Source organism: Streptomyces sp. NPDC059166 (genome assembly GCF_042755185.1).
In the GTDB taxonomy this organism is placed as follows: domain Bacteria; phylum Actinomycetota; class Actinomycetes; order Streptomycetales; family Streptomycetaceae; genus Streptomyces.
In genome coordinates this window covers 1-57,671 of sequence record NZ_JBHZCI010000011.1, presented here as the reverse complement: position 1 = coordinate 57,671, position 57,671 = coordinate 1, and the positions used below count along the sequence as shown (strand labels likewise).

Annotated in this window: 45 protein-coding genes (1 of these 45 running past the window's edge); 9 read left to right on the top strand and 36 right to left on the bottom strand. The window is 71.6% G+C overall.

Going from position 1 to position 57,671, the window contains the following annotated elements:
• The 7 genes from ACFXOA_RS10855 to ACFXOA_RS10825 form a co-directional block, all read right to left on the bottom strand.
• Positions 1 to 1,406, bottom strand: the 5' portion of a protein-coding gene (locus ACFXOA_RS10855) for a GH1 family beta-glucosidase (RefSeq protein WP_385024895.1). It extends 16 nt beyond the left edge of the window; the window shows 1,406 of its 1,422 coding nt (coding positions 1–1,406); it begins with the start codon at positions 1,404 to 1,406; its stop codon lies off the left edge, out of view.
• Between the two features lie 52 nt (positions 1,407 to 1,458).
• Positions 1,459 to 2,445, bottom strand: a complete 987-nt coding sequence (locus ACFXOA_RS10850; protein WP_385024892.1) for an ABC transporter ATP-binding protein — start codon at positions 2,443 to 2,445, stop codon at positions 1,459 to 1,461.
• A complete protein-coding gene (locus ACFXOA_RS10845; RefSeq protein WP_385024889.1) occupies positions 2,442 to 3,509 on the bottom strand; it encodes an ABC transporter permease in 1,068 nt (355 codons plus the stop codon). Before ACFXOA_RS10845 ends, ACFXOA_RS10850 begins: the two co-directional genes overlap by 4 nt.
• Positions 3,510 to 3,719: 210 nt before the next feature.
• On the bottom strand, positions 3,720 to 4,700 hold the full coding sequence (locus ACFXOA_RS10840; RefSeq protein WP_385024886.1) for an ABC transporter permease: 981 nt from the start codon (positions 4,698 to 4,700) through the stop codon (positions 3,720 to 3,722).
• Positions 4,697 to 5,779, bottom strand: a complete 1,083-nt coding sequence (locus ACFXOA_RS10835) for an ABC transporter ATP-binding protein (RefSeq protein WP_385024884.1) — start codon at positions 5,777 to 5,779, stop codon at positions 4,697 to 4,699. The genes ACFXOA_RS10840 and ACFXOA_RS10835 overlap by 4 nt, the downstream gene beginning before the upstream one ends.
• 19 nt (positions 5,780 to 5,798) lie before the next feature.
• Positions 5,799 to 7,478, bottom strand: a complete 1,680-nt coding sequence (locus tag ACFXOA_RS10830; protein WP_385024881.1) for an ABC transporter substrate-binding protein — start codon at positions 7,476 to 7,478, stop codon at positions 5,799 to 5,801.
• A gap of 130 nt (positions 7,479 to 7,608) precedes the next feature.
• The gene (locus ACFXOA_RS10825) at positions 7,609 to 8,583 is read right to left on the bottom strand and encodes a LacI family DNA-binding transcriptional regulator (protein WP_385024878.1); all 975 of its coding nucleotides are present in this window, start codon (positions 8,581 to 8,583) and stop codon (positions 7,609 to 7,611) included.
• A gap of 665 nt (positions 8,584 to 9,248) precedes the next feature.
• On the opposite strand from ACFXOA_RS10825, the gene ACFXOA_RS10820 reads away from it, so the two are divergent.
• Together ACFXOA_RS10820 and ACFXOA_RS10815 are read left to right on the top strand one after the other, a co-directional pair.
• The gene (locus ACFXOA_RS10820) at positions 9,249 to 10,838 is read left to right on the top strand and encodes an amidase (RefSeq protein ID WP_385024875.1); all 1,590 of its coding nucleotides are present in this window, start codon (positions 9,249 to 9,251) and stop codon (positions 10,836 to 10,838) included.
• Between the two features lie 198 nt (positions 10,839 to 11,036).
• Complete coding sequence (locus ACFXOA_RS10815) at positions 11,037 to 11,609, top strand: MarR family winged helix-turn-helix transcriptional regulator (RefSeq protein WP_385024872.1); 573 nt, start codon at positions 11,037 to 11,039, stop codon at positions 11,607 to 11,609.
• A 50-nt stretch (positions 11,610 to 11,659) separates the two neighbouring features.
• On the opposite strand, the gene ACFXOA_RS10810 is transcribed toward ACFXOA_RS10815, so the two are convergent.
• The 10 genes from ACFXOA_RS10810 to ACFXOA_RS10765 form a co-directional block, all read right to left on the bottom strand.
• A complete protein-coding gene (locus ACFXOA_RS10810) occupies positions 11,660 to 12,385 on the bottom strand; it encodes a gamma-glutamyl-gamma-aminobutyrate hydrolase family protein (protein WP_385024869.1) in 726 nt (241 codons plus the stop codon).
• The gene (locus tag ACFXOA_RS10805; RefSeq protein WP_385024866.1) at positions 12,382 to 13,872 is read right to left on the bottom strand and encodes an aldehyde dehydrogenase; all 1,491 of its coding nucleotides are present in this window, start codon (positions 13,870 to 13,872) and stop codon (positions 12,382 to 12,384) included. Before ACFXOA_RS10805 ends, ACFXOA_RS10810 begins: the two co-directional genes overlap by 4 nt.
• A gap of 70 nt (positions 13,873 to 13,942) precedes the next feature.
• Positions 13,943 to 15,415, bottom strand: a complete 1,473-nt coding sequence (locus tag ACFXOA_RS10800; protein ID WP_385024863.1) for an APC family permease — start codon at positions 15,413 to 15,415, stop codon at positions 13,943 to 13,945.
• A 263-nt stretch (positions 15,416 to 15,678) separates the two neighbouring features.
• Complete coding sequence (locus ACFXOA_RS10795) at positions 15,679 to 16,305, bottom strand: TetR/AcrR family transcriptional regulator (RefSeq protein WP_385024860.1); 627 nt, start codon at positions 16,303 to 16,305, stop codon at positions 15,679 to 15,681.
• A gap of 28 nt (positions 16,306 to 16,333) precedes the next feature.
• Positions 16,334 to 17,179: a fumarylacetoacetate hydrolase family protein gene (locus tag ACFXOA_RS10790; protein ID WP_385024857.1), complete on the bottom strand. Its 846-nt coding sequence runs from the start codon at positions 17,177 to 17,179 to the stop codon at positions 16,334 to 16,336.
• 57 nt (positions 17,180 to 17,236) lie between these two features.
• A complete protein-coding gene (locus ACFXOA_RS10785; RefSeq protein ID WP_385024854.1) occupies positions 17,237 to 18,145 on the bottom strand; it encodes a 3,4-dihydroxyphenylacetate 2,3-dioxygenase in 909 nt (302 codons plus the stop codon).
• Positions 18,138 to 19,601, bottom strand: a complete 1,464-nt coding sequence (locus ACFXOA_RS10780; RefSeq protein WP_385024851.1) for an aldehyde dehydrogenase — start codon at positions 19,599 to 19,601, stop codon at positions 18,138 to 18,140. Before ACFXOA_RS10780 ends, ACFXOA_RS10785 begins: the two co-directional genes overlap by 8 nt.
• A gap of 35 nt (positions 19,602 to 19,636) precedes the next feature.
• Positions 19,637 to 20,443, bottom strand: a complete 807-nt coding sequence (locus ACFXOA_RS10775) for an acetoacetate decarboxylase family protein (RefSeq protein ID WP_385024849.1) — start codon at positions 20,441 to 20,443, stop codon at positions 19,637 to 19,639.
• 82 nt (positions 20,444 to 20,525) lie between these two features.
• A complete protein-coding gene (locus ACFXOA_RS10770) occupies positions 20,526 to 21,731 on the bottom strand; it encodes an NAD(P)/FAD-dependent oxidoreductase (RefSeq protein WP_385024846.1) in 1,206 nt (401 codons plus the stop codon).
• A gap of 4 nt (positions 21,732 to 21,735) precedes the next feature.
• Entirely contained in the window at positions 21,736 to 21,924 is a 189-nt protein-coding gene (locus tag ACFXOA_RS10765) for a ferredoxin (protein WP_385024843.1), read from the bottom strand.
• Between the two features lie 355 nt (positions 21,925 to 22,279).
• Between ACFXOA_RS10765 and ACFXOA_RS10760 the strand changes: the two genes are divergently transcribed.
• Entirely contained in the window at positions 22,280 to 23,635 is a 1,356-nt protein-coding gene (locus ACFXOA_RS10760) for a glutamine synthetase family protein (RefSeq protein WP_385024841.1), read from the top strand.
• A gap of 20 nt (positions 23,636 to 23,655) precedes the next feature.
• The gene (locus ACFXOA_RS10755) at positions 23,656 to 24,945 is read left to right on the top strand and encodes a cytochrome P450 (protein ID WP_385024838.1); all 1,290 of its coding nucleotides are present in this window, start codon (positions 23,656 to 23,658) and stop codon (positions 24,943 to 24,945) included.
• 95 nt (positions 24,946 to 25,040) lie between these two features.
• Here the strand turns inward: ACFXOA_RS10755 and cimA are convergent, their stop codons facing one another.
• The 9 genes from cimA to ACFXOA_RS10710 form a co-directional block, all read right to left on the bottom strand.
• Positions 25,041 to 26,648, bottom strand: coding sequence for a citramalate synthase (gene cimA, locus ACFXOA_RS10750; RefSeq protein WP_385024835.1), 1,608 nt, complete (start codon positions 26,646 to 26,648; stop codon positions 25,041 to 25,043).
• A 278-nt stretch (positions 26,649 to 26,926) separates the two neighbouring features.
• Positions 26,927 to 27,571 (bottom strand): TetR/AcrR family transcriptional regulator, encoded by a 645-nt coding sequence (locus ACFXOA_RS10745; protein WP_385024832.1) that lies wholly within the window; start codon positions 27,569 to 27,571, stop codon positions 26,927 to 26,929.
• Positions 27,572 to 27,576: 5 nt separating this feature from the next.
• Positions 27,577 to 28,599: an agmatine/peptidylarginine deiminase gene (locus ACFXOA_RS10740; RefSeq protein WP_385024829.1), complete on the bottom strand. Its 1,023-nt coding sequence runs from the start codon at positions 28,597 to 28,599 to the stop codon at positions 27,577 to 27,579.
• Between the two features lie 46 nt (positions 28,600 to 28,645).
• Positions 28,646 to 30,328: an urease subunit alpha gene (locus ACFXOA_RS10735; protein WP_385024827.1), complete on the bottom strand. Its 1,683-nt coding sequence runs from the start codon at positions 30,326 to 30,328 to the stop codon at positions 28,646 to 28,648.
• The gene (gene ureA / locus ACFXOA_RS10730; RefSeq protein WP_385024824.1) at positions 30,328 to 31,017 is read right to left on the bottom strand and encodes an urease subunit gamma; all 690 of its coding nucleotides are present in this window, start codon (positions 31,015 to 31,017) and stop codon (positions 30,328 to 30,330) included. The genes ACFXOA_RS10735 and ureA overlap by 1 nt, the downstream gene beginning before the upstream one ends.
• Before the next feature lie 135 nt (positions 31,018 to 31,152).
• Complete coding sequence (locus tag ACFXOA_RS10725; RefSeq protein WP_385024822.1) at positions 31,153 to 32,259, bottom strand: branched-chain amino acid aminotransferase; 1,107 nt, start codon at positions 32,257 to 32,259, stop codon at positions 31,153 to 31,155.
• Positions 32,260 to 32,549: 290 nt separating this feature from the next.
• Entirely contained in the window at positions 32,550 to 33,593 is a 1,044-nt protein-coding gene (locus ACFXOA_RS10720; protein ID WP_385024819.1) for a 3-isopropylmalate dehydrogenase, read from the bottom strand.
• A gap of 141 nt (positions 33,594 to 33,734) precedes the next feature.
• Positions 33,735 to 33,863 carry a hypothetical protein gene (locus ACFXOA_RS10715; RefSeq protein ID WP_385024816.1) on the bottom strand — a complete coding sequence of 43 codons (129 nt, stop codon included), beginning with the start codon at positions 33,861 to 33,863 and terminating at the stop codon, positions 33,735 to 33,737.
• 282 nt (positions 33,864 to 34,145) lie between these two features.
• A complete protein-coding gene (locus ACFXOA_RS10710; protein WP_385024813.1) occupies positions 34,146 to 34,745 on the bottom strand; it encodes a TetR/AcrR family transcriptional regulator in 600 nt (199 codons plus the stop codon).
• Positions 34,746 to 34,882: 137 nt separating this feature from the next.
• On the opposite strand from ACFXOA_RS10710, the gene ACFXOA_RS10705 reads away from it, so the two are divergent.
• On the top strand, positions 34,883 to 37,204 hold the full coding sequence (locus ACFXOA_RS10705; protein ID WP_385024810.1) for a glycoside hydrolase family 3 N-terminal domain-containing protein: 2,322 nt from the start codon (positions 34,883 to 34,885) through the stop codon (positions 37,202 to 37,204).
• Positions 37,205 to 37,309: 105 nt separating this feature from the next.
• Here ACFXOA_RS10705 and pruA read toward each other — a convergent pair whose 3' ends face one another.
• Together pruA and ACFXOA_RS10695 are read right to left on the bottom strand one after the other, a co-directional pair.
• Entirely contained in the window at positions 37,310 to 38,941 is a 1,632-nt protein-coding gene (gene pruA / locus ACFXOA_RS10700) for an L-glutamate gamma-semialdehyde dehydrogenase (protein ID WP_385024807.1), read from the bottom strand.
• 104 nt (positions 38,942 to 39,045) lie between these two features.
• Positions 39,046 to 40,020 carry a proline dehydrogenase family protein gene (locus tag ACFXOA_RS10695; RefSeq protein ID WP_385024804.1) on the bottom strand — a complete coding sequence of 325 codons (975 nt, stop codon included), beginning with the start codon at positions 40,018 to 40,020 and terminating at the stop codon, positions 39,046 to 39,048.
• A 177-nt stretch (positions 40,021 to 40,197) separates the two neighbouring features.
• Between ACFXOA_RS10695 and ACFXOA_RS10690 the strand changes: the two genes are divergently transcribed.
• Complete coding sequence (locus tag ACFXOA_RS10690) at positions 40,198 to 41,337, top strand: PucR family transcriptional regulator (protein WP_385024801.1); 1,140 nt, start codon at positions 40,198 to 40,200, stop codon at positions 41,335 to 41,337.
• 196 nt (positions 41,338 to 41,533) lie between these two features.
• A complete protein-coding gene (locus tag ACFXOA_RS10685; protein WP_385024799.1) occupies positions 41,534 to 41,881 on the top strand; it encodes a hypothetical protein in 348 nt (115 codons plus the stop codon).
• Positions 41,882 to 41,965: 84 nt separating this feature from the next.
• Here the strand turns inward: ACFXOA_RS10685 and serA are convergent, their stop codons facing one another.
• The 6 genes from serA to ACFXOA_RS10655 form a co-directional block, all read right to left on the bottom strand.
• On the bottom strand, positions 41,966 to 43,558 hold the full coding sequence (gene serA / locus ACFXOA_RS10680) for a phosphoglycerate dehydrogenase (RefSeq protein WP_362541865.1): 1,593 nt from the start codon (positions 43,556 to 43,558) through the stop codon (positions 41,966 to 41,968).
• A 297-nt stretch (positions 43,559 to 43,855) separates the two neighbouring features.
• Complete coding sequence (gene ilvC / locus ACFXOA_RS10675; RefSeq protein WP_362663666.1) at positions 43,856 to 44,857, bottom strand: ketol-acid reductoisomerase; 1,002 nt, start codon at positions 44,855 to 44,857, stop codon at positions 43,856 to 43,858.
• A gap of 106 nt (positions 44,858 to 44,963) precedes the next feature.
• Positions 44,964 to 45,491 (bottom strand): acetolactate synthase small subunit, encoded by a 528-nt coding sequence (ilvN, locus tag ACFXOA_RS10670; RefSeq protein WP_104789338.1) that lies wholly within the window; start codon positions 45,489 to 45,491, stop codon positions 44,964 to 44,966.
• A 22-nt stretch (positions 45,492 to 45,513) separates the two neighbouring features.
• A complete protein-coding gene (locus ACFXOA_RS10665; RefSeq protein WP_385024794.1) occupies positions 45,514 to 47,370 on the bottom strand; it encodes an acetolactate synthase large subunit in 1,857 nt (618 codons plus the stop codon).
• 217 nt (positions 47,371 to 47,587) lie between these two features.
• Positions 47,588 to 50,419, bottom strand: a complete 2,832-nt coding sequence (locus ACFXOA_RS10660; RefSeq protein WP_385024791.1) for a putative bifunctional diguanylate cyclase/phosphodiesterase — start codon at positions 50,417 to 50,419, stop codon at positions 47,588 to 47,590.
• 267 nt (positions 50,420 to 50,686) lie between these two features.
• Positions 50,687 to 51,637, bottom strand: a complete 951-nt coding sequence (locus tag ACFXOA_RS10655) for a 2-hydroxyacid dehydrogenase (RefSeq protein WP_385024788.1) — start codon at positions 51,635 to 51,637, stop codon at positions 50,687 to 50,689.
• 130 nt (positions 51,638 to 51,767) lie between these two features.
• Here ACFXOA_RS10655 and ACFXOA_RS10650 point away from each other — a divergent pair, with 130 nt between their 5' ends.
• Together ACFXOA_RS10650 and ACFXOA_RS10645 are read left to right on the top strand one after the other, a co-directional pair.
• Positions 51,768 to 52,724 carry an aldo/keto reductase gene (locus ACFXOA_RS10650; protein ID WP_385025118.1) on the top strand — a complete coding sequence of 319 codons (957 nt, stop codon included), beginning with the start codon at positions 51,768 to 51,770 and terminating at the stop codon, positions 52,722 to 52,724.
• 93 nt (positions 52,725 to 52,817) lie between these two features.
• Positions 52,818 to 53,993: a PQQ-dependent sugar dehydrogenase gene (locus ACFXOA_RS10645; protein WP_385024785.1), complete on the top strand. Its 1,176-nt coding sequence runs from the start codon at positions 52,818 to 52,820 to the stop codon at positions 53,991 to 53,993.
• Positions 53,994 to 54,008: 15 nt separating this feature from the next.
• Here the strand turns inward: ACFXOA_RS10645 and ACFXOA_RS10640 are convergent, their stop codons facing one another.
• Positions 54,009 to 57,116: an AAA family ATPase gene (locus ACFXOA_RS10640; protein ID WP_385024782.1), complete on the bottom strand. Its 3,108-nt coding sequence runs from the start codon at positions 57,114 to 57,116 to the stop codon at positions 54,009 to 54,011.
• Positions 57,117 to 57,280: 164 nt separating this feature from the next.
• Positions 57,281 to 57,454, bottom strand: coding sequence for a hypothetical protein (locus tag ACFXOA_RS10635; protein ID WP_385024779.1), 174 nt, complete (start codon positions 57,452 to 57,454; stop codon positions 57,281 to 57,283).
• Positions 57,455 to 57,671: the final 217 nt, after the last annotated feature.

Genomic DNA, 57,671 nt, shown 5'->3' with positions numbered 1-57,671 from the left:
GTACGGGTGTTCCGGGTCAGCCGGATGGTGTCGCGGTACCACTTGGCGCTGTCCTTGAGCGTCCGCTCCTGGGTGTCGTAGTCGACGCGGACGATGCCGAATCGCTTGTCGTAGCCGTAGGCCCATTCGAAGTTGTCCATGAGCGACCAGGCGAAGTAGCCGCGGACGTCGGCTCCACGGCGGCGCGCCTCGGCCACGGCGGCGATGTGGTCGGCGAGGTAGGCGGTACGGCCGGTGTCGGGCACCGAGCCGTCCGCGGCGACGGTGTCCTCGAACGCGGCGCCGTTCTCGGTGATGACGGTCGGCAGCGCGTAGTCGTGCTGGAGCCGCAGCAGGAGATCGGTCAGCTCGGTCGGGGTGATCTCCCAGTCCATGGCCGTACGGGGCAGGTCGCGCTCGATCCCGCGCACGACGGGCAGGCCGTCGGCGTCGGTCGTCGCTCCCTCCTCGGTGACGCCGGAGAACACCGCGCCCCGGTAGAAGTTGACGCCGAGCACGTCCATCGGGGTGGCGATGGCGTCGAGGTCGCCGTCCTGGACGGGCAGCGTGATGCCCTGGGCGGCGAGGTCCTCGACCACGTCCTGCGGGTAGCGGCCGTGGACGAGCGGGTCGAGGTAGAGGCGGGTGCCCATGCCGTCGGCCCGGCGGCAGGCGTCCCGGTCGGCGTCGCTGTCGGTCTCCGGGGTGGCGGTGCCGAGGTTGAGGGTGATGCCGAGTTCGAGGGGGTTGCTCCCGGCGGCCTCACGCATCTGCCGGGCGGCGAGGCCGTGGCCCAGGAGCAGGTGGTGGACGGCGCTCAGCGCGTCGCCCATGTCGGTGCGGCCGGGGGCGTGCGCCCCGTAGGCGTAACCGAGCATGGCCGAGCACCAGGGTTCGTTGAGGGTCGTCCAGTGCTCGACCCGGTCGCCGAGCGCCTCGTACGCGAGCATGGCGTACTCCGCGAAGCGCAGGGCCGTGTCGCGGGCCGGCCAGCCGCCGGCGTCCTCCAGCTCCTGCGGCAGGTCCCAGTGGTAGAGCGTGATCCAAGGGGTGATGTCCTGCCCCTGGAGCTCGTCGATCAGCCGCTTGTAGAAGTCGAGCCCCTTGGCGTTGGCGGGGCCCCGGCCGCCCGGCTGGATGCGCGGCCAGGCGAGCGAGAAGCGGTAGGTGTCGACGCCGAGGCCGGCGATCAGCTCCACGTCCTCGGGCATCCGGTGGTAGTGGTCGCAGGCCACGTCGCCGTGGTCGGCGCGGTGCACGGCTCCGGGGACCCGGCAGAAGGTGTCCCAGATGGACGGGGTGCGGCCGTCCTCAGAGGCGGCCCCTTCGATCTGGTACGAGGAGGTGGCCACGCCCCAGCGGAAGTCGGCGGGGAGACCCTGGACGGCGGCGGGCTGCAGGCTGCTGCGGGGGGTGACGAGATTCATGGGTCTCCGTAGATCCGTTTGTCTGTGGGGTGGTGAACGGCCGGGCGTACGGTCAGGTGTGCAGCCAGCAGGCGACCTCGCGGTCCTGGCCGGCGTCCGGCGCGGCGAGGACGGGCACCCGCTGGGAGCAGGGCTCGAAGGCCTTCGCGCAGCGGGGGTGGAAGGCGCAGCCGGTGGGCATGGCGGAGAGGTGGGGCGGTGACCCGGGGATTCCGGTGAGCTCGCGCCGGGGGCCGTGGAGCGCGGGGAAGGAGTGCAGCAGGCCGTCGCTGTAGGGGTGACGGGGGTCGCGGTAGATCTCGGCGGCCGCCGCCTGTTCGACGATGCGGCCGCCGTACATGATGGCGATCCGGTCGGAGAACTCGATCAGCAGGGAGATGTCGTGGGTGATGAACACGACGGAGAAGGAGAGCCGTTCCCTGAGCTCCACCAGCTTGCGCAGGATCTGACGCTGCATCACCACGTCGAGGGCGGTGGTGGGTTCGTCCATGATGACGATCTCGGGTTCCAGGGCCAGCGCCATCGCGATCATCACACGCTGGCGCATGCCGCCGGAGAGCTGGTGCGGGTAGGCGGCGAGCCGGTCGGCGGAGATCCCGACGAGACCGAGCAGTTCCTCGGCACGAGCGGTGCGCTCCTCCTGCCGCATGCCGGGCCGGTGCGCCGCCAGTACGTCGGTGAGCTGACTGTGGACGGTGTGCACCGGGTTGAGCGAGTTCATCGCCCCCTGGAACACGATGGACAGCTCCTGCCAGCGGAAGGCGCGCAGCTCGTCCGGGGTGAGGGCGAGGATGTCGGCCGGCTCGGCGCCCTCGCGGTGGTAGCGGACGTCACCCCCGGTGATCACTCCGGGCGGGGAGAGCAGCCGGGTGACGGCATAGGCCAGCGTGGACTTGCCCGAACCCGATTCCCCGGCGAGTCCGAGGACTTCGCCCCGGTGAAGGGTGAGGTCGATGTCGCGCAGGGCGTGCACAGCGCTCGTCCCGGTGCCGTAGTCGACGTTCAGGCCGCTGATGGTGAGGATCGGCTCGGCGGTCATTCGCTGTGCTCCTTGCTGGGCGTGCCGGGCGATTCGGGGGAGCCGGCGGGCTCCGGCTCCGCGGGTGCGCCGTCGCGGACCACCGGGGTGAAGGCGGGCGCGGCGGGCGCGGCGGCGCGTGCCACGGGGGTGAAGCCGACGCGCATCCTGACCTTCCGGGAGGCACCGGTGGCGGTACGCAGGCGCGGGTTGACGAACTCGTCGATGCCGAAGTTGATGAGGGAGAGCGCGGTGCCCAGCAGGGCGATGCAGAGCCCGGCGGGGACGAACCACCACCAGGCTCCCTGTGCGAGGGCCTGGTTGGACTGGGCCCAGAAGAGCACGGTGCCCCAGTTCCAGTGGGAGATGTCTGCGACGCCGATGAAGGCGAGGGTGATCTCCGAGAGGATCGCGAAGATGACGGTCCCGACGAATCCGGACGCGATGACCGCCGTCAGGTTCGGCAGGACCTCGAAGAGGATGATCCGCCAGGTCGACTCCCCGGTGGCACGGGCCGCCTCGACGTAGTCGCGCCTTCGCAGGGAGAGGGTCTGGGCGCGCAGGACGCGCGATCCCCAGGCCCATGAGGTCAGCGCGATGACGGCCGCGATGAGCAGGTCCGTCGTGTCCTCGACGAAGCTCGCGATGATGATGATCAGGGGCAGTCCGGGGATCACGAGGAAGATGTTGGAGAGCATCGAGAGCACCTCGTCGGCGGCGCCCCCGAGGAAGCCGGCGGTGACCCCGATGATCACGGACAGCACGGTCGCGAGGATCCCGGCGAGGAATCCGACGACGAGCACGCCCCGGGTGCCGACCAGGATCTGCGAGAGCACGTCCTGACCGGTGTGCGTCGTGCCGAACCAGTGCTCGGCGGAAGGCGGTTGCAGCAGCTGGTCGCTCATCGCGTCCGGGTCGTAGGGCGCGATCCAGGGGCCGATGACGGCGAGGAGCACGAAGAACGCGAGGATCAGCAGCCCGGTGCGGGTCTTCCCGCCGCGCAGGAACCGCAGCCTGGCGCGGGTGGGCGCGGCGGGAGCGGGGACATCGTCCAGTACGGCTACGTCGGTGGCGGTGACGGCCATGTCAGGGCCTCTCTTCCGGAGCAGGCCGGATCGGGGAGCGTGGTCTGGTGCGTGCAGCCGCACGGCGGAGGAGGGAGGCGGCGCGGGGGCCCGTCGAGTGACGGCGACGCCGCTGGGGGCCCCTCCCTGCTCGAGCGAAGCCGGGAGTTCGGGGGAGCGCGTGCCGGGCCGCGCGAGCCGGGCACGGCCCGGAGGAGAGGCGGAGGCCCACTAGGCCTCCTTGCGGGTGCGCGGGTCGAGGAGGGCGTAGGCCATGTCGGCCAGCAGGTTCGCGGCCAGCACGGAGAGGGTGATGACCAGGAAGACGCCCTGCATCAGCGGGTAGTCCTTCGCCCCGACCGCCTGGAGGAGCCGGAAGCCGATGCCCGGGTAGTTGAAGACCATCTCCACCAGCAGAGTGCCGCTGACGATGAAGCCGAGGGAGAGGGCGAAGCCGGAGATGTTGGGGAGCACCGCGTTGCGGGCGGCGTAGGAGAACATCACCCGCCGCTCGGAGAGCCCCTTGGCCTGCGCCACCATGACGTAGTCCTCGGAGGAGACCGTCACCATCATGTTGCGCATGCCGAGGATCCAGCCGGCGACGGCGCTGAGCACGATCGTGATCCCGGGCAGCACCCCGTGGTAGAGGGCGCTGGAGATGAACGGCCAGTCGAAGGCCGGGACCAGCGAGCTGTCGTAGCCGCCCTCGAAGGGGAAGAGCGGCCACTTCACCGCGAAGAGGGCGATGGCGATGAGCCCCAGCCAGAAGTACGGGACGGAGGAGATGAACGTGGTGACGGGCAGCAGTCCGTCGAGCCAGGAACCCCGCCGCCAGCCGCTGTAGACGCCGATGCCCGTGCCGAGGAGGAAGCTGATCAGCGTGGTGATCCCCACCAGGGCGAGCGTCCACGGCATCGAGTCGGAGAGGACCTCACCGACCGGGGTGGGGAAGTAGGTGAAGGACAGGCCGAGGTCGCCGTGGAACAGGCTCGACCAGTAGTCGGTGTACTGGGACCAGAGGGACTGGTTCTCGTTCAGGCCGAACAGCGCCTTCAGGGAGGCTATGGCGGTGGTGTCGAGCTGTCCCTGGTACTTGCTGAGCAGTGCTTCGACGGGGTCGCCCGGCATCAGCCGGGGGATCAGGAAGTTGATGGTGATCGCGGCCCACGCGGTGACGGCGTAGAAGGCGAGGCGCTGGAGGACGTACTTCACTTCGCCGTCTCCTTCGCGGTCGCGTCGCCGGCCGGGTCGCCGCCGTTCGTGGAGTCGTACAGCCAGCACGCCGCCCACTGGCCGTCGGCCAGGTCGAAGCGCGGCGGGAGTTCGGTGCGGCAGCGCTCCATCGCCTTGGGGCAGCGGGGGTGGAAGCGGCATCCGGCCGGCGGGGTGATCAGGGACGGGGGCTCGCCGCTCCCGGCCTCCTCCTGGTCGGCCTCGTCCGCGATCCGGTCCGGGTCGGGGGCGGAGGCGATCAGCAGCTGGGTGTAGGGGTGGGCGGGGTGCTGGGTGACCGTCTCGCTGTCACCGCCCTCGACGATGCGTCCGGCGTACATCACCAGGGTGGTGTCGGCGAAGTAGCGTGCGGACGCGATGTCGTGGGTGATGTAGAGGATCGCGAGACGGAGCCGCTCCTTGAGGTCGCGGAGCAGGTTGAGCACGCCGAGCCGGATCGACACGTCGAGCATCGAGACCGGCTCGTCGGCGAGCAGCACCTGGGGGTCGGCGCCGAGCGCGCGCGCGATCGCGACGCGCTGGCGCTGCCCTCCCGACAGCTCGTGCGGGAACTTGTCCAGGTACTGATGAGGAGGAGTCAGCTGGACGCGTTCCAGCAGGGCCGTCAGGTTCTTCTCCAGTTCCGCGTCCCCGCTCCCCGCCCGGCCGTGGATCTTCAGGGCGCGGGTCAGGTGGTAGCGCACGGTGTGCACCGGGTTGAGCGAGGCGAACGGGTCCTGGAAGATCAGCTGGACCTGCTTGACGTAGGTACGGAAGGACCGGCCACGCCCGGCCTTGACCGCCGCGCCGCCCAGGTGGATCTCACCCGCGGTGAGCGGGTACAGCTGGGCGAGCAGCCGTGCGACGGTGGACTTGCCGGAGCCCGACTCCCCCACCAGTGCCGTGACGGTGCCGCGCCGGAGCTCCAGCGAGACGTCGTCGACGGCGTGGACGGTGCGGTGTCTGCGGGCGAGGAGGTCGCCGGCGGTACGCCGCACGGGGAAGTGCTTGGTGACTCCGCGTGCTTCGAGCACCACATCGGTCCCGGTGCGCACGTCTGCGGACTGTTCGGTGGTCATGGCCGGTTCTTCCCCGTACTTACTTGGCGGGCTTGAGGTTCAGCACGACCTGCAGAGCGTCGGGCTGGGTGTGCTGCGGAGCCGCGTACGGGTCCTTCTCGGTGGGCCAGCCCACCCAGTTCTTCGTGGAGTACTCGGCGCCGATCGGGGCCGCGGCGGTCGGGATGACCGGTGCCTGCTCGACCATGATCTTCTGCAGCGTGTTCATCGCCTTGGTGCGCGTGGCGTCGTCCGTGGCGTTGGCGTACTCCCTCAGCGCGGCCGTCGCCTCGGGGCTCTTGAAGCGGCCGAAGTTGCCCACCTGGGAGGACTTGCCGATGGGCTGGAGGATCGCCTCGTCCATGATGTTCTGGTACATGTCGTACGGCGTGGCACCGCTGTTGGTCCAGTGCAGGGTGGCGTCGAAGTTGCCGGTGGCGACGTCCGTGCCCCAGGCCTCGGCGGTCTGGGTCTTGACCTTGGCCTCGATGCCCAGCTGCTTGATGTTGTCCTTGATGATCGAGAGCCCGGTGATGTAGTCGTTCCAGCCGGCCGGGTCGGTGAAGGTCAGCGTCACCGGCTTGCCGCTCGGGTCCTTGAGCACGCCGCCGCTGAGCTTGAAGCCGGCGTCCGCGAGCACCTTCTTGGCACCGGCGACGTCGGGCGCCGTGGTGGCGCTCTTGTACTCCGGCGCGAGGAAGGGCTCACCCGCGGGCAGCGGGATGCCGGTCGGGTTGGTGATCTCCGGGTACAGGGTCGCCTGGGCCTGGATGTGGATCGCCTTGCGGTCGACGACCATGGCCATCGCCTTGCGCAGGGCGGGGTTGTCGAACGGCTTGCGGGCGGTGTTGAACCACAGGCCGTGGATGCCGAGCCCGGACGGGAACCAGAGCTTGTGGTTCTTCTGGTCCTTGGCGATGTAGAGCTGCTTGTAGTTCGGCATGAAGACGAACGACCACTCGAGCTTGCCGCTGGCCAGCGCGGTCGTGGCGGCGCTGTTGTCGTTGTACCCCGTGTAGCGCAGCTCCTTGACCTTGGTCTCGCCCTTCCAGTAGGTGGGCGTGGCCGTCAGGGTGGTGGTCTGCGGGGTGAACGTCTTCAGCTTGTACGGTCCGGAGCCGACCGGGGTCCGGTTGGGCCAGGTCTCCGGGTTCTCGACCTTCTCCCAGATGTGCTTGGGCACCACGAAGGTCGAGGTGATCTTGTTCTGGTTGACGAACTGGGATTCCTTGAAGGTCAGGACGACCTTCTCGCCCTCGACCGCGATGCCGTCGAAGGGGATGCCGTTGCTGTTGAGCGCCGGGTGCTTCTTCAGGAGTTCGAAGGTGAAGGCGACGTCGGCGGCGGTCAGCGGCTTGCCGTCGGCCCACTTGGCCCGCTTGTCGAGCGTGAAGGTGAGCTTGGTGAAGTTGGACTCCCAGTCCCACGCGGTCGCGAGCCAGGGGTCCGCCTTCTCGGTGGGGCGGATCTGGTTCGGCATCGCCAGGGGCTCGTAGACCATGAACCGGTAGCCGAGCGTGGCCGCCGCCGAGGTGGCCAGGAACGGGTTGCTGTTGTCGGCCTGCGGTCCGTCGGGCTTGCCGAGGGTCAGCACGCCGGAGGCGCCGGCTCCGCCTCCCTTGTTGGCACCCGAGTTGGCGGACGAGCAGCCGGCGGCGAGAGCCACCACGGCGGTGGCGACTGAGAGCGCTCTCAGGGTGTGACGGCGGCGTACGGACATGGCGACTCCAGGAGGACTGCGGGTCTGGGAGATCCGGTGTGGACAGCGCTCGACGCGCCGGGGCGGGTGGTGCGGGTGCCGTTGCGGCTGGTGCGGGGACAGGGGCGGATGCCCGGCGGAGCCGGGTCCGTTACGGCGCCGAGTGGCGCACGACCAGTTCGGTGGGCAGGACGACGGGGCCGTCCGGTACGTCGGTGCCGCCGAGGTGCGCGAGCAGCAGCCGGGCGGCCACCTCGCCCATCTGGCGCGTGGGCTGGTGCACGGTGGTCAGCGGCGGTTCGGTGTGCTCGGCCATCGGGATGTCGTCGAAGCCGACCACCGCGATGTCGTCGGGTACGCGGCGGCCGGCGGCCCTCAGGGCGCGCAGGACGCCCGCGGCGGTGATGTCGTTGTGGGCGAACACCGCGTCGAACTCCACCCCGGCGGCGAGGAGTTCCTCGACGGCGAGACGGCCCCCGCGCTCGGTGAAGTCCCCGTCCACCACCAGCTCGGTGGGAAGGACCGAACGAAAGCCCTCCAGCCGGTCGTTCACGCAGCCGAAGTGCCTCGGGCCCGTGACGACCAGGGGCCTGGTGCGACCCGCGGCCCGGAGGTGACGGGCCGCCGACGCGCCCCCCTCGCGATTGGTGGTCACGACGGAGGGGAATTCGGGGTGGTGCCCCCGGTCGTCGATCAGGACGATCGGCAGCCCGGAGTGGTGCAGGGCGGTGAGCTGGTCGAGCGTGTTCTCCGGCTCGACCACGACCAGACCGTCGAAGGCGCGCGCCGACACCTGGGTGGTGAAGCGCTCGACGGACTCGGCACCCCGGTTGCAGGTGAAGAGCAGCAGGCCGTAGTCGGCGGCCTCGACCGTGTCGACCACTCCCTGGAGCACTTCACCCATCCACGGCCAGGTGAGCGAGGGAACCAGCATCCCGACGGTCCGGCTGCTCCCGCGGGCCAGGCCGACGGCTCCCGAGCTCGGCACGTAACCCAGGTGTGCGATCACTTCACGAACACGGGCGGCCGTCGCACCGTCCACTTCCCCCTTGAGGTTGATGACCCGCGACACGGTCGTCTTGCTGACGCCGGCCTCACGGGCGACATCGGCGATGGTGACGCGCATCGGAGCCTCCAGGGACAAGGCGGGGCAGGGGAGTTGGGCGGTGGCGGTACCGGTTCCGCAACCGGTCCCGGAACCGGTACCGGCGTTGCGGCTGGAGTTAACCGCGCTGGAACAGAGGCGTCAATACTTCACGCCGAGATTGGTCCGTACCCATGCGCCGCGACCCTCCGGCAGTCACCTCGTTCATTTCCTGAACGCACGAATCCCTTGACGTGGGCGCGGGAGGGCAGTTCACTCGCAGGTCACGCCCCTTTGCCCGCGCGGACGAGGACACCGCTCCCGCCTCGCGGCCGTCGGCATGCCCGACCGCCCCGGGGACGGACCGGGACGGTCGGGGGGCGGTGCCCGCGCGGCGCGCACGGCCCGGCCGGACACCGGCCCCGCGGGCATGGGGGCGCGCGGCGGCGCGGCCCTTGCGCTCACCACGCCACCCTCATATCGTTTGAGGTCAAACAATCAAGGGAGTCCGCGCTGCCGACCGGCGGGCGGACGTCCCGCCCGCGCCCGGTCGCCCCACCCCCGGCCAGGCACGGGCTCCTCCGGCCGGGCCCGGACCGCGCGCCGATCCGCCCGCGAGCGCCGTCGGCTCCCCCTTCGCCCGCACGCCGCGCGTCCGCCGCCCGGACGCACCGGACGGCGTGCGGCCCGACCCCCTGGAAGGCCTCATGCCCAGTGCACCGCGACGGACCTCAGCCGACTCCCCCACGACGTCCCTCGGCAGACGGCGCTTCCTCTCCGCCTCCGGGGCCCTCGGCGCGGGCGCCGCGCTGGGCGGAGCGGCTCCGGCGGGCGCGGCGGCCGGCTCCGGCCGGCGCCCGGGGCGACCCGACGAGATCGTCACCCTGGAGGCGCGCCGCCTGTCCTCGGCGGTGAAGCTCCGCCAGGTGTCGTGCGAGGAGGTCATGGAGGCCTACCTGCGCCACATCGAGGAGATCAACCCGCGGGTGAACGCCGTGGTGGGCATGCGGGACCCGGAAGCCTGCATGGACGAGGCACGCGAGCGGGACCGCGATCTGCGCAGCGGGCGCCACCTGGGCTGGATGCACGGGCTGCCGCACGCGGTCAAGGACCTCTCTCCCGCGAAGGGCCTTCCCTGGACGGAGGGTTCCCCCGTGCACAGGCACCGGATCGCCTCCACCGACGCGCTCTTCGTGGACCGGATCAAGAGGGCCGGAGCCGTCGTCATCGGCAAGACCAACACCCCCGAGTTCGGTCTCGGCTCGCAGACGTACAACTCCGTCTGGGGCACCACGGGCAACGCGTACGACCCGTCCCTGACGGCCGGCGGCAGCAGCGGGGGTGCGGCGTCCGCGGTCGCGCTGCGGATGCTCCCGGTCGCCGACGGCAGCGACTACATGGGGTCGCTGCGCAACCCCGCCGCCTTCAACGGCGTGGTCGGTTTCCGGCCGAGCGCGGGCCGGGTGCCCAACCCGGGGTACGTCGCACAGCTCGGGACGGCCGGGCCCATGGGCCGTACCGTCGCCGACGTGGCGGCCCTGCTCTCCGTGATGGCGGGACCCGACCCGAGCGCACCGCTCGGGATCGACGAGGACCCCGCGGTCTTCTCCGCCTCCCTGAAGCGCGACTTCCGTGGCGCCCGCATCGCCTGGGTCGGCGACTGGAACGGTCATCTCCCGTTCGATCCGGGCGTGCTGGACGTGTGCCGGAAGTCCTTCGCCGCCTTCGAGTCCCTGGGCTGCACCGTCGAGGAGGCCCTCCCGGCGATGCCGCCCGCGGACATCTGGCGCACGTTCCTCGTCTGGCGCTGGTGGCAGAACCTGGGTCTCCACGATCTCTACGAGGATCCCGGGACCCGCGCCCTGATGAAGCCGGAGGCGGTCTGGGAGGTGGAGCACGGGGCGGGCCTGAGCGCGCTGGACATCTCGCGGGCCGTGGCCGCCCGCGACCGCTTCCAGCGTTCCCTGCTCGACCTGTTCGACCGGTACGACTACGTGCTCGCGCCCACGACGCAGGTCTTCCCCTTCTCCAAGGAGGTCCACTGGCCCGACTCCGTGGGCGGCTGCCGGATGGACACCTACCACCGGTGGATGGAGACGGTCGCGCCGTGGTCGCTGAGCGGTCTGCCCGTCGCCGCCCTGCCGGCCGGCCTCGACGACGCGGGGCTGCCCACCGGTGTGCAGCTGATCGGGAAGGACCGGGCCGACCGGGCCGTCCTGCAACTGGCTTACGCCTACGAGGCGGCGGCCCCCTGGACGCGCACGGCTCCGCCCCTGCTGGGGCCGGGCTCCGCGTGATCCGGCCGGGGGCCGCGACCGCCGGTGCGCGGCCCCCGGCCGGAAGTCCGCGCCGTCCGCGCAGGGGGCACGGGCCCGTGTGCGGACGGTCCCGTGGCCTCGGGACACCGGTCCGCTCCTCCCCCGGCCGTAGAATGTGTGGCCGGACGACCGCGGGGCCTGCGGAACCGCGATCCGGCGACGACGCGAGGAGCCACCGTGCCCAGCCAGCGGTCCATCAGCGAGGCGGAGAAACTCGCCGAGGCGAAGCTCGGCGGCATTCCCGTCCGCCGCGAGCAGATGGCCGCGGTGGCCAACATCTACCGTGCCGCGTCGGCGGTGCGCCAGCACCTCGAGAACTCCGTCCTGCGGAGTGCCGACCTCACCTGGACCGCCTTCGTGGTGCTGTGGGTGGTGTGGGTGTGGGGCGAGTCCGAGACCCGCCACGTCGCGGAGGAGTCCGGGGTCTCCAAGGGGACGCTGACCGGAGTGGTCAGGACGCTGGAGTCCCGTGGCCTGCTGCGGCGCACCGGGCACCCGACGGACGGGCGGCTCGTACTCCTGGCGCTGACGCCTCAGGGCGAGGAGTTCATGCGCCGGGTCTTCCCCGCCTTCAACGAGGAGGAGGCCTTCGTCACCGGCCGGCTGAGCGACCAGGAGTGCCGTGACCTCGCCGACGGGCTGCGTCGCGTCGTCCTCCAGGTCGAGGAGGAGGGCGAGGACCGGCGTACCGCCCTGCTGAACGGCGAGAAGCCCACCCCACGCCGCAGCGGCCGGCGCGCGAAGGGCTGACCCGGACGCTCCTCCCCGGTGGCACCGAGGGGGCGTCCGGACGCGCCGCTTCAGCTCTTCCCGAGCGCGGCCCGGACCAGTGCCTCGAAGAGGCGGTGCTGCACCGGGTCCGTGGCCGCGGTGTCCTCCGGATGCCACTGCACCGCGAGGAACCAGCCCTCGCTCCCGGGGAGTTCCAGGGCCTCGGCGGTCCCGTCGGCGGCGCGGGCCGTGACGGTCAGTCCCTCGCCCGGCCGGTCCACGTGCTGGTGGTGGTAGCAGGACGCATCCGTCTTGTCGACGCCCAGGATCCGGGTCAGCCCCGATCCGGCGGACAGTGCGACGGGGTGGACGACATGGCGGTGGTCGCGTCCGGGACCGCCCATGTCCTGGTGCAGTGTCCCGCCCAGCACGGTGTTGACCACCTGGAGCCCCCGGCAGACCCCCAGCAGCGGCAGTCCGCTCGCGAGGGCCTGGCGGGCGAGTTCCAGGTCGAAGGCGTCCTGTTCGTCGTCGACGTCGTAGACCTCCTGGTGGGTGTGGCCGGCGCCGTAGCGGTGCGGGGCGAGGTCCCCGCCACCGGGCAGGAGCAGCCCGTCGAAGCGGGCGAGGCGGGCGGCGGTCTCCGCCGGGTCCGCCGTGCCCCCGGGGGCGTGCGGGTGGATCCCGACGGGCTCGCCGCCCGCCCGCCAGACCGCCTCGACCAGTGCGCGGGCGCTGACCTCGGCCGCGTACCGGAGCGCCGAGGTGCTCGCGGCGAAGCGGGTGGGTACGGCGATCAGCGGTCGGCGGTTCACAGCTGGATCCAGGTGGTCTTCAGTTCCATGTACTTCTCCAGGGCGTGTGCGGACTTGTCCCGTCCGTTGCCGGACTGCTTCATCCCGCCGAACGGGACGGTGAGGTCGCCCTCCTCGTAGCAGTTGACCCATACGGTGCCCGCCCTGAGAGCGCGGGAGAGCGTGTGGGCGGTGGACAGGTCCGAGGTCCACAGACCGGCGGCGAGGCCGTACTCGGTGTCGTTGGCGAGGGAGACCGCCTCGTCGAGGTCGTCGAAGGTGAGCACGGACAGGACGGGGCCGAAGACCTCCTCGCGGGCGAGGCGGCTGTCCGGGGCGACCCGGTCGAAGACGGTCGGCTCCAGATAGCTCCCGCCCGTCCCGGCCAGGGTCCGCGCGCCGCCGGTGAGCAGCCGGGCGCCGGTGGCGGACGCGGCGTCCACGTGGTCGAGCACGCGGGCGAGGTGTCCCTCGCCCGCCAGTGCGCCCATCTGCGTGGCGGGGTCGAGCGGGTCGCCCACACGCAGGGCGCGGGCGTGCGCCACGACGGCCTCGGTGACCTCTTCGGCGACGGAGGAGTGGACGAGGAGCCGGGACGGGGCGGTGCACATCTCGCCCTGGTTGAAGAAGATGCCCCAGGCGGCGGTGGCGGCCGCCCGGGCCAGGTCGGGCGCGTCGGGCAGGACGATGTTCGGTGACTTGCCGCCCAGTTCCAGCCAGACCCGCTTGAGGTTGGAGTCGGCCGAGTAGCGCAGGAACTGCCGTCCGACGTCGGTGGATCCGGTGAACGCGAGCACGTCGACACCGGGGTGGAGGCCGAGGGCCCGCCCGGCCACCGGGCCGTCGCCGTTGACGACGTTGAGCACTCCCGGGGGGAGTCCCGCCTCCAGGGCGATGCGGCCCAGGAGCAGGGCGGAGAGCGGGGAGCGCTCGGACGGCTTGAGGACGACGGTGCAGCCGGCGGCGAGCGCCGGGGCTAGCTTCCAGCCGGCCAGAGTGAGGGGGAAGTTCCAGGGGACGACGGCGCCGACGACTCCGGCGGGCTCCCTGGTGACGAGCGCCAGTGCGTCGTGCGGGGTGTGCGGGGACTCGTCGGTGAGCTTGTCCGCGAGCTGCCCGTACCAGCGGAAGGTGTTGACGACGGCCCGGAGTTCGATGTCGTGGGCGTCGGTGACCGGCTTGCCCATCTCCAGGCTGACGGTGAGGGCGAGTTCCTCGCGGTGTTCGTCGAGGAGGTCGGCGACGCGGGTGAGGATCCGGCCGCGCTCGGAAGGCGCGAGGCGCGGCCAGGGGCCGTGGTCGAACGCGCGGCGCGCGGCGGCGACCGCGGCGTCCACCTCGGCCTCGCCTCCGTCGGCGACCTCGGCCAGGATCCGGCCGTCGCGGGGTGAGACGGCGGCGAAAGCGGCGCCGCCGCCGGCCTCGTCGGCGCCGTCGATCAGGTGGGCGCCGTGCGGTTCCAGCTTCTCGGCCCGTCGGATCCACGTGTCGTGGGTGGCAGCGGTCATGCGGTCCTCCAGACCACGTCGGGGGTGCGGTTCGGTGTTCTGTGCGCCGTGGTGTCGGTACGGCGGCCGGTCAGGCGGCCCGGTCCACCGGAGCCGGCGGGGTGTCCGTACGCCGGCGCCGTATACGTTCGTTGGCCGCGCCGAGGGCCATGACGAGCGGCACCGACAGCACGAGCCACGCCGCGGTGCCCGCCGCGCCACCGATCAGGGTGGTGAAGTTGGCCAGGATCAGCCAGATCGCGCCGACGAGTCCCAGGCTGCCGAGCACCGGTGCCACCAGGGTGTTCCAGGTGCGGGCGTCCGCGCGGCGGCGGCGGAAGAACACCACGACGGAGAGGGACGTCAGCAGGTAGAGCAGCATCATCGCCAGCACCGCGAGTCCGCTGAACCAGGAGAAGAGCGTGAGGACCGGGTCCTGGCCGGTCAGTGCGAAGGGCGTGACCAGGGCGAGCGCCACGACCGTCTGGACACAGCCCGCGACCCAGGGCGAGCGCCTGGAGTTGAGGCGGCACAGCACGGCGGGGAACTGTCCGTCGCGGCCCAGCGAGAAGAGGTAGCGGTTGGCGGAGTTGTGGAAGGTGAGGATTCCGGCGAAGAGCGACGTCGCCAGGAGGACCGGAAGGACGCCGGAGGCCCAGCCGCCCAACTGGTCGGCGACGGGCCCGAAGACGAAGCCCGACGAGTCGCCGGAGGCCAGCGCGGCACGCGCCTCTCCCGGGGCCGCGGAGGCCCCGTGGGCCGATATCAGCATCCACGAGATGAACGCGAAGAAGCCGGTGACGACGACCACCGAGAGATAGGTCGCCCGCGGCACCGTCCTCCTGGGTTCCTTCGCCTCCTCGCCGTAGATGGCGGTCGCCTCGAAGCCGAACATCGACGCGACGGCGAACATCACGGCGACCCCGGGCGCGCCTTGGAGAGCCGCCGCCGGGGAGAAGCTCTCCGCGGCGCCGAGCCCCTCGGGCCCGCCGCCCGAGAACAGGGTGACCAGCCCGAAGGCGAGCAGGATGCCGAACTCCGCGAGGACGAAGACGGCGAGGACCCGGGCCCCCATCTCGATGCCCGCGACCCCCAGGCCCTGAACGACGGCCATGGTGGCCAGCGCACAGGCCCACCAGGGCAGGTCGAGTGAGGTGTGGTCGGAGACGAGGGCGCTGACGGTCGCGCCGTACAGGCCGTACATCGCGGCCTGGATGGCGCAGTAGGCGGCCAGCGCCACGCTCGCGCTGCCCGCGCCCACGGTCCTGCCGAGTCCGGCGCCGATGTAGGTGTAGAAGGCGCCGGCGTCGACGACGTGCCTGCCCATGGCGACGAACCCGACGGAGAAGAAGAGGATCACCACCCCGGCCAGCAGATAGGTGGCCGGGGTACCCGCCCCGTTGCCCATGGCGACCGAGATCGGGGCGGCGCCGGCGATTCCGGTCAGCGGGGCCTGGCCGGAGAGTACGAAGAAGAGGATGCCCATGACGCCCAGGGCGTTGGGCTTGAGCGCGGTCGTGGTGGGGGTGTCCGCCCGTGGGGCGGAGACCGTCTGCGTGTCCACTCGGAGCACCTGCCGGGGGAAGAGGGATACCGGAGAAGGTTCATGGCGTTCGATCTCGGAACGATTTCGTTTGAGATCAAACGATCTGCTGATCGTGGGGTGGCCGCGGCCGTTTGGCAAGGGGACGGACGGGCCGGATCAGGAGGTACGCCGGCGGAACCCGGAGGAGCGGCTCGGGCGCCCCGGGAGTGGGTCCCGCCGGCCCGGCGGTGATCCGGTGCGCCCCGGGGAGGAACGGCCAGGATCAGGGCGACCGGACCGGATCAGCGCCCGTCGTCCTCGCCCGCCTCGCCGGCGAGCCCCGCGAGGACGCACCGGAGCCGCGCCAGCGCCTCCTCGGTGACCTCTTCCTCCCCGAAGACGAGCTGGTGCAGGACCAGCCCCTCCAGCGCGGCGAAGACGAGCCGTGACGTACCGCGGTCGACCGGGCCGGGAAGCATCCGGTCCAGCTCCCGCCGGGTCGCCTCGAAGTACTCCTCGTAGAGGCTGCGCAGATGCGGGAGGAGCTCCGGCGTCCGGCGGGCCTCCAGCAGCAGCTCGTACTGGAACGCCTGGAGGTCGGGACCGGACCTGACCATGCCGGTGAGACCCGCGGCGAAGTCGGCCGGCTCCCCCGTGCCGGCGTCGAGCGTGCTGCTGTTCAGCGAGGAGTGGATGGCGTGGGTGACCGCCTCCCCGATCAGCGCGTCGCGCGAACCGAAGTGGTGCACGACCAGTCCGTGGGTGACACCGGCCTCCTGGGCGACGGCCCGGTAGGTGAGACCCCGCAGGCCTCCCCGGGCCACCACGCGCACCGCCGCGTCCAGCAGGGCGGTCCGCCCCGTCCCGTAGTTGGTGACGGGCTTGCGGGCCCGGCGCTCACCGGAGGGCTCGGCGGGGTCGGTCGTCATGACGCCGACCCTACCGGCGCCGTCCGGATCAGCGCCTCGGCGGCCGGACACCACGGAACTCCCAGTCGCCGCCGAGGGCGGTCGACAGCACCTCCTCGGACTCGGTCGGCTGGGCGCCGACGTCGGTCCGCACGGCGGTGGGGCCGGTGACGACGTGGTTGGTGAGCCGGCCGAGCCCCTCGGCCTCCACCTCGACGACGTCCCCGGGGCGGACGGGCCGTGAACCCGCGGGGGTGCCGGAGAGCAGGACGTCCCCGGGGTACAGGGTGATGGTGCGGGCGATGTCCGCGACGAGGTAGTTCATGTCCCAGGTCATCTCGTCGGTCGAACCGTCCTGGACGACCTCCCCGTTGACGAGGGTGCGCAGCCGCTTGCCACGGAAGTCCCAGTCGGTGACGAGGCCCGGGCCGAGCGGGCACAGTGTGTCGGAGCCCTTGACCCGCAGCATCGAACCGGCGTCGGTGTCGCGGAAGTCGTGCAGGCCGAAGTCGTTGGCGACGGTGTACCCGGCGATGTGGGCGCCCGCCTCCGCGGGTGCGATGTTGCGCGCCGTCCTCCCGATCACGATGGCGACCTCACCCTCGTAGTTCAGCCACTTGCAGCCCTCGGGGCGTACCACCGCACCACGGTGGCCGTTCAGCGCGGAGGTCGGCTTGTGGAAGTAGGTCGGGCTGTCCGGCAGCCCGATCCGGAACTCCTCCACCCGGCTGCGGTGGTTGAGGTGGACGGCGATGATCTTGGACGGGACGACCGGCGGGAGGTGGTGTGCCTCCTCGGCCTTGACGCGTCGGCCGTCGCCGGCGACGAGCTCGTCACCGTCGACGGTGACCTGGACGGCGGCGCCGTCGAGGAGGATACGGCGGTACTCGGGCATGAGGACTCCTGGTCTGTCCGGTGGGTCGGGGCGGCGCGGGTCTGAGGGCTGTGCGGGTCACACGTCGGCGGGGAGGCCGGTACCGGTCCAGCCGTCCTCGGGACGGTCGAACCAGAGGTGGACCTGTCCGGTCCCGATCGAGTTCTCGTACTCCCCGTACTGGCGGGCGGGGGCGGTGCACGCCTGCTCACCGAGGGCGCCGGCCATCATCAGGTAGTGGAAGAACCGCGCCTCGGGCCGGACCTTCCAGAACGCGTCCATGGTGTCGAGGACCTTGTCGTGCCGGCCCTCCTTGAACCATCCGATGCGTTCCTGGTCGGCCTCCCGGGCCTCGGCGCTGAAGATGTGCGCCGGATCGCTGCTCTCGTGGGAGCGCAGCTCGCGAAGCGGCCAGAAGGTGTGGGAGAGGGCGCCGGAGGCGATGACCAGGACGCGGCGGCCGGGTGTGGCGGCGATCCCGTCGGCCAGGGCGCGGCCGAGCCTCAGATGGTCCTCCATGTCGCCGGTCTGGCAGACGCCGATGGTCACCCACCGCTTGTCCGGCAGCCCCTCCCCGAGGAACTTCCACAGGTTGATCGTGGCGTAGTAGACCGGCAGGTACGCGTCGTCGACCGGGGTGATCCAGGTGCCGTGCCGGTCGGCGAACCGTGCGATGTTGCCCGCGAGTTCGGGGTCGCCGGGATAGTCGTACGGCATCCTGCACATGCCGCGCGGGAGCTCCTCGGACGTGAACAGCCCGGCGCGGCGCCCCTGCGCCGTGACGACGAACTCGACGGTCGTCGCCCAGTGGGAGTCCAGGACCACCACGGTGTCGTAGTCGTCGCGCGCGAACACCTCCTCGCGCAGCTGCCGCAGGCCGGTGACGAGGGTGATCTCCTTGCCCTCGTTGAGTTCGAGACGTGTCTCCTCGGGGAGCACGATGGTGGGGACGTGGGCCAGCAGGCCCGCGCCGACGATCTCACCCATGGCTATTCCACCCCTTCGGTGCGGTGACGGTGTTCTTGACGTCGCAGAAGAAGTCGAAGCTCCAGTCGCCTCCCTCGCGGCCCACTCCCGAGTGCCGGGAGCCCCCGAAGGGTGCCCTCAGGTCCCGGACGAAGAAGCAGTTGACCCAGACGGTGCCGGCGACGAGCCGTGAGGAGACGCGGTCCGCCCGCTCGGGGTCTCCGGTGACGACGGTGGCGGCCAGGCCGAAGCGGGTGTCGTCGGCCAGGCGCACGGCCTCGTCCTCGTCGCGGAAGGTCTGCAGGGTCAGGACGGGCCCGAAGACCTCCTCCTGGACGATCTCCGAGTCCTGGGCGACGTCGGTGAGGAGTGTCGGGGCGTAGTACTGCCCCTCCCCCCGGTGTCCGCCGACGACCGCCCGGGCACCGGCGGCGAGCGCCCGCCGGACGAAGCCGTCGATCTTCTCCAGCTGGCGGGGGTGGATGTTGGGGCCGATGTCGGTGGCCTCGTCGCGCGGGTCGCCCTGGACCAGCCGGGAGGCGCGGTCGGTGAACCGGCGGGTGAACTCCTCGGCGACTCCCTCGGCGACGAGGAGCCGGGTCGCCGCGAGGCAGACCTGCCCGGCGTTGTCGTACTGCTCGATCGCGAGGTCCACGGCCAGGTCGAGGTCGGCGTCGTCGAACACCAGCAGCGGTGACTTGCCGCCCAGTTCGAGGCTGAGCGGGGTGAGGTTGGGTGCCGCCGAGGCGGCGATGCGCCGGGCGGTGGGCACCGAACCGGTGAAGCTGACGCGGCGCACGTCCGGGTGCGAGGTGAGGGCGTCGCCGATCTCGGAGCCGTATCCCTGGACGACGTTCAGGACACCGGCGGGGAGCCCGGCCTCGGCCGCGATGTCGGCGAGCAGGGAGGCGGTGAGCGGGGACCACTCGGCGGGCTTGAGGACGACGGTGTCGCCGGCGGCAAGCGCCGGGGCGACCTTCCAGGTGGAGAGCATCAGCGGGGCGTTCCACGGCGTGATCAGCACGCAGGGGCCGGCCGGGTCCCAGCTGACGTGGTTGGTGTGCCCGCGGGTGTCGAAGTCCTCGTGGCCCAGTTCCAGCAGCCGGTCGGCGAAGAAGCGGAAGTTGTGGGCGACGCGCGGCATGACGCCGCGTCGGTGCGAGCGAAGCAGCGCGCCGTTGTCGGCGGTCTCGACGACGGCCAGCTCCTCGATCCGCTTCTCGACCCCGTCCGCGACGGCGTGCAGCAGACGGGCGCGCTCCTCGTAGGAGGTGGCAGCCCAGGCGGGGAAGGCCGCCTTGGCGGCCGCGACGGCCGCGACGGCGTCCGCCTCCGTGCCGCGGGCTATCTCGCCGAGGGTGCTGCCGTCGATGGGTGAGACGTCGGTGAAGGTCTCGGCGGCGGCGACGCGCCGGCCGCCGATCCAGTGCCGGGTGTCGACGGCGACACCGGCGACGGTGGTGAGGTGCTCGCTCATGCGGGGTGGCTCCTGACGATCGGTTCGGTGCGGGTTCACTCGGCGGCCGAGGTGTGGGACTCCAGCAGCCGCCCGCCGTCCCAGACCACGCCGACCTGCCGGTAGTAGGCGGCGATGGGTTCGCGGATCTCCAGCCGGGCGAGCTCCTCGGTGGGCGACTCGAAGAGTTCGAGGTCGGCGTCGCCCACCCATGCCTGTCCGCCTTCGAAGGAGGCGGCTCCGGTCTCGATCAGCTCGTCCAGGGCCAGGCCCTTCCCCTTCTCGACGGAGGGCAGCCAGCGGTGGTGGGCCATGGGGTGCGCGTTGACGAAGCCGTTGGTCTCCGACGGCTCGCGCAGCGTCACAGCCGTCTGGGCCAGGCGCCGGTCCGCGGCGGCGAGGGTCGCACCGAACCGGGCGCCGGCCTCGATCCGCGGGGCGGGGCCGTAGGGGTGCGGGCGGGTCTGGTGGATGGAGCCGAGCTTCTTGGGGTAGCCCTGGTGCAGCCCGCGGGCGATCGCGAAGTCCTTGTCGACCCAGATGTAGACGCAGCGTGTGTACGTCCGCCCCTTGTAGGAGCAGCGGACCACGGCGAACGCCTCCTTGTACTGGGCGAGTACCGGGTCCAGCAGTTCCTCGCCGGTGGCGGAGCAGGACTGCCAGTCGGCCCAGATCAGCGCCACCGCGCCGGGGTCCTCCTCGGCGAGCTCCAGCGGCTCGGGCAGCAGTTCCCGTACGCGGGCGGGATCGGTGCGGTACTCCACGGTGAGCAGGTCACCGGAGTAGCGCCAGGGCGGCGAGGGGATCAGCGACGAGGCGCCCGTCGCCGTCTTGGGGTGGAAGTATCCACGGACACTGGCCACGTGAGTTCCTCTGTTTCGTGGGGCGGGCTTCGGGGGGGGTGCGGCTGCCGGGGGGTGCGGCTGCGGCCGGAAGGGACGGCCCTCAGGCGGGTACGGCCCTCGCCAGCAGTTCGGCGCGGTAGCGTGCCGCGCCCGCCGCCGCGGCCTTGCCGCCGAGGGCGACGACTCCCACCAGGAGCCCGTCCCGGTGGTAGCCGGCGAGGAGGTCGCCCTCCGGGTCGCCGTCCAGGACGCGTACGTCGTCCTTGCCGAGCACGGGTGAGCCGAACGACTGGAGGCGGAAGTCGTGCTGGTCGCTCCAGAAGGTGGGCAGGGGGGCGAAGGGCGCGAGGCCGTGTTCCTCACCGGCGAGGTGGGCCGCGAGCACCTTGGCGGCGTGCTTGGCCGTGTCCGTGGGGATGGACCAGTGCTCCACACGGCGGGGTACGCCGTCGTAGCGGGCGTTGGGGAAGCGGGCGACATCGCCCACGGCGATCACCTCGGGGCGGTCGCCGACGCGCAGGTGCTCGTCGGTCGGCACACCGTCGGCGAGGTCGAGCCCGTTCCCCTGGAGCCATTCGGTGTTCGCGACGGAGCCGACCGACTCCACCACGACGTCCGCGCCGATGACCCGGCCGTCGTCCAGGAGGACCCCGGTCACCCGGTCGTCCCCTTCGAAGCCGCTCACCCCGGCACCCAGGGCGAACCGGACACCCCGCTGTTCGTGGCGGCGCAGCAGCGCCGTCGCGAGGAGTTCGCCGAGGGGCCCGACCATGGGGAGCGGCATCGGGTCGACGACGGTGACCTCTGCGGCGCCGAGGCCGACGGCGGTGGCGGCGACCTCGCAGCCGATGAACCCGGCTCCGACGACGACCACTCTGACCCCCGGCCGGGTCAGGGCGTCACGCAGGCCCCGCGCGTCCTCCAGTGTCCGTACGGTGTGCCGTCCGGCGAGCGGACCGGGGCAGCGCAGGCGCCGGGGACGCATCCCGGTCGCGACGACGAGCCCGGCGTACGGGAGCACGCTGCCGTCGTCGAGTTCGACGGAGCGCCGGGAGAGGTCCGCGCCCGTGACCGTGCGGCCGAGGCGCCACTCGACGTCGGCGACCCCGGCACGGGGGCGGAAGGCGAGCGATTCGTACGAGGCGCGGCCGGCGAGCACCTCCTTCGACAGGGGCGGCCGGTTGTACGGCATGTGCGGCTCGTCCCCGACGAGGGTGACGGGTCCGCCCCAGCCGGCGGCGCGCAGCTGTTCGGCGGCCCGGAGGCCGGCCATGGAGGCGCCGGCCACGACGACGGGTGCGCTCACCGGTTCAGCCCTCGATCCTGATGGCCTGGAGCGGGCACACGTCGGCGGCCTCCTCCACGTCGTCCCGCAGCGCGTCGTCGGGGTCGGGGACGTACGCCAGGCGCCCGGTCCCGTCGAAGCTGAAGACGTCCGGGGCGGCGAAGACGCACTGGCCGTGGTCCTGGCACTTGTTCATGTCGACGACGACCTTCATGGCCGGTCCTCCTGGTGCTGACGGGGCGTCGGGGATGAGGGGGTGAGGGGCCACCGGGTGCCGGGAGCCGGGCTCCCGGGAACGGGAGCGGCACCGCCTCAACTCGTTTGGCTCCAAACAACATAGGAATCGGCCACCCTCTGGTCAAGAGCTATCCGTGTGGATAAATTTTCGCCACGCACCCCTTGCGCCGGGGTGAACGGCGTCCATACCGTTTGACCTCAAACAACACGGACCCCTGTGCCGGCTCTCCCCGGCCGTCCGTGCGGATCGAGCCCCCCACTCCCCCCACCTCCCCCGCCCTTCCCGGCGCACCGCCCCGGGAGGGGCGCCCCTTCCCGCAGAGGAGACAACGGTGAGCGCATCCGACACCTCGCCCGTCCGCCACCACATGAAGCGGCTCGCCACCGAGGGCATCGACGTGGTCCGAGTGACCTATCCCGATCTCATCGGCACCGACCGGGCCAGGGACGTCCTCCTCGACCACCTGCCCGCCGCCTGCGACCACGGGCTCGCCTTCTGCCGCGCCGTCTACCACACGACCCCGCAGGGTGACGTGGTGGACGTCTCCGGCGGGCTGGACGCGGGCCTGCCCGACATCTGCGTACGCCCGGACCTCGACACCCTGACCGCCCTGCCCTGGGAGCCGGGAGTGGCGAGCTGCCTCGGCGACGTGACCGACCCCGCCACCGGCCGGCCCGCCCCGGAGTCACCGCGCGACCTGCTGCGCGCGGTCGTGGAGAAGTGCGCGGAGCACGGGCTGCGCCCGGTCGTCGGGCCGGAACTGGAGTACTTCCTCTGCGACGCCGATCCCGGGACACCACCGGGCTGGCGCCGCTACAGCGACGCCGAGGGCGTCGTCTACACCGCGGGCCTGCGGGCGGACGGCGACAACCACCTGCTGCGTACGCTCCGCCTGCTGCGCGATCTGGACATCGGGGTGAGCAACGGGAACCACGAGTTCGACGGCTCGCAGTTCGAGATCAACCTGACCCACTCGGACGCCATGGACGCGGCGGACCGCTCGTTCCGCTTCAAGGCCGCCGTCAAGGAACTCGCCCGCAGGGAGGGGCGGCTCGCCACCTTCATGGCCAAGCCCTTCAACGGCGTCGGAGGTTCGGGCTTCCACCTCCACATGTCCTGCGTCGACGAGGAGGGCGCCAACGTCTTCGACGACCCCTCGGCGCCGCACGGCCTGTCCGCCACCGCCCGGCACGCGGCGGCCGGAATCCTCGCGCACGCCCCGGCGCTCACCGCCCTCGCCAACCCGACGGTCAACTCCTACAAGCGCTTCGGCCCCGACACGCTCGCGCCGTGGCTGATCGACTGGGGCATGGACAACCGCAGCGCGATGGTCCGGGTGCCCCCGGAGCGGGGCGCGGGGTCCCGTCTCGAACTGCGCCTGGGCGACGCGAGCGCCAACCCCTACCTGCTGATCGCCGGCACCCTCGCGGCCGCCCTGCTCGGGGTGCTGGCCGGGGAGGAACCGCCCGCGCCCCTGGAGGGGTACGGCTACGACACCACCAGGTCCGCGCTGCTCCCGTCGGCCCTGCCGGCCGCGCTGGACGCCCTGGAGGCCGACAGCGCCCTCACCGAGATCCTCGGCAAGGACTTCACCACTTCCTACCTCTCGTACAAGCGCGACGAGGTCGCGCGCTTCCACCGGCACGTCACCGACTGGGAGTTCACCGAGTACGCCTACCACCTGTGACCGCACGGAGGACCAGCACCATGTCCATCGCCCCCCTTTCCGCCGGCAGCGCCGTCGAGCCGATGCCGCTCTCCGACGTCAACCTCGCCGATCTGGACAACTTCACCGACGGCATCACCCCCTGGCGGATGTTCCACACCCTGCGCCACGAGGACCCGGTCCACTGGCAGGAGGAGGAAGCCCCCAACTCCGGTTTCTGGTCCGTCACCCGGCACGCGGACATCGCCCGGGTCGACCGGGACGCGGAGACGTTCACCTCCACCCGGTTCGTCAACCTGGAGGAGGTGGACGACGACCAGATCAAGAAGCGCGCCTCGATCCTGGAACTCGACGGGGTGCGCCACCGCGCCCTGCGCAGCCTGCTGCAGCGGCAGTTCGGGGCGAAGGTCATCAACAGCTACGCGGACTTCCTGCGCGGCCTCACCGCCAGGACACTGGACGCCGCACTCGCCAAGGGCCGCTTCGACTTCGTGCAGGAGATCTCGGCCGACTTCCCCATCAACGTGCTGGCCCGCCTCCTCGACGTCCCGCCGGAGGACAACCAGCGGCTCATCGACTGGGGCAACCGCATCATCGGCAACACCGACCCGGACTACGCGGACGTGCTGCTGGAGAGCGAGGAGAGCGAGAAGTACCGGGACCTGCCGTTCCGCTCCCCGGCCTCGCTCGAGGTCTTCGACTACGGGCGGGATCTGGCCGAGAAGCGCAGGGGCGGCCACGGCACCGACCTCATCTCCCGGCTCGTCAACGAGATGCCGCGTGACGGCGTCCCGCTCACCGCGCAGGACTTCGACAACTACTTCCTGCTGCTGGTGGTGGCCGGCAACGAGACGACCCGGCACACCATCACCCACTCGATGCTCGCGCTCCTCCAGCACCCGGAGCAGCTGGCCCGCCTGCAGGAGGACCCCTCCCTCATCCCCACGGCGGTCGAGGAGTTCCTGCGCTGGGCCTCCCCGGTGTACCACTTCCGCCGGACCGCGACCCGGGACGTCGAGCTGGGCGGCAAGCGGGTCAAGGAGGGCGACAAGGTCGTCATGTGGTACGCCTCCGGCAACCGCGACGAGGCCGTCTTCGGCAATCCGTACGACTTCGACGTGGCGCGCACCGAGAACGACCACGTCACGTTCGGCAAGGGCAGCCCGCACCTGTGCCTGGGCAATCTCCTGGCGCGCACGGAGATCCGGATCATGTTCGAGGAGCTGATCCCCCGGCTGAGCTCGATCCGCCTGACCGGGGACGTACCGCGCGTGCGCTCCAACTTCGTCAACGGCATCAAGAAGCTGCCGGTCGAGGTCGTCCAGGCCTGAGGCCCGGGCCTGCCGCCCGGCCCGCACACCGCCGCCGCCCCCGGTACGCCGTCACGGCTCCGGGGGCGGCGGCGTCACCGGACGCGACGGGGGCCTCAGTCGGTCGGCTCGATGCCCGCCCGCAGCAGGCCGTAGGTGTACGCGTCCTCCAGGGCCTGCCAGGACGCCGCGATGACGTTCTCGGCCACGCCGACGGTCGCCCAGTCACCCGATCCGTCGCCCGTGGTGATGAGTACCCGGGTGGTGGACTCGGTGCCGGTGCGGCCTTCCAGGATGCGGACCTTGTAGTCGATCAGCTCCAGCTTGGCGAGCTGCGGGTAGATCCGCTCCAGGCCCACGCGCAGCGCGCGGTCCAGCGCGTTGACGGGGCCGTTGCCCTCGGCCGTGGCGACGATCCGCTCGCCCTTGGCCCACAGCTTCACCGTCGCCTCGTTGGCGTGGGTGCCGTCCGGGCGGTCCTCGACGATGGCCCGCCAGGACTCGACGCGGAAGTAGCGCCGGGGACGGCCCTCGACCTCGGCGCGCAGCAGCAGCTCGAAGGAGGCGTCGGCGGCCTCGTAGGTGTAGCCCTTGAGTTCGCGCTCCTTGACCCGCTCGACGACGCGGCCGACGAGCGCGCGGTCGCCGCCCAGGTCGATGCCGAGCTCCTTGCCCTTGAGCTCGATGGAGGCCCGGCCGGCCATGTCGGAGACCAGCATGCGCATGGTGTTTCCGACGCGCTCGGGGTCGATGTGCTGGTAGAGGTCCGGGTCGACCTTGATCGCGGAGGCGTGCAGTCCGGCCTTGTGGGCGAAGGCGGAGACTCCCACGTAGGGCTGGTGGGTGGAGGGCGTCAGGTTGACGACCTCGGCGATGGCGTGGGAGATGCGGGTCATCTCGGCGAGGGCGCCCTCGGGCAGGACGGTCCTGCCGTACTTGAGTTCCAGGGCGGCGACGACGGGGAAGAGGTTGGAGTTGCCGACCCGCTCGCCGTAGCCGTTGGCGGTGCACTGGACGTGGGTGGCGCCGGCGTCCACGGCGGCCAGGGTGTTGGCGACGGCGCAGCCGGTGTCGTCCTGGGCGTGGATGCCGATGCGGGCACCGGTGTCCGCGATGACGGTGGAGACGACCGCCTGGACCTGGGCGGGGAGCATGCCCCCGTTGGTGTCGCAGAGGACCACCACGTCGGCGCCCGCCTCGTGGGCGGCGCGCACCACGGACTTGGCGTACTCGGCGTTGGCGCGGTAGCCGTCGAAGAAGTGCTCGCAGTCGACGAAGACCCGGCGGCCCTGCTCCCGGAGGTGCGCGACGGTGTCGCGGACCATCTCCAGGTTCTCCTCCAGGGTGGTGCGCAGGGCCAGTTCCACATGGCGGTCGTGGGACTTGGCGACCAGGGTCACCACCGGGGCGCCGGACTCCAGCAGCGCCTGGACCTGCGGGTCCTCGGCGGCCTTGCCGCCCGCCCTGCGGGTGGCACCGAACGCGACGAGCTGGGCGTGACGGAAGTCGATCTCCTGCCGGGCGCGGGCGAAGAACTCGGTGTCCCGGGGGTTGGCACCGGGCCAGCCGCCCTCGATGAAGCCCACGCCGAAGTCGTCCAGATGCCGGGCGATGGTCAGCTTGTCGGCGACCGTCAGGTTGATGCCTTCACGCTGGGCGCCGTCGCGCAGCGTGGTGTCGAAGACATGGAAGGTGTCGTCGGGGACCTTGGCCTCGGTGGTCATGCTGATCTGACTCCTGTCGGGTGAGCGGATCCGGAATACTCGGCTCCACTTGCCCCCATCATCTCGCGTGCCTCGCCCCGGCCTTGGTGGGGGCCGGAAAACGAAAAAACCCCTCGCGGGTGCGAGAGGTCTGCGCGCGGGTCTGGGGCACGATGGCCGTTCCGCACGTGGTGGTACGGGACGGTCACTGCGGACCGGCGCGCCTGCTGCCGATAATCATGGCGAACGAGGACACGCACGCAGTCTGGCACAGCGCCGCGTCCTCGTCGCCGCCCGTCTCAGGATGCGGGCGTGACATCGGTCGCGGCGGCGCCGGGGCCGAGCGGCGCGACCGTCTCGTCCACGTGGTGGCGCAACTGCTCCAGCACCTGCTCACGCCCGGTCCCGGGGATGCCGACGGCGACGTGGACGGCGAAGCCGTCCATCAGCGCACGCAGCCGGGTCGCCGTCCGGTCCGGGGCGAGCGGGCGGAACTCCCCGGACGCGGCCCCCTCGGCCAGCAGCCGGACGAGGTCCCGGTGCCAGGCGTCCTCGATGGCGGCCTGCCGGGCGCGGTCGTCGGCGTCGGCGTTCACCGAGCGGTTCCACACCTCCAGCCAGAGCGTCCAGTGCGGATCGCGGTGGCCGTCGGGCAGGTACAGCGCGATGTAGGCGTCCAGCCGCTCCCGGGCGGTACCGGGACCGGCGAGCAGATCACCGCGCTCGGCCCCCAGCCGGGCCTCGCTCCACTCCAGCGTCTGCAGGAGGAGTTCGTCCTTGGTGCGGAAGTAGTAGAGGAGGTGCCCGCTGCTCATCCCCACCTCGCGGCCGAGCGCCGCCATGGTCAGCCCGTCGAGTCCGCGCGCGGCGACGGTGGCCATGACGGCGGCGAGCACGTCCTGGCGGGGCGGGGCGACGTTGCGACGGCGCGGGGCGGGGGTCACGGTGGTCAGGTCCTGGGCTGCTGCTGGGTGATGCAGTGGATGCCTCCACCGCCGGCGAAGATCGTACGGGCATCGGTGAGGGCAACCGTACGGTCCGGGAAGAGGTCGCGGAAGACGCCTGCCGCCTCGTCGTCCCGGGGGTCGTCGAAGGCACAGAGGACCACCCCGCCGTTGCAGAGGTAGTGGTTGATGTAGGAGTGGTCGTTCCACTCGCCGTCGGCGCCGCGGGTGGCCTTCGGCGCGGGCACCTCCACCACCTCCAGCGGGCGTCCCCGGGCGTCGGTGGCGGCGCGCAGGAGCCGGACGGTCTCCCGGGTGACCTCGTGGTCCGGGTGGGAGGGGTCGGGCTGGACATGGGCGACGACGGTGCCGGGGCGGGCGAACGCGGCGACGATGTCGACATGGCCGAGGGTGCCGTACGTGCCGTAGTCACCGGTGAGGCCGCGGGGCAGCCAGATCGCCTTCCCGGTGCCGAGACGGGCGTGGATCTCGTCCTCGACGGCCTGCCGGGTCCAGCCGGGGTTGCGCTCGGGGCCGAGCTGCACGGTCTCGGTGAGCAGTACGGTGCCCTCGCCGTCGACGTGGACGGCGCCCCCCTCGTTCACCAGGGGCGAGCTGTGCACGGGCACCCCGGCGAGCTCGGCCACGCCGCGCGCGATGTGCTTGTCGTGCTCCCAGCGGGCCCACCCCTGGGCGCCCCAGCCGTTGAACGTCCAGTCCACCGCGGCGAGCCGCCCGCTCTCGTCGTCGACCACGAAGGTCGGGCCGATGTCCCGCATCCAGGCGTCGTCGAGGGGCCGGACCTCGGTGTCGACATCCGGGCCGAGAAGCGCTCGGGCGCTCTCCTCCTGCCCCGGCCCGACGACCACGGTGACCGGCTCGAAACGGCGTACGGCGCGGGCGACCGCCGCCCAGGCGATACGCGCCTCGTCGAGTTCGGCGGCGGTGGCGAAGGTGGGGTTGGGGCCGGGCCAGGCCATCCAGGTGCGCTCGTGCGGGGCCCATTCGGGGGGCATGCGGAAGGTCATGGCGGTCCCTCGGTCGTGTCGTGCGGATGGAGCCGGTCGGCAGGGCTCAGAGGAAGTAGAGGCGGTTGAGTGCGACGGACTCGGCCGCCGGTGAGCGCAGCGGCTCTCCGTCGAGGGTCACCAGGCCGGTGTCGCCGTCGACGCCCACGCTTCCCGTGCGCGAGTTGAGCAGCAGATCGGCGGGGCCGATGCCCCGGGTGCCCCGGACGGCCACCCGGCGCCTGCGCGTGGGCATCAGGTCGGAGCCCAGCTGGGTGGCGGCCTCCGCGACGAAGGCCACGGAGATGTCGGCGGCCGTGGCGCCGTAGGAACCGAACTGCGGTCCGAGGACGAGCGGTTCGCAGGTGTCCGTGGCGGCGTTCGGGTCACCGGTGACCCCGTAGGCGGGGAAGCCGGACTTCAGGACCAGTTGCGGCTTCGCCCCGAAGAACTCGGGCCGCCACAGGACGATGTCGGCGAGCTTCCCGGGCTCGATGGAGCCGATCTCGTGGGAGAGGCCGTGGGCGATCGCGGGGTTGATGGTGAGCTTGGCGATGTAGCGGAGCACCCGGGCGTTGTCGTCTCCGGGGCCGTCGCCCTCCATCGGCCCGAACTCCGCCTTCATCTTCGCGGCCATGGCGAGCGTCCGGCGTACGGTCTCCCCCGCGCGCCCCATGCCCTGGGCGTCCGACGAGGTGATGCCGATGGCACCCAGGTCGTGCAGCACGTCCTCGGCGCCCATGGTCCCCGCCCTGATCCGGTCACGGGCCATGGCGGCGTCGCCGGGCAGGTCGGGCTTGAGGTCGTGGACGGAGACGATCATGCCGTAGTGCTCGGCGACCGCGTCCCGGCCGAAGGGCAGCGTGGGGTTGGTGGAGGAGCCGATGACGTTGGGCACTCCGGCCATCTTGAGCACGTTGGGCACATGCCCGCCGCCGCAGCCCTCGATGTGGAAGGCGTGGATCGTGCGGCCTTCCAGGACCCGCAGGGTGTCCTCGACGGAGAGGCACTCGTTCAGCCCGTCGCTGTGCAGGGCGACCTGGACGTCGTACTCCTCGGCGACCCGCAGGGCGGTGTCCAGGGCGCGGGTGTGGGCGCCCATGTCCTCGTGGACCTTGAAGCCGCAGGCCCCTCCCTCGGCGAGCGCCTCCACCAGCGGGGCCTCGTGGGACGACGAACCGCGCCCCAGGAAGCCGATGTTGACGGGCCAGGCGTCGAAGGCGTTGAACGCGTGACGCAGGGCCCACGGGGAGTTGACGCCGACACCCCAGACGGGGCCGAACTCCTGGCCGATGATCGTGGTCACCCCCGAGGCCAGGGATGCCTCCATGATCCGGGGGGAGAGGAGGTGGACATGGGGGTCCACGGCCCCGGCGGTGGCGATCATGCCCTCGCCCGACACGATGGTCGTGCCCGTACCCACGACCACGTCGACCCCGTCGAGGGTGTCCGGGTTCCCGGCCCGGCCGACCGCGGCGATGCGGCCCTCCCGGATGCCGACCGAGACCTTCCGGATGCCCAGCACGGCGTCGATGACCAGCACGTTGCTGATGACGACGTCACAGGTCTCCCGGACGGCGGCCGCCTTGAGGTGCAGGCCGTCGCGGGCCGTCTTGCCGAAGCCCGCGAGGAACTCGTCGCCCGGCTTCTGCGAGTCGGACTCCACCCGGACGGTCAGCCCGGAGTCGCCGAGCCTGACCCGGTCCCCGGTCCTCGGTCCGTGGACGGAGGCGTATTCGTAGGGGTCCATCACTTGCCCTCCTCAGCTCCGAGGTAGCCGCAGGCCGCCGCCCTGCGCAGCGCCTCCTCCTTCGCGCCGGGCGCGTCCAGGGGACCGTCGACGAGCCCGGCGAACCCGATCGCGACCCGGGCCCCGCCGATCGGGACGAGGGGCGCCTCCGCGCTCTCCCCCGGGCCGAAGCGCACGGACGATCCGGCGGGCACCGCCAGCCGCATCCCGTAGGCCGCCGCGCGGTCGAAGTGGAGCCGGGGGTTGGCCTCGAAGAAGTGGAAGTGCGAGGTGACGCTGACCGGGACGGTCGCGGTGTTGCGGACGGTGAGCCGCACGGCGGGCTCCGGCTCGGGCGCGCCGGGCCCGGGGAGGAGCGCGCCGGGTGCCTCGTCCCCGAGGGAGCCTCCCTCCAGGGGGCTGCTGACCACCGCGAGCCGGGAGCCGTCGTCGAACACGGCCTCCACCTGCACCTCGGTGACCACGTCGGCGACACCGGGCAGCACGTCGTCGGGGCCGAGCACCGTCCGCGCCGCCTCGATCGCCTCGGCCAGTCTGCGGCCGTCCCTGGCCGCCTCGCAGACGGTGTCCGCGATCAGCGCCGTCGCCTCGGGCACGTTGAGCCGCAGGCCCCGGGCGCGCCGGGCCCGGGCCAGCTCGGCGGCGCCGAAGAGCAGCAGCCGGTCGCGTTCGGTCGGGGTCAGTCGCACGTACACCCACCTCCTGGTTCGAGCAGCACTCTAACCAGGTTTTGAGCAGCGCTCAAAACTCTGGGCCCCGGAAAGGCGGAAGGCCGCGCCCCCGGTGCGGGGCGCGGCCTTCGGCCGGTGCGGTGGGCGGCAGGACTACCGGCCGAGGCCGTGCATCCAGCCGTGGGTGTCCTCGGCGATGCCCCGCTGGATGTCCAGCAGGCGCTCGCGCAGCCTGAGGGTGACCTCGCCGGGGGTGCCGTCGCCCTGGGTCCACTCGCCGCCCGCGGACTTCACGGTGCCGACGGGCGTGATCACGGCCGCGGTGCCGCAGGCGAAGACCTCGGTGAGGGTGCCGTTCGCGGTGTCCGAGCGCCACTGGTCGATGGAGACGCGGCCCTCCTCGGAGGCGTATCCGAGGTCACGGGCGACGGAGAGGAGGGAGTCGCGGGTGACACCCGCGAGCAGCGAACCGGTGAGGGAGGGAGTGACGATGCGCTTGCCGCCGTCCTCGTCCGTGTACACGAAGTAGAGGTTCATCCCGCCCAGTTCCTCGACCCACTTGTGCTCGACGGCGTCGAGGTAGGCGACCTGGTCGCAGCCCTGCGCGGCCGCCTCGGCCTGGGCGAGGAGGGAGGCCGCGTAGTTGCCGCCGGTCTTGGCGTCGCCCATGCCGCCGGGGACCGCGCGGACCCGGTCCTCGGAGAGCCAGATGGACACGGGCTTCACGCCGCCGGGGAAGTAGGCGCCGGCGGGCGAGGCGATGACGAGGAAGAGGTACTCGTTGGAGGGCCTGACGCCCAGGCCGACCTCGGTGGCGATCATGAACGGCCGAAGGTAGAGCGACTCCTCGCCGCCGTGCGGCGGGACCCACGCCTGGTCCTGCTGGACGAGGACGTCGCACGCCTCGATGAAGGTCTCGACCGGGAGCTCCGGCATCGCGAGCCGGGCGGCGGACCGCTGGAAGCGGGCGGCGTTGGCCTCGGGCCGGAAGGTGGCGACCGTGCCGTCGGGCTGGCGGTAGGCCTTGAGGCCCTCGAAGATCTCCTGCGCGTAGTGCAGCGTCATGTTCGCGGGGTCGATCGACAGCGGCCCGTAGGGCACGAGCTGCGCGTCGTGCCAGCCGCGCCCCTCGGTCCAGCGGATGGTCACCATGTGATCGGTGAAGTAGCGGCCGAAGCCGGGGCTGGCCAGGATCGCCTCGCGCTCCGCGTCGGACAGCGGGTTGGAGGAGGGCTTGAGCTCGATCGTGGGCGTCGTCATGAGTGCGTGTCCTTCACCGGTCTTGTGTGTGATGGACCGCGCTCCGCCCGCCCGTCCGGCGGCTGCCGGCCAGGTAGTAGGACGTCCGAGCTCTACCGCGAGCCGCGGTCCCGCGTTCGATTATCTCCCGGGGGCGGCTGTGCACGAAACAAGGTGATTGCGGTAGCGCTCGCGATGCCGCACGGGCGGCACGGAAACACGGTCCAGGGGTCGATGGTGGCACCCGGGGACCGCGAGGAGAAGCCGCCGGGTGCGGTCGCGACCCGGCGGCTTCGAAGTGAGTCGTCGGGTCAGCTCGCTACGCGTACCGCGAGCGCGTCGCCGATCTCGTCGGTGGTGCGCGTGCGCTGTCCGTCACGCTCCGCGAGGTCGGCGGAGACGGCCTCCTCGATGCGCACGGCCTCGGCCTCGTAGCCGAGGTGACGCAGCAGGAGGGCGACGGAGAGGATCGTGGCGGTCGGGTCCGCCTTGCCCTGGCCCGCGATGTCGGGCGCGGTGCCGTGCACCGGCTCGAACATGGACGGGAAGGCACCCGTCGGGTTGATGTTGCCGGAGGCGGCCAGGCCGATGCCGCCGGTCACGGCCGCGGCGAGGTCGGTGAGGATGTCACCGAAGAGGTTGTCGGTGACGATGACGTCGAAGCGCTCCGGCTGGGTGACGAAGAAGATCGTCGCGGCGTCGACGTGCAGGTAGTCGGTGGTGACCTCGGGGAACTCCCCGGCGACCTTGTCGAAGGTGTTCTTCCACAGGTGGCCGGCGTGCACGAGGACGTTGTTCTTGTGGACCAGCGTCAGCTTCTTGCGCGGGCGCGCGGCGGCACGCGCGAAGGCGTCGCGGACGACCCGCTCGACACCGTAGGCCGTGTTGACGCTGACCTCGGTGGCGACCTCGTGCTCCGTGCCGGTGCGCAGGGAACCGCCGTTGCCCGTGTACGGACCCTCGGTGCCCTCGCGGACGACCACGAAGTCGATCTCGGGACGGCCGGCGAGCGGGGTCGCGGTGTTCGGGAAGAGCTTCGACGGCCGCAGGTTGATGAAGTGGTCGAAGGCGAAGCGGAGCTTCAGCAGGAGCCCGCGCTCCAGCACACCCGACGGCACCGACGGGTCGCCGATGGCGCCGAGCAGGATGGCGTCGTGGCCCTTGAGGGCCTCCAGCTCCGCGTCGGGGAGGGTCTCACCGGTGCGGTGCCATCGCTGGGCGCCGAGGTCGTACTCCTTGGTCTCCAGCTTCACATCCTGCGGGAGAACAGCGTTGAGAACCTTGAGGCCCTGGGTGACGACCTCCTGGCCGATACCGTCGCCGGGGATCACTGCGAGATCGATGCTGCGAGACATGACGGCACCCTAGCCCTCCGTCCCACCCCATGACACTCGGCGTCCACGATACGGACACCCGTAGGCCCGGTCCCCGTACCCGGCACGACCCGCGCACCCCCCTGCGGCGGGGGGTCACGGGGCGGGCGGGAGGGCCTGGGCTCAGTGCCCCGTCGAACCGCCGTTGTCCCGGCGGTCGAGGGCCCGCTGGAGCGCCGCGGCGGCGTTCTTGCGCTCGGACTCGGCGGGGCGGGGGCTGCGACGGACACGGCGGATGGTGGTCTGCACCATGGGGGATCAACTCCTCGGGATCGCGTGGCTCTTCGAGATCAGGACGTCGCACGGCGGATGCCTGGACAGGGATTTCGAGACGCCGGAAGGAGCGGGGAGCGGTATGCCTCAGGGGTTGCCTGCTTCGGGCACGCTCACGCACGCCGGTCGCTGGATCAGCGATTCGTTCGGCTCCTACAAAGTTAGGACAGCGGAGGCGATCTGTCTCCACAGTTACTCGGACTTCCTACTATCTGAGACGGCGGCACGAGCGGAATGTGCACAGCCGTTCGACGGGACGGGTCAGAGACCCACGGTGAGCTGGGCCTCGACGTGTGCGCGCAGGATGCCGGCCATGTCCGTCCGGCAGTCGCTGAGCAGCCACTGCACCTGGAGCCCGTCCATCAGGGCGATCAGCTGCGCCCCGGCGGCGGCGGGGTCGACGGCGGGACGCAGTGCGCCCTCCCGGCGCGCCTGTTCGTAGGCCAGCCGTGCACCCGCGACCGAGTTCTCGTACCGCCGTACGAAGTAGCCGTGTGCGGGGTGGTCGGCCGCCGTCGCCTCGGTGGAGACGACGGAGAACAGCTCGACGATCCCCCGCCGGGTCGCGTTCAGCGCCGCCAGCTCCACGAACCTGCCCAGCCGCCGCACCCCCGTGGTGCCGCCGACCGAGAGCCACTCGTCGTCCACGTCGTCACGGTGCTCGAGAGCCGCGAGCAGCAGCGCCTCCTTGGTCGGGAAGTGGTGGAGGAGTCCGGTGTGCGAGATGCCGCACCTGGTCGCGATGACACGCAGGGACGCCCCCCGGTAGCCCGCCTCACCGAACAGGGACATGGCCTGTTCGAGGATCTCGCGCCGCTTCGCACGGCCCTTCGCGTATCCACGCGTCGCTTCGGCCGTCACTCGCCACTCTCCCGGTCCGCCGGTCCCGGATGCCCCGGCCGGCACTTCGGTGTACCCGATTCCCGTCACCCCCGGCGGACGACACCTCCGGAGACCGGATCGCCGAAGATACTTACCAGGTGGTCGGTATTCACTCTATGGTGAGGACGAACCGTGTCGCGAAAGGACCCCCCGTGTCCCCCTCCCTGCCCTACCTCGACCCCGCGCTCCCCGTCACCGAACGGGTCGACGACCTCCTCGGACGTATGACGCTGCCCGAGAAGGTCGGCCAGATGCTCCAGCTGAACGCGAAGGAGGGGGTGCGGCACTTCGTCGAGGACCTGCACGTGGGGTCGGTCCTGCACACCTCGCCGGAGCGGGTCCTGGAGGCGGCGGAGCTCACCGACCGGTCCCGGCTGCGCATCCCGCTGCTCGTCGCGGAGGACTGCATCCACGGGCACTCCTTCTGGGAGGGCGCGACGATCTATCCCACCCAGCTGGGCATGGCCGCCACCTGGGACGCGGAACTCGTGGAGCGCATCGCACGGGCCACCGCCGTGGAGGTCGCGGCGACGGGCGTGCACTGGACCTTCTCGCCGGTCCTCTGCATCACCCGGGACCTGCGCTGGGGCCGGGTGAGCGAGACGTTCGGCGAGGACCCCCACCTGATCGGCGAGCTGGCGTCGGCGATGGTGCGCGGGTACCAGGGCGACGGCCTGGGCGACCCGACGGCGGTCCTGGCCTCGGCCAAGCACTTCGCCGGCTACTCCGAGACGCAGGGCGGCCGGGACGCCAGCGAGGCGGACATCTCGCGGCGCAAACTCCGCTCCTGGTTCCTCCCCCCGTTCGAGCGGGTCGCCAAGGAGGGCTGCCGGACGTTCATGCTGGGCTACCAGTCCATGGACGGCGTCCCGATCACGGTGAACGAGTGGCTGCTCAACGACGTCCTGCGTGAGGAGTGGGGCTACACCGGGACGCTCGTCACCGACTGGGACAACGTCGGCCGCATGGTGTGGGAGCAGAAGGTGTACGCCGACTACGCGCAGGCCGCCGCCGCCGCGGTCCGCGCCGGCAACGACATGGTGATGGCCACCGAGGGCTTCTTCGAGGGCGCGCTGGAAGCGGTCGGGAACGGGACGCTGGCCGAGGCGGAGATCGACGCGGCCGTGCGCCGGATCCTGACCCTCAAGTTCGAGCTGGGCCTGTTCGAGGACCCGCGCCGCCCCGACGCCGCCCGCCAGGCCGAGGTCATCGGCAGCGCCGGGCACGCGGCCCTGAACCTGGAGGCGGCCAGGCGCTCGCTGGTCCTGCTGACCAACGACGGGTCTCTGCCGCTGGCCGGCGGTCTCGTACCCGGGGACGACGGCCGCGCGACCGGGGGTCCCGGCCCCCGTACGGTCGCGGTGATCGGTCCGAACGCGGACGACGCGCAGACGCAACTGGGTGACTGGGCGGGCTCCTCGGGACAGGTGGACTGGCTTCCGGAAGGCCAGCCGCGCTCCATGATCCGTACGGTCCTGGACGGCTTCCGTGAGCACGTGCCCGCCGACTGGACGGTCTCCTACGCGCGCGGCGCCAGGATCCTCGACGTGGGCCCCGACCCGGAGGGGCAGTTCTTCCTCGACGGGCAGCCCCGCCCGGACGTGGTCGTCCCGGCGGAACCGGACGCCGCCCTGATCGCCGAGGCGGTCGCCGCCGCCGAGGCCGCGGACCACGTCGTCGCCGTGGTCGGCGACCGCATCGAGCTGATCGGCGAGGGCAGGTCCACCGCCACCCTGGAACTCGTGGGCGACCAGGTCGCGCTGCTGGACGCGCTGGCCGCCACCGGAAAGCCCCTCGTCGTCGTGGTCATCAGCTCCAAGCCCCTGGTGCTGCCCCCCTCCGCCCTCGGTGCCGCGGCGATCCTGCACGCCTTCAACCCGGGCATGCAGGGCGGGCGGGCGGTGGCGGAGGTACTGCTCGGCCTCGTCGAGCCGTCGGGTCGGCTGCCCGTCTCCTTCGCGCGGCACGCGGGCCAGCAGCCGACGTACTACAACCAGATCCGGGGCCAGCACGGCTCCCGGTACGCCGACCTGACCCAGCGCCCGGCCTTCGTCTTCGGGGAGGGCCTCAGCTACACCTCCGTGGAGTACTCCGGTCTCGAGGTGCTCACCCCGAGCGTCGGGGAGAGCGACACGCTGCGGGCGCGCGTGACCGTCCGCAACACCGGCGCCCGGCCGGCCCTGGAGACGGTGCAGCTGTACGTCAGCGACACGGTGACGTCGGTGACCTGGGCCGAGAAGGAGCTGAAGGCCTACCGGCAGGTGGCGCTGGCCCCCGGCGAGGAGCGCGAGGTGCTGCTGGAGCTGCCGGTCGCGGAGTGCACCCTGGTGGACGCCGCGGGTCGGAGGGTCGTCGAGCCGGGCGCCTTCGAACTGCTCGTGGGCCCGTCCTCGCGCGACGACGCCCTGCTGCGGGCGGGCTTCACCGTCAAGGGGTGACCCTCGGGCACCTCACGCCGCATGGAAACCGCCTCCCGGCCGGCGGGGGGAGCCGGTCGGGAGGCGGAGTGCGGGGCGGGGCGCCCTCGCGGGCGCCCCTGGGCATCAGCCCTGGTGGGGGTAGGTGTACTCGGTCGGCGGGACCAGCGTCTCCTTGATGGCGCGGGTCAGCGTCCAGCGCTGCAGGTTCTGCGGGGCGCCCGCCTTGTCGTTGGTGCCGGAGCCGCGGCCGCCGCCGAAGGGCTGCTGGCCGACGACGGCGCCGGTCGACTTGTCGTTGATGTAGAAGTTGCCCGCGGCGTAGCGGAGCTTGTCCATCGTGTACGCGGCGGCAGCGCGGTCGCCGGCGATGACCGAGCCGGTGAGCGCGTAGTCGGAGACCGACTCCATCTGCTCCAGCATCGCGTCGTACTTCTCGTCCTCGTAGACGTGCACGGCGAGGATCGGGCCGAAGTACTCGGTGGTGAAGATCTCGTTGGCCGGGTCGTCGCAGACGACGACGGTCGGGCGGACGAAGTAGCCCACGGAGTCGTCGTAGGTCCCGCCCGCGACGACCGTGCAGGACGGGTCCGACTTGGCGCGGTCGATGGCGGCCTTGTTCTTCGCGAAGGAACGCGCGTCGATGACGGCGCCCATGAAGTGCGACAGGTCGGTGACGTCACCCATGGTGATGCCGTCCACCTCGGCCGCGAACTCCTCCTTGAAGCCGGAGTTCCAGATGGAGGCCGGGATGTAGGCGCGGGAGGACGCGGAGCACTTCTGGCCCTGGTACTCGAAGGAGCCGCGGGTCAGCGCGGTCTTCAGCACGGCGCGGTCGGCGCTGGGGTGCGCGACGACGAAGTCCTTGCCGCCGGTCTCGCCGACGAGCCGCGGGTAGGTGCGGTAGTTGGCGATGTTGTTGCCGACCGTCTTCCACAGGTGCTGGAAGGTGGGGGTCGAGCCGGTGAAGTGGACACCGGCCAGGTCGCGGTGGTTCAGGGCGACCTCGGAGACGGCGATGCCGTCACCGGTGACGAGGTTGATGACGCCCTTCGGCAGCCCGGCCTCCTCCAGGAGCTCCATGAGGAGCACGGCGGCGTGGGTCTGGGTCGGGGACGGCTTCCACACCACGACGTTGCCCATGAGGGCGGGCGCGGTGGGCAGGTTGGCGGCGATGGCCGAGAAGTTGAAGGGCGTGATCGCGTAGACGAAGCCCTCGAGCGGACGGTGGTCCATGCGGTTCCACACGCCCGGGGAGTTCGCCGGGGGCTGCTCGGCGAGGATCTGGCGCGCGTAGTGCACGTTGAAGCGCCAGAAGTCCACGAGCTCGCACGGGCAGTCGATCTCGGCCTGCTGGGCGGTCTTGCCCTGGCCGAGCATCGTGGAGGCGGCCAGCGTCTCGCGCCAGGGGCCGGAGAGCAGCTCGGCGGCGCGCAGGATGATGGCCGCGCGGTCGTCGAAGGACATCGCGCGCCAGGCCGGAGCGGCGGCCAGGGCCGCGTCGACGGCGTCCTGGGCGTCCTGCTCGGTGGCGGCGGCGAAGGTGCCGATGACGGAGCGGTGGTTGTGCGGCTGCACGACGTCGAAGCGCTCGCCGCCACCCATGCGCTTCTCGCCGCCGATGGTCATCGGCAGGTCGATGGGGTTCTCGCCGAGCTCCTTGAGCTTCGCCTCCAGACGGGCTCGCTCGGGGGTGCCGGGAGCGTAGGAGTGGACCGGCTCGTTGACCGGCGCGGGGACCTGGGTTACGGCGTCCATGGGTGCCTTGTCTCCTTGGTTGAAGTGGGTGGTCGGCCGGGCGGGTGAGCCCTGGTGCGGCCGGGGCCGGACGGGTGGCGCGGGCCCTCGGCCGGGTTGTCGGTTCAGCCCTTGGTGAGGACGGAGCGGCCGAAGAACAGGAGGTTGGCCGGCTTCTCCGCGAGGCGGCGCATGAAGTATCCGTACCAGTCGGTGCCGTACGCCGTGTAGACGCGCATCCGGTGGCCCTCGGCCGCGAGCCGGACGTGCTCGTCGCTGCGGATGCCGTACAGCATCTGGAACTCGTACTCGTCCAGTTTGCGCCCTGCCTGGCGTGCGAGCTCCTGCCCGATCGCGATGAGACGGGGGTCGTGAGAGCCGATCATCGGGTAGCCCTCGCCCTGCATCAGGGTCTTCAGGACGCGGACGTACGCCTTGTCGATCTCCGGCTTGTTCTGGTACGCGACGGAGGCGGGCTCCTTGTAGGCGCCCTTCACCAGACGGACCCGGCTGCCGGCGGCGGCGAGACGGCGGGCGTCGGCCTCGGTGCGGAACAGGTAGGACTGGATCACGCATCCGGTCTGCGGGAAGTCCTTCCGCAGCTCCTCGTGGATGGCGAACATCGAGTCCAGGGTGGTGTGGTCCTCGGCGTCCAGGGTCACCGTGGTGCCGATCGCGGCGGCGGCCTCGACCACCGGGCGGACGTTCGCGAGGGCCAGCTCGTGGCCGCCCGGGAAACCGTCGGGTGCCTCGGGGGCATGCGTGCCGACCACGGAGGCGGGAAGGGACTGGCCGAACATGGACAGCTTGACGGACATCTCGGCGCGGGGGCCGAGGCCGAGCTCCTTCAGCCGTCCGATGAGCTCCAGGTACGCGTCGCGTGCGGCTGCGGCCTGCTCGGGGGTGGTGATGTCCTCACCCACGACGTCCAGGGTGACCTCGAGGCCCTTCGACGCCGCGTCCTCGACGACCGGGACGACGTCGTCGACGGTCTCCCCCGCGATGAAGCGGTCGACGACCTGCTTGGTGCCCGGCGCTGCCGAGATGAAACGACGCATCTTGTCGCTGCGGGACGCGGCGAGAATCACGGGACCCAGCACGGGGCACCTCCACGGAGTACGAACGAGGCCGGACCGGTATACACATGAACAGACCGGGACGGCACGGAGAACCACTGTGAAATCTAGGGACCACGGCGCTCGCGTGCCATCGACAGCTGTCACGCATCCGCGCTCCGGACCTCAGACATCTGTCTGAAGCGGTGCGAGAATGGCGGGGTGAAGGCCGATTACCAGGAACTCGTCGACGAGATCTCCGCGCTGCTCAGCGCCCCCGCGACCCTGGAGAACCGCGACTTCGGCCTCGTGGCCTTCGGGGCCCACGACAGCGACGACGACGCGGCGATGGACCCCGTCCGCACACGCTCCATCCTGACGCGGCGCTCCACCCCCGCGGTGCGCGAGTGGTTCGAGGGCTTCGGCATCACCCGGGCGACGGGCCCGGTCCACATCCCGGCCGCCCCCGAGGCCGGGGTGTTCCGGGACCGGATCTGCCTCCCGGTACGCCATCGGGGTGTCGTCCTGGGGTACGTCTGGCTGCTGGACGCCCACCCCGTACCGACGGACGAGCAGCTGGCCGCCGCGATGGAGGTGGCCGCCCGGATCGGCGCCCTGCTCTCCGACGAGGAGCGGGCGGGCGCGGACCTGTCCCGGGAGTTCTCCGCGGCGCTCCTCGCCGCGAGCGGCCGGCAGCGCGACACGGCCGTGACCGCGCTGCACGAGGCGCTGGGCGAGGACGCGGACCGGCTGCACACGGTGGTGTGCGTGACCGGCTGGCCGGGCGGGACCCCCTCGGTGCGCACGGTGCCCTCGGCGGCCGCCCTCGCCACGGTCCCGGCAGCGGGCGGCCAGGCCCTGGCAGCCCTGGTCCGGCTCCGCTCCCCCGACGCCCTCGACCCGGCCGCCGCGGCCGCGCGACGGCTCTGCACCACCGCGGGAGCCTCCGCCACCGGCGGCCTGGCCGCGCCACGCAGGGGCCTTGCCGAGCTGGGCTGCTCCTGGCACGAGGCGCTGTCCGCCGCCCGGGCGGCCTCGGCGGAATCACGCTTCGGCCGGGTCGCCGAATGGCGGGCCATCGGCCCGTACCGGCTGCTCGCGGCCCTGCCTCCCGCCCCGGAGGGCCTGCCGGACCCCTCGGTCCGCGCCCTGCTCTCCCCGCCCCACGCCGAACTGGCCCGTACCGCCGAGGTGTTCCTCGACCGTGCGGGCCAGGCGAGCAGGACCGCGTCGGACCTGGGCATCCACCGCCAGACGCTCTACTACCGCCTCGGCCGTGTCCAGCAGCTCACCGGCCTCGACCTGAACGACGGCGAGGACCGGCTGCTGCTCCACATGGCGCTGAAGCAGGCCCGGCTCTGAGAGAGACGGAGAGGTTCCGGCCTCCGTCGACAGCACGCACCGGGGGCCGGCCGTGCGATCCGCTGGACTTCCGCCCGGGCGGCCACCCGCTTCCGGGGCTGCCCGCAGCGGTACCGGCACCGGATGAGTACGGCGCCGGTGGCGGCTGAGTACGGCGGCGGAGTGGACACGGCGGCCGAAGCGATGGACTGGTCCCATGAGCAACGACATCCGTGTGGCCCCCACCACCTCCGTGCAGAGCGCACCGCGCTGGTGGGCCGCCCCGCTGCTGGGCACCCTGCTGGCCCCGTTGGTGGCCGCCGCGGTCTCCGGGACCGACAACACCTTCGCCGACCGGACGTTCCTGATGGCCGGGGGTGTGGTGCTCGCCTACGCGGTGATCCTCCCGAGCTGGTTCCTCTCCCGGGCTCCGGCCCTCGGCCGTCGTCGAATCCATCTCGCCGCGGTGGGCTGCGCACTCGCCGCCATGTTCCCGGCGATGATCAGCACCCTGGGCTGGATGGTCTTCCTCGTCGCGCTCTTCACCGGGCATGTCGACGGCTGACGGCACGGCCGGGGCTCGAAGACGACCGCGCCCGGCGGACGGAGAGCTCTCCGTCCGCCGGGCGCGGCTGCCGTACGCGGGTGGTCAGTCGGTGAGGTTCACCGAACGCGCCGAGGCGGCGCCGATCTCGTCGGCGATCTCGGTGAGGACCGACTGCGGGATCGTGTCGTCGACGGTGAGGACCACGAGGGCCTCGCCGCCCGCGTCCTGACGCGAGACCTGCATGCCGGCGATGTTCAGCCCGGCCTCGCCGAGGATCTTGCCGACCGTGCCGACGACGCCGGGACGGTCCTCGTACCGCAGGACGACCATGTGGTCGGCGAGCGCCAGGTCCACGTCGTGCGCGCCGATGGCGACGATCTTCTGGAGGTGCTTGGGACCGGCCAGCGTGCCGGAGACCGCGACCTCCTCGCCGTTGGCCAGGGTGCCCCTGACGGTCACCACGTTGCGGTGGTCGGGCGACTCGGAGCTGGTGGTGAGGCGGACCTCTACACCGCGCTCCTGCGCGAAGAGCGGCGCGTTGACGTAGCTGACGGTCTCGTCGACGACGTCCTCGAACACGCCCTTGAGCGCGGAGAGTTCGAGCACCTTCACGTCGTGCTGCGTGATCTCGCCGTAGACCTCGACGTCGAGACGGGCCGCGACCTCGCCCGCGAGTGCGGTGAAGATCCGGCCGAGCTTCTCGGCGAGCGGCAGACCGGGGCGCACGTCCTCGGCGATGACACCGCCCTGGACGTTGACCGCGTCGGGCACGAGCTCACCGGCGAGCGCCAGGCGGACGGACTTGGCGACGGCGATGCCGGCCTTCTCCTGCGCCTCGTCGGTGGAGGCACCGAGGTGCGGGGTGCAGACGACCTGGTCGAACTGGAAGAGCGGGGAGTCCGTGCAGGGCTCCTTGGTGTACACGTCCAGACCGGCGCCGGCGACACGGCCCTCCTTGAGGGCGGAGGCGAGCGCCTCCTCGTCGACGATCCCACCGCGCGCGGCGTTGACGATGCGCACCGAGGGCTTGACCTTGTGCAGCGCCTCGTCGCCGATCAGGCCGAGCGTCTCGGGGGTCTTGGGGAGGTGCACCGTGATGAAGTCGGAGACCTCGAGCAGCTCGTCCAGCGTGAGGAGCTTGACGCCCATCTGCGCGGCCCGCGCGGGCTGTACGTAGGGGTCGTACGCGACGATCTTCATGCCGAAGGCCGACATGCGCTGGGCGACCAGCACGCCGATGCGGCCGAGGCCGACGACGCCGAGGGTCTTCTCGCTGAGCTCGACACCGGTGTACTTGGAGCGCTTCCACTCGCCGTTCTTCAGGGCGGTGTTGGCCTGGGGGATGTTGCGCGCGGTGGCGACGAGCAGGCCGCAGGCGAGCTCGGCAGCGGTGACGATGTTGGACGTCGGCGCGTTGACGACCATCACGCCGGCCTTGGTCGCCGCGGAGACGTCGACGTTGTCGAGACCGACACCTGCGCGGGCGACGACCTTGAGCTGCTTGGCCGCGGCGAGGGCCTCGGCGTCGACCTTGGTGGCGGAGCGCACCAGGATGGCGTCGACGTCGGCGATCGCGGGGAGGAGTTCGGCGCGGTCGGCGCCGTTGCAGTGCCGGATCTCGAAGTCCGGACCCAGGGCGTCCACCGTGGCGGGCGACAGCTCTTCGGCGATGAGTACGACAGGTTTCGAGCTCACGTGTGTCCTCACAAGTCCAGTGCGGACGGCCGTCCCGACGGCCGCAGGCGGTGGAGGGGCTAGCCGCGTGGAAGACGCACGACACTGTGGGCCCTGACGCGTGTATGTGTTGAGCAGTGTAGTCATGCGGCCGGGGCGATGACTCCGCCCCGGTGGAAGGATCACCCGCACGGGGTGGACGGCGTGTACAGACGTACGGTGCCGTCTCCTGCCACCGGCCCGCCCCGCAGTGACACGGTGCGGAACCGGCCATGTGCCGGGGGGCGGGCCCGTTCGGGCCCGCCCCCCGGCGAGAACTCAGGCGTCCTCGTCGTTGACCCAGCTCATGAGCTTGCGGAGCTCCTTGCCGGTGGTCTCCAGCAGGTGGTCGCTGTCGGCCTTCTTGTACTCGTTGTACTTGGGCAGGCCGTTGTGGTACTCGGCCATCCAGTTCTTGGCGAAGGTGCCGTCCTGGATCTCGGCGAGGACCTTCTTCATCTCGGCCTTGGTGGCGTCCGTGATGATGCGCGGGCCGGTGACGTAGTCGCCCCACTCGGCGGTCTCGGAGATGGACCAGCGCATCTTCTCCAGGCCGCCCTCGTACATGAGGTCGACGATGAGCTTGAGCTCGTGGAGGCACTCGAAGTACGCGATCTCCGGCTGGTAGCCGGCCTCGGTCAGCGTCTCGAAACCGGCCTTGACCAGGGCGGCGGTGCCACCGCAGAGGACGGCCTGCTCACCGAACAGGTCGGTCTCGGTCTCCTCGGTGAAGGTCGTCTTGATGACGCCGGCACGCGTGCCGCCGATGCCCTTGGCGTAGCTGAGGGCCAGCTCCAGGCCCTTGCCCGAGGCGTCCTGCTCGACGGCCACGATGCACGGGACGCCGCGGCCTTCCTCGTACTGGCGGCGGACCAGGTGGCCGGGGCCCTTGGGGGCGACCATGCAGACGTCGACGTTGGCCGGCGGCTTGATGAAGTCGAAGCGGATGTTCAGGCCGTGGCCGAAGAACAGCGCGTCGCCGTCCTTGAGGTTGTCCTTGACGGACTCCTCGTAGACCTTGGCCTGGATCGGGTCCGGGACGAGGATCATGATGACGTCGGCCTCGGCGGCGGCCTCGGACGGGGTCACCACGCGCAGGCCCTGCTCCTCGGCCTTCGCCTTGGACTTCGAGCCCTCGTGCAGACCGACACGGACGTCGACACCCGAGTCACGCAGCGACAGCGCGTGGGCGTGGCCCTGGCTGCCGTAGCCGAGGACCGCGACCTTGCGGCCCTGGATGATGGACAGGTCGGCATCGTCGTCGTAGAACAGCTCGGCCACTGGGTCTTCTCCTATGTGTGCAGGTGTTGCGTCCCACCGTACGGCGGGGTGCGTCGGATACGTCGCCGGGTCTCGCCATGCGAGCGGCGAGGCGGCGGGTGAGGGTTTACGCCGTGCGGTCGAGGGCGCGCAGGGACCGGTCGGTGATCGAGCGCGCGCCGCGCCCTATGGCGATGGTGCCGGACTGGACGAGCTCCTTGATGCCGAACTGCTCCAGCATCTTGAGCATGGCCTCCAGCTTGTCGGCGCCCCCGGTCGCCTCGATCGTGACGGCCTCGGGAGAGACGTCCACGGTCTTGGCCCGGAACAGCTGGACGATCTCGACGATCTGGGAGCGGGTCTCGTTGTCTGCGCGGACCTTCACCAGGACGAGCTCCCGCTGGATCGCTGCGGAGGGCTCGAGTTCGACGATCTTCAGGACGTTGACCAGCTTGTTGAGCTGCTTGGTCACCTGCTCCAGGGGCAGGCCCTCGACGTTCACGACAATGGTGATGCGTGAGATGTCGGGATGTTCGGTGGTACCGACCGCGAGCGAGTCGATGTTGAAGCCTCGCCGGGAGAACAGTGCCGTGATCCGGGCGAGGACACCGGGCTTGTTCTCGACCAGGACGGAGAGCGTGTGCTTGGTGGACATGGAGTCGGTCTCTCTCTGTCTCTCAGTCGTCTTCGTTGTCGCCGAAGTCGGGGCGGACGCCGCGCGCTGCCATGACCTCGTCGTTGGAGGTGCCGGCGGCGACCATCGGCCAGACCATGGCGTCCTCGTGGACGATGAAGTCGATGACGACCGGGCGGTCGTTGATCGCGTTGGCCTCGGCGATGACCTTGTCCAGGTCGGCCGGGTCCTCGCAGCGGATCGAGTAGCAGCCCATGGCCTCGGACAGCTTGACGAAGTCGGGCACCCGGGTGCCCTTGGCGGGCGTGCCGTCGCTGTCCGGCCCGGAGTGCAGCACGGTGTTGGAGTAGCGCTGGTTGTAGAACAGGGTCTGCCACTGGCGGACCATCCCGAGGGCGCCGTTGTTGATGATGGCGACCTTGATCGGGATGTTGTTGAGCGCGCAGGTGGTGAGTTCCTGGTTGGTCATCTGGAAGCAGCCGTCGCCGTCGATCGCCCAGACGGCGCGCTCGGGCATGCCGGCCTTGGCGCCCATGGCGGCGGGGACCGCGTATCCCATGGTCCCGGCGCCACCGGAGTTGAGCCAGGTCGCGGGCTTCTCGTACTGGATGAAGTGCGAGGCCCACATCTGGTGCTGCCCGACGCCCGCCGCGAAGATCGTGCCCTCGGGGGCGAGTTCGCCGATGCGCTGGATGACCTGCTGCGGCGAGAGGCTGCCGTCCTCGGGCAGGTCGTAGCCGACCGGGTAGGTCTCGCGCCAGCGGTTGAGGTCCTTCCACCAGGCGCTGTAGTCGCCCGCTCCGCCCTCGGTGTGCTCGGCCTGGACCGCCTGGACGAGGTCGGCGATGACCTCGCGGGCGTCCCCCACGATCGGGACGTCGGCGGCCCGGTTCTTGCCGATCTCGGCCGGGTCGATGTCCGCGTGGACGATCTTGGCGAACGGGGCGAAGCTGTCCAGCTTCCCGGTGACGCGGTCGTCGAACCTGGCACCGAGGGCGACGATCAGGTCGGCCTTCTGCAGCGCGGTGACGGCGGTGACCGAACCGTGCATGCCGGGCATTCCCACGTGCAGCGGGTGGCTGTCGGGGAAGGCGCCGAGCGCCATCAGGGTGGTGGTGACGGGCGCTCCGGTGAGCTCCGCCAGGACCTTCAGCTCGGCGGTCGCGCCGGCCTTCAGGACGCCGCCGCCGACGTACAGCACCGGGCGCTTGGCCTGGGTGATGAGCTTTGCGGCCTCGCGGATCTGCTTGGCGTGCGGCTTGGTGACCGGACGGTAGCCCGGCAGGTCCATCGTCGGCGGCCAGCTGAAGGTGGTCTTCGCCTGCAGCGCGTCCTTGGCGATGTCCACGAGGACCGGGCCGGGGCGGCCGGTGGAGGCGATGTGGAAGGCCTCGGCGATGGTGTGCGGGATGTCCTCCGCCTTCGTCACCAGGAAGTTGTGCTTGGTGATCGGCATCGTGATGCCGCAGATGTCGGCTTCCTGGAAGGCGTCCGTGCCGATGGCGCTGGAGGCCACCTGGCCGGTGATGGCCACGATCGGCACGGAGTCCATGGCGGCGTCGGCGATCGGGGTGACCAGGTTGGTGGCACCGGGGCCCGAGGTGACCATGCAGACGCCGACCTTGCCGGTGGCCTGCGCGTAACCGGTGGCGGCGTGCCCGGCACCCTGCTCGTGGCGGACCAGGATGTGGCGGACCCGGGTGGAGTCCATCAGCGGGTCGTACGCCGGGAGGATGCAGCCACCGGGGAGTCCGAATACGGTGTCGGCGCCGACTTCCTCGAGAGAACGGATGAGGGACTGCGCGCCCGTGACGTGCTCAACGGAGGCGGAGGACGGTCCGCCGGTACGGGCCCGCGGCTGCGGGTGCTGGGCCCCGGTGGCCTGCTCGGTCATCGGCATTCTCTTCTCGAAGCTGAGGGTTTATGCGGTGTTTTTACTGGGTTCTGAAAGGTCCCGGTGCAACAAAAAACCCCTCGTGCCGTGAGGCAAGCGAGGGGAGCGCGCCGGTGCGGTCTGCAAGGTGTCCATGAGTGACCCTGCTTCAGCCGACGCGCTTTCCAAGTACGAGAATTCGGGTGCGCATGGCATTGACCCTCTCTCCAGGGCGCCCGGGATGTCAAGTGGGTGGGACGGGAGTCTCATCATGTGAACGGCTCTGGAGGGGGATGGCGCCCCCCGCCAGCACCGGCTGCGGCCCAGGTCCGAGGCCGGGGACCGGGAACTTCCCCCTGACGAGGGTCCGTCTCAGCCTGTACTCGTCGAGGGGCCCCGCGAAGGCCATCCCCTGGCCGTGGGTGCACCCCATGGCGCGCAGCGCGCGCACCTGTTCCGGCACGTCGACGCCGTCGGCGACGGACTGCATGCCCAGGTCCCCCGCGATGCGCAGCAGCCCACTGGTGATCTTGTGCAGCCGGGCCGACTCCACGACCCCCTCCACCAGGCAGCGGTCGAGCTTCAGTACGTCGATGGGGAGCCGCCGCAGGGCGTTGACCGCCGCGTACCCGCTGCCGAAGCCGTCGAGCGCGATCCGGACACCCAGCCTGCGCATCGCGACCAGCCGCTGTTCCAGCTCGTCGAAGGAGATGCGGGGGTCGCTGTCGGCCACCTCGATCATGAGGGCGCCGGAGGGGAGCCCGTGCCGGGTCAGGAACTGCTCGACGGAACCCGGTGGAAGGGTGCGGTCCAGGAGCCGGGCGGCCGAGACCCGCACGGACACCGAGACCGGGTGGCCCGCCCTGGTCCGGTCCGCGGCCTGCTCGACCGCTTCCTCGAGCAGCCAGGTGCCGAGTTCGGCGGCGCGGTCGCTGTCCTCGGAGACCCGGAGGAACTCCGCCGGGGTGAACAGGATGCCCTGGGCCGACCGCCAGCGGGCCTGGGCGGAGACCGCGGCGACCGTGCCGGTGGCCAGGTGGACGACGGGCTGGTGGAGGAGGGCGAACTCGCCGTCCTCCAGGGCGGTGCGCAGCCGCACGGCGAGTTCGGATCGGCGCACCACGTCGGCCTGCATCTGGGGTGCGTACAGCTCGACCCGGTCCTTGCCGCCCGCCTTCGCCCGGTACATGGCGAGGTCGGCGTTGCGCATGAGGTCCTTGGGTGTGATCGAGGGCTCGGCGAAGGCGACCCCGATGGAGGCGGCCACCCGGACGTCCCCGGTGCCGATCCGGTACGGCTGGGAGAGCCGCATCCGGAGCCGGTCGGCGATCTCGTGCACCTGGCACTCCCGGGCGGCCTGGTCGCGTGTGCCGTCGCCGACGATGAGCGCGGCGAACTCGTCGCCGCCGAGGCGCGCGGCGGTGTCCGAGGCGCGGACGGACTCCTGGAGCCGGCGGGCGGCCTGGACGAGCAGTTCGTCCCCGGCCTGGTGGCCGATGGAGTCGTTGACCGCCTTGAAGCCGTCCAGGTCGATGAAGAGCACCGCGGTGCCCGGATCTCCGGTCCGGCGGCCGCCGAGTGCCTGCCTGACCCTGTCGGTGAAGAGGGCGCGGTTGGGCAGGTCGGTGAGCGGGTCGTGCTCGGCGTTGTGCTGGAGCTGGGCCTGCAGCCTGACCCGCTCCGTGACGTCACGGCTGTTGAGCAGCAGGCCGCCCTCGTGGCGGTTGACCGTGGACTCGACGTGGAGCCAGTCGCCCGAACCGGATCCGAAGCGGCACTCGATCCTCGTCGTGGGGACGTCGCGGGGCGTGGAGGCGAGGAAGCGCCGTAGTTCGTGGACCACTCCCCCGAGGTCGTCGGGGTGGATGATCGAGGACAGCTCGGCGCCGACGAGGTCCTCGGCGTCACGCCGGTAGACCCCGGCCGCCGCGGGACTCACGTAGCGGAGCACACCGCTGGGTTCGGCGATCATGATGACGTCGCTCGACCCCTGGACGAGGGAGCGGAAGTGGTTCTCCTTCTGGGCCAGTTCCTGGGTGAGCGCGATGTTGTCGAGGAGCATGATCGCCTGCCGGAGAACCAGGGCGAGCACCACCGCGCAGCCGGTGAGGACGACGACGCGGTCGACCCTGCGTCCCTCGACCACGTTGTAGAGGATGCCGAGGGTGCAGACCGCGGCGGCCAGGTAGGGCGTGAGCGCGGCGAGCGACCCCGCGATCGGGCGGCCGGCGACGGCCGTGCCGGGGGCGGGCGCCTCGACAGCGTTGTCCTGGCCACGACCGGCTCCCCAGGGGGCGTAGGCGAGGATCAGGGACCCGGCGAACCATCCCGCGTCCAGCAACTGGCCCGAGTGGTACGAGGAGCGCAGCAGCGGGGCGGTGAACAGGGCGTCGCACACGACGGTGAGGGCCAGCCCCGCGATGGCGGTGTTCACGGCGGAGCGGTTCACGCTGACCCGCCGGAAGTGCAGCGCGAGGACCATGGAGACCAGCACGATGTCGAGCAGCGGATAGGCGAGCGAGAGGGCCGCCCTGGACACACTCTCCCCCGCGGCGTTGACGACGTGGGCCGTGTGGGCCAGCGCGAGGCTCCAGGAGAGGGTCAGCAGGGAGCCGCCGATCAGCCAGGCGTCCAGGACCAGGCAGACCCAGCCGGCTCTGGTGACGGGCCGCTTGGCGAGGACGAGCAGGCCGACGATGGCCGGCGGGGCGAAGCAGAGGAAGAAGAGGTCCGCGAGGGAAGGGGAGGGCACGGGGCGGGAGAGCACCACCTCGTACCACCCCCAGACCGCGTTGCCCCCGGCGGCCATGAACGAGGAGAGCGCGAAGAGGAGCCAGGCGGGCCGGAGGCGGCTGCCGCCTGCCCTGGCGTAGAGGAAGCAGGACACGGCCGCCACCAGGGCCGCGGCGCTGAGTCCGAAGTCCCCCATGAACAGGGCGACTCCGGGCGACCCCCAGCCGACGGCAGCCCCCACGGCGTACCCGGCGCAGAGCGCGGCGAGTGCGAGCTGTGACCGCATCCCCGCCGGCCTGCCGGGTACGGGCCGCCGGGAGAGCAGCGTTCCGAGGGCGCTCACCGGTGAACTCCCCGCAGGGAACACGGAGTGCTCGCCGCCGGCCTCCGCCGCGCGCTGCGCAGCGTCGGATCGTCTCTCCACCGGCCGAACATCGCCCATCGCCCCCTCGCGTTGCGCTTCTGCCCCGGCGCCGTCCCTTCCACGGCGCAGCCCTCCTGTGGACGATACACCAGAGCCGTCACTCAGGGACATGCTTTCTCTACTCTCCGTGACCACCTGGGGTGTTGCCGGATCGCGACGGCCCCGGGCGGGTCCCGCGGAGCGCGGTCAGCCGGTGGTGAGCACGACGTTGTCCACCGGCTCCCCCGCGGCGAAGCTGGTGATCTGCCGGGCCAGCAGGCGCTTCGCCCTGGGCAGGAACGCGGAGGTGCTTCCGCCCACATGGGGTGTGATCAGTGTGTGGGGAGCATGCCAGAGAGGGTGGCCGGCGGGCAGCGGTTCGGGGTCGGTCACGTCGAGTGCGGCACGGAGGCGCCCGGACTCGAGTTCGGACAACAGGGCCCCGGTGTCGACGACTCCGCCGCGCGCGACGTTCACGAGGAGCGCTCCGTCCTGCATCGCCGCGAGGAAGGCGGGGCCGACCAGCCCCTGCGTGGACGGGTTCAGCGGAGTGGACAGGATGACGACGTCGGCCTCGGGCAGCAGTGCCGGGAGCTCGTCGATCGCGTGTACGGGGCCGCGCGCCGTTGCCCGTGCGGAGCGCGCGACGCGCACCACCCGCGCGCACTCGAAGGGTTCGAGCCGGTCCTCGATGGCCGCGCCGATCGATCCGTAGCCCACCACGAGCACGGTCTTGTCGGCGAGCGCGGGGTAGAAACCGGACCGCCACTCCTCCTTCTCCTGGCCCTCCGCGAATCCGGGGAATCCTCGGAGGGAGGCGAGGACGAGGGCGAGCGCGAGCTCGGCCGTCGACGCCTCGTGCACGCCCTTGGCGTTGCAGAGCCGCACCCCGGCCGGCAGCAGGCCGAGCCCTGGCTCCACGTGGTCGATGCCCGCGGACAGGGTCTGCACGACCTGGACCGATCCCATCCCCTTGAGCGGGCGGACCGCGACCTCGGAGCCCTTCATGTAGGGGACCACGTAGAACGCGCAGCGGGCGGGGTCCGCCGGGTAGTCCTCGCCTCCGTCCCAGAAGCGGTAGTCGAGTCCTTCGGGGAGTCCCGCGATCTCGTCGGCGGGGAACGGGAGCCATATGTCGGTGGCGGATGTAGAAGTCATGGTCAGGAGGCTATGCGAAGGTCGCGAAAGCGCAGAGGTTACTTTGGGGTGCGGCTGGTCCCGTGATCACGGGACCGAGGGAGGGTTCGGGGAGTTGGAGCGCAGGACAATCGGTGCGACGGCGCTGTCCGTGGGTGCGGTCGGGCTGGGCTGCATGCCGATGAGCTGGGCCTACAGCGCGTCGCAGCGGAGGGGCGACCGCTCGGTGCGGACCGTGCACGCCGCGCTGGACGCGGGGGTGCAACTGCTCGACACCGCTGACATGTACGGCCCCTTCACCAATGAGCTGCTGGTCGGACGGGCGCTCAGGGGGCGGCGGTCCGAGGCCTTCCTCTCCACCAAGTGCGGTCTGCTGGTGGGGGATCAGCACATCGTCGCCAACGGCCGTCCGGGATACGTCCGCCGCGCCTGCGACGCCTCGCTGCGACGTCTGCAGACCGATGTGATCGATCTGTACCAGCTGCACCGGGCCGATCCCGAGGTCCCGGTGGAGGAGACCTGGGGCGCCATGGCGGACCTGGTCACCGCGGGCAAGGTGCGGGCGCTCGGGCTGTGCGCGGTGGGGGCGCGGGCGGGCCGCCGCAGGGGCGCGCGGACGCACGACGCGACGATCGCCCAGCTGGAGCGGATCCAGCAGGTCTTCCCCGTGAGCGCGGTCCAGGCGGAGCTGTCGGTGTGGTCGCCCGAGGCGCTGGAGGACCTGCTGCCGTGGTGCGCGGCCCGGGGGGTGGGGGTGCTGGCCGCGATGCCTCTGGGCAGCGGCTACCTCACGGGCACGCTCAAGCCGGGCCAGGGTTTCGAACCCGACGACCCCCGGGCCAGGCATCCCCGGTTCACCGCGGAGATGATGGCCGCCAACCAGCCGGTGGTGGCTGGGCTGCGGAGGGTGGCGACGCGGCACGACGCGACCCCCGCGCAGGTCGCGCTGGCGTGGGTGCTGCACCAGGGCCGCCATGTGGTGCCCGTCCCCGGCGCGAAGCGGGAAGGGTGGGCCGTGGAGAACGCGGGTGCCGCGCGGCTGGCGCTGACGGACCGGGATCTGGCCGAGATCGCCGGGCTGCCCCCGGCCCTCGGGTCGTGGGACTGATCCGGCGACGGGAGAATGGTCGCGGATCGGGAACCTGTGACGGGGCAGCGGTGTAGGAAAGATGACCGTGCGACCGTCGAAAGGATCGGTGCTGTGCAAAGTCCCGTGCTGCGCAAGGGAGTGGTGGCCCTGCTCGCTTCGGCCTCCCTCCTGTTGTCCGCCTGTTCGTCCGGCGGTGATCCCGCGGCCGGCGAGGGCCCGTCCTCCTCGGCGGGCGCCACATCGGCTCCCGCCTCGGCGAGCCCGTCGGCAGACGTTCCGCCTGCCAAGGGTTCGGTGAAGGTGGTGCGGACGCTCACGGACGGCCTGTCGTCCCCTTGGGGCGTCGCCGCCCTGCCCGGGGGCGACCTGCTGGTCGGCTCGCGGGACGAGGCGACGATCACCCGGATCGACGCCGGGAGCGGGAAGAAGACCCTCCTCGGCTCGGTGCCGGGCGTGGCCCCGGGCAGCGAGGGCGGCCTGCTCGGTCTGGCCGTGGCCCCGACGTTCGGTGCCGACCATCTGATCTACGCCTACTTCACCACCGAGTCGGACAACCGCATCGCCCGCCTGCAGTACGACGAGGACAAGCCGCCCGGCCAGCAGCTCGGGGCGCCGGACACCATCCTGCGCGGCATCCCGAAGGGTTCCATCCACAACGGCGGCCGTATCGCCTTCGGACCGGACCGCATGCTGTACGCCGGCACGGGCGAGACCGGGGACGACGGCCTCGCCCAGGACACCTCGTCCCTGGCGGGCAAGATCCTCCGGATGACGCCGGACGGTGAACCCGTCCACGGCAACCCGGAGGGGGACTCCGTGGTCTACTCCTGGGGCCACCGCAATGTGCAGGGTCTCGCCTGGGACGGTCAGAAGCAGCTCTGGGCCTCCGAGTTCGGGCAGAACACCTGGGACGAGCTGAACCGCGTCGAGCCGGGCAAGAACTACGGCTGGCCCGAGGTGGAGGGCGAGAAGGGGGAATCCGGGTACGTCGATCCCGTGGCCCAGTGGAAGACCTCGGAGGCATCCCCCAGCGGCATCGCCTACGTCGCGGGATCGGTCTGGATGGCGGGGCTGCGCGGTGAGCGGCTCTGGCGCATCCCGCTCTCCGGCGGGGCGGACGCCAAGCCTTCGGCGGATCCCCAGGCCTTCCTCGAGGGGAAGTACGGTCGGCTGCGCACCGTGGTCCCCGCGGGAGGCGACAGGCTGTGGCTGGTCACGAGCAACACCGACGGCCGCGGCTCCCCGAAGGGCGGTGACGACAAGGTCCTGCTCCTCCAGGTGCGGTAGCCGGGGACTGCCGGGTCATCCCGCGGCGTACAGCCTCAGGCGATGGGCGAGCGCGGCGGCCTCGCCCCTGCTGGACACGCTCAGCTTGGCCAGGATGTTGGAGACGTGCACACTCGCCGTCTTGGGTGAGATGTACAGCTCCTCCGCTATCCGGCGGTTGGTGTACCCGGCCGCGACCAGCCGGTGCACTTCCTGCTCCCTCGTGGTCAGCCCGAGCGACTCGGCCGCGTCGACGGCGGGAACCGGCTCCGCCGGGCCGGGGCGCCCTTCCCTGTTCGCGCCGGTGCCGGAGCCGGTGAGCGGGATACGGGCACGACCGGCCAGGAGTTCCACGCTCTCCACGAGGGGACGGGCGCCGAGGCTCAGGGCGACGGAGTGCGCCTCCGCCAGGAGACCCGCCGCCTCCGTCCGGTCACCCCCGGCGGTGAGGACCGCTTCCGCCCAGCGGTGGCGGATCCGGGCGAGCTCGTAGGGGCGCCCGCGCCCCGCGAAGGCTTCGGCGGCCCGGCACCAGTGGTCGGGTGTGTCCGCCCCTTCGGCGCGGGCTAGTTCCGCTTCGATCAGCAGGCCGTGGGCGACCCAGACCGGCGCCAGCAGCGGGAGCCGCTTGAGGTGGTCGCGTATCCGCCGCAGGATCGCGGGCCTGCCCGCATCCGTGGCGGGCAGTCCTCGTGCGTCGGCCTCCATCGCGGCTACGGCGCGCAGCAGAGGAAGGGAATACCGCTGTGTTCCCGGCGGCAGTCCGGCGTCGGACTGCGCCTCGAACATCGCCCGGGCCTCCAGCACCTGGCCCTTGTGTGCCGCCAGGGTCACCGCGTGACGTACCGGGCAGATCAGGTGCTGCGGCTGGGGATCGTGGAGACCGAGGTGACGCCGGTTGAGGGCCAGTTGCTCTGCGGCCTCCGCGAAGTCGCCCCGGACCAGGGCCAGGTCGCCGCGTCGTGTGGCGACCAGGCCGTGGGCCTTGCGGGACCTGGCGAGCGGAGCGGCCGCGTCGGCGGCGGCCCGGCTCTCGTCGAAGCGCCCCAGCGCGAAGTACGACTGCGCCTGGTTGGCCCGTACCCAGGCCTCGGACTCAGGGAGCCCGTGGGCGTTGCAGATGGCGATGCCGTGCTCGGCGGCGACCACGGCCTCCTCCGAGCGGCCGGCGGATTCCAGGGAGGAGGGCAGGTTGATGGCGGCTCGGCTCATCACACCCACCAGATGCAGTTCCTCGGCCCGGTCCCGGACGGCGTACATCTCGGCGATCCCCTCCTCGACGCCCCCGGCGTCGATGGTGAGCCAGCCGCGGGTGAGCCGGGCGTGCAGTTCGATGGACTCCTCCCCGACGAGACGGGCGTACTCCACGGCGCGGTCGGCGGCGACCAGGGTCTCGGGGCCGGGGCGGTGCAGCGCGCCCCAGCTCGCGACGGTCGCCAGGACGTCGGCGTGGACCGCGGAGGGTGCGAGTCCGCGCACCAGGTCCTCGGCGGTGGCGAGTTCCCGCCTGCCGTCGCCGCGGGACAGGCTCTGCATGAGCAGCGAGCGCTGCACCCAGAACCACGCGGCGCGCAAGGGGTCCCCTTCGCCGTCGAGGATGCGCAGCGCCTTCTTGGTCAGCTTCAGCGCACGCTCACGGTCGGCTCCGAAGCGGGCGGCCACCGTCGCCTCGGCCATCAGGTCGAGGTAACGCAGCGGGTCGGCCCCCGGCTCGCAGCCGCAGCCCGGGTACGCCTCGGCGTGGTCGAGCGGGCGCAGGGTGGCGCGTACCGTGTCGGGGACGTCGTCCCAGAGCTCCATCGCCCTTTCCAGCAGCCTGAGTTGCTCGCTGTAGGCGTAGCGCCGCCGGGCCTCGACCGCGGCCTGCAGCACGGCGGGCAGCGCCTTGACGGCGTCGTGCGCTGCGTACCAGTAGCTGGCGAGGCGGGCGGCCCTTTCGTCGGCGCGGACGAGCGAGGGGTCGGCCTCGAGCGCTTCGGCGTAGCGCCGGTTCAGACGGGTGCGTTCACCGGGGAGCAGGTCGTCGCTGACGGCCTCCCGGACCAGGGAGTGCCGGAAGCGGTAACCGTCGGTGTCCGGGGCGGGCAGGAGGAGGTTGGCGCCCACGGCGGCCCGCAGTGCCTCGTCGAGAGCGTCCTCGGACAGACCGGAGACGGCGGCCAGGAGCCGGTGCTCGACGGTGGAACCGCCCTCGGCGATGATCCGGGCCGCTCGCTGCGCGTCCTCGGGCAGCGCCTCCACGCGTACGAGGAGGAGGTCGCGGAGCGAGTCGGAGAGCACGGAGCTGTCGCCGCCGCAGCATTCCACGCTGCGGGCGAGTTCCTCCACGAAGAAGGCGTTGCCGTCGGAGCGTTCGAAGATGTCGTCGACGAGCGTGGCGTCGGGGACCATCGCGAGTATCCCGGTGAGCTGTCGGCCCACCTCGGCGTGGCTGAAACGGTCGAGCTCGATGCGGCGCACCGTGCGCAGCCGGTCCAGCTCCGCGAGGAGGGGGCGCAGCGGGTGACGCCGGTGGACGTCGTCGGCACGGTAGGTGGCGATCACGACCAGCCGGCCGCTGTGCAGGGTGCGGAACAGGTAGGCGAGCAGGTGGCGTGTGGAGGCGTCGGCCCAGTGCAGGTCCTCGAGCACGAGGACGACCGTCCGGGCGGCGGATACGCGTTCCAGGAGCCGGGCGGTGAGCTCGAAGAGCCGTGCGGTGCCGTGTTCGTCGTTCGGTGCCGTGTCGGCCTCGCCCAGCTCGGGCAGGAGTCGGGCGAGCTCGCCCTCCTGCCCGGTCAGCGCTTCGTCCAGTTCCTCGGGCAGTGACCGGCGCAGGGCGCGGAGGGCGGAGGCGAAGGGGGCGTAGGGCAGGCCCTCGGCCCCGATCTCCACACACCCGCCGACGGCGACGACGGCGTCGTGGAGGACGGCCGTCGCGGTGAACTCCTCGACCAGCCTGGTCTTTCCGACGCCCGCCTCACCACCGAGGAGCACGGCTTGCGGCTCCCCGGCGGCGGCCCGTCCGAGGGTGTCGGTGAGTGCTGCGAGTTCCCCGGTCCGGCCGACGAAGACGGGGCTGACGGTGTTGGTCTCCACAGCGCCGAGCATCGCACAGAGCACGGACACCTCGTCCATCGATTCAGGCCGGGTTCGCATGCCCATGGATGTTCCCTCGCTCCCCTGTGCTCTCCCGCCCACCGGAGTGCCGGTGCCGGCACGGGGGTTCCCGTGCCGGCAACCGGGCCCTCCATGCCCACCGGGGTTCACGCGCAGGCCACCGGGCCTGCCCTGCCCGCCGGGTTCCCGTGCCCAGCGGCTGCCTGTGCTCAGGCGGCACGTGCGAACCAGCTCCGGCTCCTGCCCACCCGCCCCTCCGTGTCGTCCTTCCCGGACGGGCGGGAGGCACGGGCGGCGAGCACGGCCCGGCGGACGGTGCGCTGCTCGTCCGCCTTGCGGATCAGTTCGGCGACGGCGATCTGGTGGAGTTCGTACTCGTACACGGTGTTCTCCCTGGAACGACGAGTGGGGGGGCGGGGTGGGGCGGGGCCCCCCGCACGTGTCCCACGGGGGGCCGCCCCAACGGGGGGGGGGGGCGACTTGTGGGGGGGGGGGGGGCCGCGAACCGGCGGGGGGGGCGCCCCCCGGGGGCGCGGGGGGGGGGCGGGGGAAGGCTGGAGCGCGGGCCGCGCCACGGCGCCGCGCAGCACCCCCCACGAA

Coding starts and splice junctions, on each gene's coding strand:
- ACFXOA_RS10850 (WP_385024892.1), bottom strand. CDS start 2,445: ATGACCGCCGAGCCGATCCTCACCATCAGCGGCCTGAACGTCGACTAC.
- ACFXOA_RS10845 (WP_385024889.1), bottom strand. CDS start 3,509: ATGGCCGTCACCGCCACCGACGTAGCCGTACTGGACGATGTCCCCGCT.
- ACFXOA_RS10835 (WP_385024884.1), bottom strand. CDS start 5,779: ATGACCACCGAACAGTCCGCAGACGTGCGCACCGGGACCGATGTGGTG.
- ACFXOA_RS10830 (WP_385024881.1), bottom strand. CDS start 7,478: ATGTCCGTACGCCGCCGTCACACCCTGAGAGCGCTCTCAGTCGCCACC.
- ACFXOA_RS10825 (WP_385024878.1), bottom strand. CDS start 8,583: ATGCGCGTCACCATCGCCGATGTCGCCCGTGAGGCCGGCGTCAGCAAG.
- ACFXOA_RS10820 (WP_385024875.1), top strand. CDS start 9,249: ATGCCCAGTGCACCGCGACGGACCTCAGCCGACTCCCCCACGACGTCC.
- ACFXOA_RS10805 (WP_385024866.1), bottom strand. CDS start 13,872: ATGACCGCTGCCACCCACGACACGTGGATCCGACGGGCCGAGAAGCTG.
- ACFXOA_RS10795 (WP_385024860.1), bottom strand. CDS start 16,305: ATGACGACCGACCCCGCCGAGCCCTCCGGTGAGCGCCGGGCCCGCAAG.
- ACFXOA_RS10790 (WP_385024857.1), bottom strand. CDS start 17,179: ATGCCCGAGTACCGCCGTATCCTCCTCGACGGCGCCGCCGTCCAGGTC.
- ACFXOA_RS10785 (WP_385024854.1), bottom strand. CDS start 18,145: ATGGGTGAGATCGTCGGCGCGGGCCTGCTGGCCCACGTCCCCACCATC.
- ACFXOA_RS10780 (WP_385024851.1), bottom strand. CDS start 19,601: ATGAGCGAGCACCTCACCACCGTCGCCGGTGTCGCCGTCGACACCCGG.
- ACFXOA_RS10765 (WP_385024843.1), bottom strand. CDS start 21,924: ATGAAGGTCGTCGTCGACATGAACAAGTGCCAGGACCACGGCCAGTGC.
- ACFXOA_RS10755 (WP_385024838.1), top strand. CDS start 23,656: ATGTCCATCGCCCCCCTTTCCGCCGGCAGCGCCGTCGAGCCGATGCCG.
- cimA (WP_385024835.1), bottom strand. CDS start 26,648: ATGACCACCGAGGCCAAGGTCCCCGACGACACCTTCCATGTCTTCGAC.
- ACFXOA_RS10740 (WP_385024829.1), bottom strand. CDS start 28,599: ATGACCTTCCGCATGCCCCCCGAATGGGCCCCGCACGAGCGCACCTGG.
- ACFXOA_RS10735 (WP_385024827.1), bottom strand. CDS start 30,328: ATGGACCCCTACGAATACGCCTCCGTCCACGGACCGAGGACCGGGGAC.
- ACFXOA_RS10725 (WP_385024822.1), bottom strand. CDS start 32,259: ATGACGACGCCCACGATCGAGCTCAAGCCCTCCTCCAACCCGCTGTCC.
- ACFXOA_RS10720 (WP_385024819.1), bottom strand. CDS start 33,593: ATGTCTCGCAGCATCGATCTCGCAGTGATCCCCGGCGACGGTATCGGC.
- ACFXOA_RS10715 (WP_385024816.1), bottom strand. CDS start 33,863: ATGGTGCAGACCACCATCCGCCGTGTCCGTCGCAGCCCCCGCCCCGCC.
- ACFXOA_RS10705 (WP_385024810.1), top strand. CDS start 34,883: ATGGTGAGGACGAACCGTGTCGCGAAAGGACCCCCCGTGTCCCCCTCC.
- pruA (WP_385024807.1), bottom strand. CDS start 38,941: ATGGACGCCGTAACCCAGGTCCCCGCGCCGGTCAACGAGCCGGTCCAC.
- ACFXOA_RS10685 (WP_385024799.1), top strand. CDS start 41,534: ATGAGCAACGACATCCGTGTGGCCCCCACCACCTCCGTGCAGAGCGCA.
- ilvN (WP_104789338.1), bottom strand. CDS start 45,491: ATGTCCACCAAGCACACGCTCTCCGTCCTGGTCGAGAACAAGCCCGGT.
- ACFXOA_RS10665 (WP_385024794.1), bottom strand. CDS start 47,370: ATGCCGATGACCGAGCAGGCCACCGGGGCCCAGCACCCGCAGCCGCGG.
- ACFXOA_RS10655 (WP_385024788.1), bottom strand. CDS start 51,637: ATGACTTCTACATCCGCCACCGACATATGGCTCCCGTTCCCCGCCGAC.
- ACFXOA_RS10640 (WP_385024782.1), bottom strand. CDS start 57,116: ATGGGCATGCGAACCCGGCCTGAATCGATGGACGAGGTGTCCGTGCTC.